This is a genomic window from Streptomyces sp. NPDC055140 (assembly GCF_053607285.1).
Genome location: NZ_JBSGTG010000033.1, coordinates 1 through 56,087, shown reverse-complemented (window position 1 = coordinate 56,087; position 56,087 = coordinate 1). Strand labels below are relative to the sequence as shown.

53 protein-coding genes (1 of these 53 running past the window's edge) are annotated in these 56,087 nt (G+C 71.5%); 26 read left to right on the top strand and 27 right to left on the bottom strand.

All coding sequences use genetic code 11. The features are described 5' to 3' along the window. Positions 1-177, bottom strand: partial view of a TerD family protein gene (locus ACWFR4_RS40045; RefSeq protein WP_453656551.1) — the 5' end (the start) only. It extends 1,209 nt beyond the left edge of the window; only the first 177 of its 1,386 coding nucleotides appear in the window; the start codon lies at positions 175-177; the stop codon falls past the left edge of the window. 266 nt (positions 178-443) lie between these two features. On the opposite strand from ACWFR4_RS40045, the gene ACWFR4_RS40040 reads away from it, so the two are divergent. The 4 genes from ACWFR4_RS40040 (at position 444) to ACWFR4_RS40025 (ending at position 5,056) form a co-directional block, all read left to right on the top strand. Continuing rightward, positions 444-884: a DUF6643 family protein gene (locus tag ACWFR4_RS40040; RefSeq protein WP_100598554.1), complete on the top strand. Its 441-nt coding sequence runs from the start codon at positions 444-446 to the stop codon at positions 882-884. Positions 885-929: 45 nt separating this feature from the next. After that, positions 930-1,754: an MOSC domain-containing protein gene (locus tag ACWFR4_RS40035; protein WP_453656550.1), complete on the top strand. Its 825-nt coding sequence runs from the start codon at positions 930-932 to the stop codon at positions 1,752-1,754. Positions 1,755-1,926: 172 nt separating this feature from the next. Further along, positions 1,927-2,532 carry an Rv1733c family protein gene (locus ACWFR4_RS40030; RefSeq protein WP_453656549.1) on the top strand — a complete coding sequence of 202 codons (606 nt, stop codon included), beginning with the start codon at positions 1,927-1,929 and terminating at the stop codon, positions 2,530-2,532. 115 nt (positions 2,533-2,647) lie between these two features. Further along, positions 2,648-5,056, top strand: coding sequence for a right-handed parallel beta-helix repeat-containing protein (locus tag ACWFR4_RS40025; protein ID WP_453656548.1), 2,409 nt, complete (start codon positions 2,648-2,650; stop codon positions 5,054-5,056). Here ACWFR4_RS40025 and ACWFR4_RS40020 read toward each other — a convergent pair. Next, positions 5,026-7,365: a hypothetical protein gene (locus ACWFR4_RS40020; RefSeq protein ID WP_453656547.1), complete on the bottom strand. Its 2,340-nt coding sequence runs from the start codon at positions 7,363-7,365 to the stop codon at positions 5,026-5,028. The genes ACWFR4_RS40025 and ACWFR4_RS40020 overlap by 31 nt on opposite strands. 216 nt (positions 7,366-7,581) lie before the next feature. On the opposite strand from ACWFR4_RS40020, the gene ACWFR4_RS40015 reads away from it, so the two are divergent. Both ACWFR4_RS40015 and ACWFR4_RS40010 read left to right on the top strand, forming a co-directional pair. Further along, positions 7,582-8,409 (top strand): DeoR/GlpR family DNA-binding transcription regulator, encoded by an 828-nt coding sequence (locus ACWFR4_RS40015; protein WP_453458691.1) that lies wholly within the window; start codon positions 7,582-7,584, stop codon positions 8,407-8,409. 66 nt (positions 8,410-8,475) lie between these two features. Next, positions 8,476-8,973, top strand: a complete 498-nt coding sequence (locus tag ACWFR4_RS40010; protein ID WP_453656546.1) for an SRPBCC family protein — start codon at positions 8,476-8,478, stop codon at positions 8,971-8,973. Positions 8,974-8,988: 15 nt separating this feature from the next. On the opposite strand, the gene ACWFR4_RS40005 is transcribed toward ACWFR4_RS40010, so the two are convergent. Next, a complete protein-coding gene (locus tag ACWFR4_RS40005; RefSeq protein WP_453656545.1) occupies positions 8,989-10,146 on the bottom strand; it encodes a PLP-dependent cysteine synthase family protein in 1,158 nt (385 codons plus the stop codon). Between the two features lie 306 nt (positions 10,147-10,452). On the opposite strand from ACWFR4_RS40005, the gene ACWFR4_RS40000 reads away from it, so the two are divergent. Both ACWFR4_RS40000 and ACWFR4_RS39995 read left to right on the top strand, forming a co-directional pair. After that, positions 10,453-10,797 carry a hypothetical protein gene (locus ACWFR4_RS40000; protein WP_453458699.1) on the top strand — a complete coding sequence of 115 codons (345 nt, stop codon included), beginning with the start codon at positions 10,453-10,455 and terminating at the stop codon, positions 10,795-10,797. Between the two features lie 212 nt (positions 10,798-11,009). Continuing rightward, positions 11,010-11,522: an ATP-binding protein gene (locus ACWFR4_RS39995; RefSeq protein ID WP_453656544.1), complete on the top strand. Its 513-nt coding sequence runs from the start codon at positions 11,010-11,012 to the stop codon at positions 11,520-11,522. 38 nt (positions 11,523-11,560) lie between these two features. Here ACWFR4_RS39995 and ACWFR4_RS39990 read toward each other — a convergent pair whose 3' ends face one another. Genes ACWFR4_RS39990 through ACWFR4_RS39980 form a run of 3 tightly spaced genes read right to left on the bottom strand, consistent with a single transcriptional unit; the run spans position 11,561 to position 15,194 of the window. After that, positions 11,561-14,122, bottom strand: coding sequence for an ABC transporter permease (locus ACWFR4_RS39990; protein WP_453656561.1), 2,562 nt, complete (start codon positions 14,120-14,122; stop codon positions 11,561-11,563). Between the two features lie 5 nt (positions 14,123-14,127). Beyond that, positions 14,128-14,916 carry an ABC transporter ATP-binding protein gene (locus ACWFR4_RS39985; RefSeq protein ID WP_453458704.1) on the bottom strand — a complete coding sequence of 263 codons (789 nt, stop codon included), beginning with the start codon at positions 14,914-14,916 and terminating at the stop codon, positions 14,128-14,130. Next, a complete protein-coding gene (locus tag ACWFR4_RS39980) occupies positions 14,913-15,194 on the bottom strand; it encodes an SHOCT domain-containing protein (protein ID WP_453458706.1) in 282 nt (93 codons plus the stop codon). Before ACWFR4_RS39980 ends, ACWFR4_RS39985 begins: the two co-directional genes overlap by 4 nt. 183 nt (positions 15,195-15,377) lie before the next feature. Between ACWFR4_RS39980 and ACWFR4_RS39975 the strand changes: the two genes are divergently transcribed. Genes ACWFR4_RS39975 through ACWFR4_RS39965 form a run of 3 tightly spaced genes read left to right on the top strand, consistent with a single transcriptional unit; the run spans position 15,378 to position 17,456 of the window. Then, a complete protein-coding gene (locus ACWFR4_RS39975; RefSeq protein ID WP_453458709.1) occupies positions 15,378-15,935 on the top strand; it encodes a TetR/AcrR family transcriptional regulator in 558 nt (185 codons plus the stop codon). Between the two features lie 19 nt (positions 15,936-15,954). Then, on the top strand, positions 15,955-16,539 hold the full coding sequence (locus ACWFR4_RS39970) for a DUF4865 family protein (RefSeq protein ID WP_453458712.1): 585 nt from the start codon (positions 15,955-15,957) through the stop codon (positions 16,537-16,539). Continuing rightward, complete coding sequence (locus tag ACWFR4_RS39965; RefSeq protein ID WP_453656543.1) at positions 16,536-17,456, top strand: phosphotriesterase family protein; 921 nt, start codon at positions 16,536-16,538, stop codon at positions 17,454-17,456. Before ACWFR4_RS39970 ends, ACWFR4_RS39965 begins: the two co-directional genes overlap by 4 nt. 9 nt (positions 17,457-17,465) lie before the next feature. On the opposite strand, the gene ACWFR4_RS39960 is transcribed toward ACWFR4_RS39965, so the two are convergent. The 4 genes from ACWFR4_RS39960 to ACWFR4_RS39945 all read right to left on the bottom strand — a co-directional run bounded on the left by ACWFR4_RS39960 (position 17,466) and on the right by ACWFR4_RS39945 (position 21,590). After that, positions 17,466-18,056 carry a DUF1097 domain-containing protein gene (locus ACWFR4_RS39960; RefSeq protein WP_453656542.1) on the bottom strand — a complete coding sequence of 197 codons (591 nt, stop codon included), beginning with the start codon at positions 18,054-18,056 and terminating at the stop codon, positions 17,466-17,468. 89 nt (positions 18,057-18,145) lie between these two features. Beyond that, complete coding sequence (locus ACWFR4_RS39955) at positions 18,146-19,396, bottom strand: amidohydrolase family protein (protein WP_453656541.1); 1,251 nt, start codon at positions 19,394-19,396, stop codon at positions 18,146-18,148. A gap of 101 nt (positions 19,397-19,497) precedes the next feature. Continuing rightward, complete coding sequence (locus ACWFR4_RS39950; protein ID WP_453656540.1) at positions 19,498-20,562, bottom strand: acetamidase/formamidase family protein; 1,065 nt, start codon at positions 20,560-20,562, stop codon at positions 19,498-19,500. Beyond that, on the bottom strand, positions 20,559-21,590 hold the full coding sequence (locus ACWFR4_RS39945; protein ID WP_453656539.1) for a carbamate kinase: 1,032 nt from the start codon (positions 21,588-21,590) through the stop codon (positions 20,559-20,561). Before ACWFR4_RS39945 ends, ACWFR4_RS39950 begins: the two co-directional genes overlap by 4 nt. A 171-nt stretch (positions 21,591-21,761) precedes the next feature. Between ACWFR4_RS39945 and ACWFR4_RS39940 the strand changes: the two genes are divergently transcribed. From ACWFR4_RS39940 to ACWFR4_RS39925, 4 genes are all read left to right on the top strand, one after another. Then, positions 21,762-23,378: a PucR family transcriptional regulator gene (locus ACWFR4_RS39940; protein WP_453656538.1), complete on the top strand. Its 1,617-nt coding sequence runs from the start codon at positions 21,762-21,764 to the stop codon at positions 23,376-23,378. A 132-nt stretch (positions 23,379-23,510) separates the two neighbouring features. Further along, the gene (gene fdrA, locus ACWFR4_RS39935) at positions 23,511-25,124 is read left to right on the top strand and encodes an acyl-CoA synthetase FdrA (protein WP_453656537.1); all 1,614 of its coding nucleotides are present in this window, start codon (positions 23,511-23,513) and stop codon (positions 25,122-25,124) included. After that, positions 25,121-26,554, top strand: a complete 1,434-nt coding sequence (locus tag ACWFR4_RS39930; protein ID WP_453458736.1) for a DUF1116 domain-containing protein — start codon at positions 25,121-25,123, stop codon at positions 26,552-26,554. The genes fdrA and ACWFR4_RS39930 overlap by 4 nt, the downstream gene beginning before the upstream one ends. Before the next feature lie 38 nt (positions 26,555-26,592). Then, positions 26,593-27,462: a DUF2877 domain-containing protein gene (locus ACWFR4_RS39925; protein WP_453656536.1), complete on the top strand. Its 870-nt coding sequence runs from the start codon at positions 26,593-26,595 to the stop codon at positions 27,460-27,462. Here ACWFR4_RS39925 and ACWFR4_RS39920 read toward each other — a convergent pair. The 6 genes from ACWFR4_RS39920 to ACWFR4_RS39895 form a co-directional block, all read right to left on the bottom strand. After that, entirely contained in the window at positions 27,447-27,614 is a 168-nt protein-coding gene (locus ACWFR4_RS39920) for a hypothetical protein (RefSeq protein ID WP_453656535.1), read from the bottom strand. The genes ACWFR4_RS39925 and ACWFR4_RS39920 overlap by 16 nt on opposite strands. Before the next feature lie 54 nt (positions 27,615-27,668). Then, positions 27,669-27,941 (bottom strand): hypothetical protein, encoded by a 273-nt coding sequence (locus tag ACWFR4_RS39915; protein WP_453656534.1) that lies wholly within the window; start codon positions 27,939-27,941, stop codon positions 27,669-27,671. Positions 27,942-28,004: 63 nt separating this feature from the next. Next, the gene (locus ACWFR4_RS39910) at positions 28,005-29,267 is read right to left on the bottom strand and encodes an ROK family protein (protein ID WP_453458744.1); all 1,263 of its coding nucleotides are present in this window, start codon (positions 29,265-29,267) and stop codon (positions 28,005-28,007) included. A gap of 69 nt (positions 29,268-29,336) precedes the next feature. After that, the gene (locus ACWFR4_RS39905; protein WP_453656533.1) at positions 29,337-30,053 is read right to left on the bottom strand and encodes an alpha-ketoglutarate-dependent dioxygenase AlkB family protein; all 717 of its coding nucleotides are present in this window, start codon (positions 30,051-30,053) and stop codon (positions 29,337-29,339) included. A 60-nt stretch (positions 30,054-30,113) separates the two neighbouring features. Further along, the gene (locus ACWFR4_RS39900; RefSeq protein ID WP_453458750.1) at positions 30,114-30,965 is read right to left on the bottom strand and encodes a class II fructose-bisphosphate aldolase; all 852 of its coding nucleotides are present in this window, start codon (positions 30,963-30,965) and stop codon (positions 30,114-30,116) included. A 39-nt stretch (positions 30,966-31,004) separates the two neighbouring features. Continuing rightward, positions 31,005-31,889 carry an SIS domain-containing protein gene (locus tag ACWFR4_RS39895; protein ID WP_405483269.1) on the bottom strand — a complete coding sequence of 295 codons (885 nt, stop codon included), beginning with the start codon at positions 31,887-31,889 and terminating at the stop codon, positions 31,005-31,007. Between the two features lie 180 nt (positions 31,890-32,069). Here ACWFR4_RS39895 and ACWFR4_RS39890 point away from each other — a divergent pair, with 180 nt between their 5' ends. The 3 genes from ACWFR4_RS39890 (at position 32,070) to ACWFR4_RS39880 (ending at position 35,021) form a co-directional block, all read left to right on the top strand. Next, on the top strand, positions 32,070-32,849 hold the full coding sequence (locus ACWFR4_RS39890) for a DeoR/GlpR family DNA-binding transcription regulator (RefSeq protein ID WP_326714346.1): 780 nt from the start codon (positions 32,070-32,072) through the stop codon (positions 32,847-32,849). Between the two features lie 151 nt (positions 32,850-33,000). After that, a complete protein-coding gene (locus ACWFR4_RS39885) occupies positions 33,001-34,218 on the top strand; it encodes an MFS transporter (protein WP_453656532.1) in 1,218 nt (405 codons plus the stop codon). A gap of 65 nt (positions 34,219-34,283) precedes the next feature. Next, positions 34,284-35,021, top strand: a complete 738-nt coding sequence (locus ACWFR4_RS39880) for a maleylpyruvate isomerase family mycothiol-dependent enzyme (RefSeq protein WP_453656531.1) — start codon at positions 34,284-34,286, stop codon at positions 35,019-35,021. 26 nt (positions 35,022-35,047) lie between these two features. Here ACWFR4_RS39880 and ACWFR4_RS39875 read toward each other — a convergent pair whose 3' ends face one another. Continuing rightward, positions 35,048-35,452 (bottom strand): MarR family winged helix-turn-helix transcriptional regulator, encoded by a 405-nt coding sequence (locus ACWFR4_RS39875; protein ID WP_453458759.1) that lies wholly within the window; start codon positions 35,450-35,452, stop codon positions 35,048-35,050. Positions 35,453-35,539: 87 nt separating this feature from the next. Between ACWFR4_RS39875 and ACWFR4_RS39870 the strand changes: the two genes are divergently transcribed. Continuing rightward, positions 35,540-37,051, top strand: coding sequence for an MFS transporter (locus ACWFR4_RS39870; RefSeq protein ID WP_453458762.1), 1,512 nt, complete (start codon positions 35,540-35,542; stop codon positions 37,049-37,051). A 112-nt stretch (positions 37,052-37,163) separates the two neighbouring features. Here the strand turns inward: ACWFR4_RS39870 and ACWFR4_RS39865 are convergent, their stop codons facing one another. The 3 genes from ACWFR4_RS39865 to ACWFR4_RS39855 form a co-directional block, all read right to left on the bottom strand. Continuing rightward, positions 37,164-37,829, bottom strand: a complete 666-nt coding sequence (locus ACWFR4_RS39865) for a response regulator (RefSeq protein ID WP_453467290.1) — start codon at positions 37,827-37,829, stop codon at positions 37,164-37,166. Then, entirely contained in the window at positions 37,826-39,118 is a 1,293-nt protein-coding gene (locus ACWFR4_RS39860) for a sensor histidine kinase (protein WP_453656530.1), read from the bottom strand. Before ACWFR4_RS39860 ends, ACWFR4_RS39865 begins: the two co-directional genes overlap by 4 nt. 186 nt (positions 39,119-39,304) lie before the next feature. Further along, positions 39,305-40,039, bottom strand: a complete 735-nt coding sequence (locus ACWFR4_RS39855) for a TetR/AcrR family transcriptional regulator (protein ID WP_453467294.1) — start codon at positions 40,037-40,039, stop codon at positions 39,305-39,307. Between the two features lie 264 nt (positions 40,040-40,303). Between ACWFR4_RS39855 and ACWFR4_RS39850 the strand changes: the two genes are divergently transcribed. After that, the gene (locus ACWFR4_RS39850; protein WP_453656529.1) at positions 40,304-40,786 is read left to right on the top strand and encodes a nitroreductase family deazaflavin-dependent oxidoreductase; all 483 of its coding nucleotides are present in this window, start codon (positions 40,304-40,306) and stop codon (positions 40,784-40,786) included. On the opposite strand, the gene ACWFR4_RS39845 is transcribed toward ACWFR4_RS39850, so the two are convergent. Then, positions 40,770-42,077 carry a geranylgeranyl reductase family protein gene (locus ACWFR4_RS39845; protein ID WP_453467299.1) on the bottom strand — a complete coding sequence of 436 codons (1,308 nt, stop codon included), beginning with the start codon at positions 42,075-42,077 and terminating at the stop codon, positions 40,770-40,772. The two genes, ACWFR4_RS39850 and ACWFR4_RS39845, sit on opposite strands and share 17 nt — an antisense overlap. A 211-nt stretch (positions 42,078-42,288) precedes the next feature. Here ACWFR4_RS39845 and ACWFR4_RS39840 point away from each other — a divergent pair, with 211 nt between their 5' ends. Both ACWFR4_RS39840 and ACWFR4_RS39835 read left to right on the top strand, forming a co-directional pair. After that, positions 42,289-43,647 carry a M20/M25/M40 family metallo-hydrolase gene (locus ACWFR4_RS39840; protein ID WP_453467301.1) on the top strand — a complete coding sequence of 453 codons (1,359 nt, stop codon included), beginning with the start codon at positions 42,289-42,291 and terminating at the stop codon, positions 43,645-43,647. A gap of 96 nt (positions 43,648-43,743) precedes the next feature. Next, positions 43,744-44,481, top strand: coding sequence for an MBL fold metallo-hydrolase (locus ACWFR4_RS39835; protein ID WP_453467304.1), 738 nt, complete (start codon positions 43,744-43,746; stop codon positions 44,479-44,481). 15 nt (positions 44,482-44,496) lie between these two features. On the opposite strand, the gene ACWFR4_RS39830 is transcribed toward ACWFR4_RS39835, so the two are convergent. Then, positions 44,497-45,537, bottom strand: coding sequence for an NUDIX hydrolase (locus ACWFR4_RS39830; protein ID WP_453467306.1), 1,041 nt, complete (start codon positions 45,535-45,537; stop codon positions 44,497-44,499). Between the two features lie 148 nt (positions 45,538-45,685). On the opposite strand from ACWFR4_RS39830, the gene ACWFR4_RS39825 reads away from it, so the two are divergent. Next, positions 45,686-45,916, top strand: a complete 231-nt coding sequence (locus tag ACWFR4_RS39825) for a hypothetical protein (RefSeq protein ID WP_453467308.1) — start codon at positions 45,686-45,688, stop codon at positions 45,914-45,916. Positions 45,917-45,977: 61 nt separating this feature from the next. Then, entirely contained in the window at positions 45,978-46,373 is a 396-nt protein-coding gene (locus ACWFR4_RS39820) for an STAS domain-containing protein (protein ID WP_453656528.1), read from the top strand. Here ACWFR4_RS39820 and ACWFR4_RS39815 read toward each other — a convergent pair. From ACWFR4_RS39815 to ACWFR4_RS39805, 3 genes are read right to left on the bottom strand one after another with little or no spacing between them, the layout of a single operon-like run. Continuing rightward, on the bottom strand, positions 46,370-47,302 hold the full coding sequence (locus tag ACWFR4_RS39815) for a carbohydrate ABC transporter permease (protein ID WP_453467312.1): 933 nt from the start codon (positions 47,300-47,302) through the stop codon (positions 46,370-46,372). The genes ACWFR4_RS39820 and ACWFR4_RS39815 overlap by 4 nt on opposite strands. Further along, positions 47,299-48,222: a carbohydrate ABC transporter permease gene (locus tag ACWFR4_RS39810; RefSeq protein WP_453467314.1), complete on the bottom strand. Its 924-nt coding sequence runs from the start codon at positions 48,220-48,222 to the stop codon at positions 47,299-47,301. Before ACWFR4_RS39810 ends, ACWFR4_RS39815 begins: the two co-directional genes overlap by 4 nt. An 11-nt stretch (positions 48,223-48,233) precedes the next feature. Beyond that, entirely contained in the window at positions 48,234-49,502 is a 1,269-nt protein-coding gene (locus ACWFR4_RS39805; RefSeq protein WP_266567458.1) for an ABC transporter substrate-binding protein, read from the bottom strand. 267 nt (positions 49,503-49,769) lie between these two features. Here ACWFR4_RS39805 and ACWFR4_RS39800 point away from each other — a divergent pair, with 267 nt between their 5' ends. Continuing rightward, entirely contained in the window at positions 49,770-51,836 is a 2,067-nt protein-coding gene (locus ACWFR4_RS39800) for an NPCBM/NEW2 domain-containing protein (protein WP_453656527.1), read from the top strand. Between the two features lie 107 nt (positions 51,837-51,943). Here the strand turns inward: ACWFR4_RS39800 and ACWFR4_RS39795 are convergent, their stop codons facing one another. After that, a complete protein-coding gene (locus ACWFR4_RS39795; RefSeq protein ID WP_453656526.1) occupies positions 51,944-52,891 on the bottom strand; it encodes an ROK family protein in 948 nt (315 codons plus the stop codon). A gap of 160 nt (positions 52,892-53,051) precedes the next feature. Here ACWFR4_RS39795 and ACWFR4_RS39790 point away from each other — a divergent pair, with 160 nt between their 5' ends. Further along, positions 53,052-54,089, top strand: a complete 1,038-nt coding sequence (locus ACWFR4_RS39790) for a LacI family DNA-binding transcriptional regulator (RefSeq protein ID WP_453469211.1) — start codon at positions 53,052-53,054, stop codon at positions 54,087-54,089. A gap of 437 nt (positions 54,090-54,526) precedes the next feature. Here ACWFR4_RS39790 and ACWFR4_RS39785 read toward each other — a convergent pair whose 3' ends face one another. Next, on the bottom strand, positions 54,527-55,819 hold the full coding sequence (locus ACWFR4_RS39785; RefSeq protein WP_453469212.1) for a DUF6986 family protein: 1,293 nt from the start codon (positions 55,817-55,819) through the stop codon (positions 54,527-54,529). Positions 55,820-56,087: the final 268 nt, after the last annotated feature.

Genomic DNA, 56,087 nt, shown 5'->3' with positions numbered 1-56,087 from the left:
GGCCCCCGAGGCGTGCGCCGGCTGGTTGTAAAAGACGAAGTCCGCGTCCGACCGGACCTTTCCGGCGACGAGCAACAGCGCGGAGGCGTCCGCGTCGGGCACCCCCGCGCCTGAACGCCACCCCAATTCGATCCGCACGGCCGGCGCCGGCACGACGACATTCGAACCCTTAGACATTGACATGTCCGCCCCCAACAGAGATCTCCGGCTTCCTGGTCAACCTATTCCCCACGACCGAAAGCGGCACAGGGGCACGCGTTCGATGATCACTGGCCAACCGCCGGTAACCCGCCAAGAACTCGCCTTTACACGATCCGAACGCTGAACGACGACCGATTTTGCCAAGTTCGCTCGCATTGGGGATCTCGAGTCACTGCCGACACGCAAAACAACCCTCTTATCGGTCTCCCCAACCAGCACATCGTGGGCTTAACTTATGTGCCATGACCTCCCCCCGCTCCACCTATGGCGGCGGTTACTACTCCGCGCCGTCCTTCCCGGACACTCCGATCTACGACTCCCTCGTCGCAGAGCGGGGCACACCCCAGATCGCCCCGATCCGGGTTCCTGCCATGTACGACACCGGCAGTCATCTGCCCGCGCTCCCGTCCGCGCTTCCCGCGCTGCCGGCCGCGCCCTCCGCACCCATGCCCCAGTACGGTTACGCGACCCCGCAGCAGGCGCCTCTCCAGCACGCGCCGGCGCCGTACATCCCGCAGCAGGCCTCCGGGCCCCGCGGCTACGCGGGCATGCAGCAGCCGCAACAACAGCAGCAGCAGCGTCCGGCGCCCGGCACCGGCTACGAGGCCATGCGCCCCGCGGCGCCCCGCCCTGCCGCGCCCTACGAGGATCCGTACAACCGTCAGCAGTACCGCGGTTATTGATCTCCCGGACATGGGGCTGTCCGTGCCTGCTGGCAGGATGGCCCCATGCCGAATGCCTCGCTTCGTTCGATCCACATACACCCACTGAAGTCGGTTCGGGGGCGCGCGCCGCGCGAGGCGGCCGTGGAACCGTGGGGTCTTGCAGGAGACCGCCGGTGGGTGCTCATCGACGCCTCGGGCAAGGTCGTCACCCAGCGCCAGCACCCGCGTCTCGCGCTCGCTTCGGCCGAGACCCCGGACGGCGACGGTCTGCGCATGTCGGCCCCCGGCCGCGCGCACCTGACCGTGCCGGTGCCCCGGCCCGCCGGGACGACCACGGTGAACATCTTCGGGGACAAGGTCGAAGCCGTGCTCGCCGACGACGCGGCGCACGCCTGGTGGAGCGCATATCTGAAGGCCGACGTGCGGCTCCTCCACCTCGACGATCCGGCGACGCGACGCCCCATCGACCCTGAGTACGCGAAACCCGGCGAGACGGTCAGCTTCGCCGACGGGTATCCGCTGCTGCTCACCACCCTGTCCTCCCTGGACGCCCTCAACTCCCTCATCGCGCAGGGTGATCACGCGGACGAGGGCCCGCTGCCCATGAACCGCTTCCGGCCGAACGTCGTGGTGGACGGCACCGCGCCCTGGGCGGAGGACGACTGGTCACGCATCGCCATCGGCGCCGTCACGTTCCGTATCACCAAGAAGTGCGGCCGCTGCGTGGTGACCACCACGAACCAGTCGACTTCGGAGCGTGGCAAGGAGCCGCTGCGGACGCTCGCCCGCCACCGCCGCTTCGGTGACCAGCTGTGTTTCGGGACGAACCTGGTCCCGGAGACAACCGGGACGGTCCGGATCGGTGACGCGATCACGATCCTGGCCTGACTCCTGGCCGCGCAGGGAACCCCGCGCCGGATCACGGTCGTTGGAGCACAATGGAAAGGCGGGGACAGGCGGAGAGCTTCGTCGAGTGGGGTGATTTCGCTCTCTCTTCGCCCCACCTGCGCGTGAGCCGTGCCGTTCACGGTTAAGACGGACGCGGAAGGGGGTGCTGGCTGTGCGGGCAATCGCCGGACTCTGGCGGTGGCGGCACAATCCGCTGCGCCGCGCGACCGACCTCGCCGAGGCCTGGGTCGCGCTGGTGGCGGCGCTGCTCATCGTCGTTATCGCACCGATCATCGGCGTCGCGACGGGATCCCTGGCACAGGGCGCCTTGATGCAGTCGGTCCAGGAACAGCACAAGAACCGCCGGGAAGTTCCCGCCACGGTCGTACGGAAGCTGGCCCAGCCGCCGCTGGACTCCGACCCCGAGACATCCACGGCGAGAGACGCGCACAGCAGGGTCGTCGCCGACTGGAAGGCGCCCGACGGCGCCCACCGCACGGGCCGCGTCCTGTCGAGCCTCCAGACCCCGCATCCGGGCGACCGGTTCACGCTGTGGGTCGACGGCACGGGTCAGGTCGTGGGCCGCCCGCTGGACAATGCGACGGCGACAACTCACGCCGCGCTGGCCGGATTCGGGACCGCGGCGGCCGCGGCGGGGCTCGTCGAGGGCGCCCGGCGCCTGATCGTATGGCGCATGGTCCGCCGCCGGTACGACCGTTGGGACCGCGCCTGGGACAAGGCGGGCCCGGACTGGGGCAGGACGGGGACCGGCAGCTGAGCGGCCTTCCGCTCCGGTCAACTCAGCGGCTGCACGCACGCTACGGTTGACCCACCTTCGCCGCGGGGATCGCAGCGAGGACCCGCGTACGACGAGGTGGGGGCACGACAAAGCCATGGCACAGGGCACGGTCCAGGTGACGCACACCGGCACGTCGCGGTGGCGGCGCCGCACTGGGGAGTACGCATCGCTCGCCGCGGCCCTGGAGGCCGCGGGTGACGGCGACGTGCTGACCGTGGCGTCGGGCACGTACAGAGAGAACCTCGTCGTGGAGCGCGCGGTGACGCTGCGTGGGCCGGAGGGCTCGCCCGGGTCCGTGCGGATCGCGCCGGTCGACGGGGTGCCTCTCACGGTGCGCGCGTCCGCGACCGTCCTCGATCTGCATGTCGAGGGGCAGGACTCGGCGGCCCCCGCGCTCCTGGTGGAGGAAGGCGCTCCCGAGCTCGGCGATCTGCGCATCGTCACGCGCTCCGCGGCCGGCATAGAGGTGCGGGGCGGCGCACGGCCCACCGTGCGCCGCTGCACCGTCGACAACCCCGGAGGGATCGGCATCGCCGTGCTCGACGGCGGGGGCGGTGTCTTCGAGGAGTGCGAGGTCGTCTCGGCGGGCCAGGCCGGCGTGGCCGTACGCGGCGGCGCGCACCCTCGGCTGGAGCGCTGCAAGGTGCATCACGCGTCGGGTTCCGGACTGTCCGTCACCGGCGAGCACAGCGGCCTGGAAGCCGTCGGCTGCGAGGTGTACGAGGTCAAGGGCACCGGCGTGCAGATCACGGGGCGCGCATCGGCGCACCTCACGGACTGCGATGTGCACCGCACCACGGCGGACGGCGTCACGCTCGACACGGACGCGGTGCTCACCCTCGCCGACTGCCGTATCCACGACGTCCCGGAGAACGCGATCGATCTGCGCTCCCGGTCGGTCCTGACGCTGACGCGCTCGACGGTGCGCCGGTTCGGGCGCAACGGCCTGTCCGTCTGGGACCCGGGCACGCGCGTGGACGCCAACCAGTGCGAGATCCACGACAGCACGGGCGACTACCCGGCCGTGTGGGTGAGCGACGGCGCGACCGTCGTGCTCGACGCGTGCCGGGTGCACGACGTGCCGGACGCGCTGTTCGTCCTGGACCGGGGCTCCCGCGTGGACGTCGTCGACAGCGATCTCTCCCAAGTCCGCAACACGGCCGTGTCGGTGAGCGACGGCGCCATGGCCCAGCTGGACGACTGCCGGATCCGGGAGGCCGCGACAGGTGCCTGGTTCCGTGATCACGGGAGCGGCGGCACCCTCGCCAACTGCACGGTGGACGCCGTCCAGACCGGCGTGATCGTCACCAAGGGCGCCGACCCGACGATCGAACGCTGCACGGTCACCTCCCCTGCCGAGGCGGGCTTCTATGTGTCGGCCGGGGGCCGGGGCAGCTTCCACGGCTGCCGCGTCACGGGCAGCGAGGGCTACGGCTTCCACATCATCGACGGCTGCCGTACGACTCTCAAGAAGTGCCGTACGGAACGGTGTTCGCGCGGGGGTTACGAATTCGCCGAGGACGGCCCCGTGGTCGAGGACTGCACCAGCGACGAGAGCGGCGGGGTGCGCTCCTCCGGGCAGGCCGCTGCCCCGGCGCCGGGCGTCCAGAAGGCCACGCAGACCGTGGGGCTGCTCAGCACGCTCCCCGACCAGCGTGCCGTGGCACCCGACACGGAGACCCCGGCCACGACCCGTACGTCGACGGATGTCCTCGGTGAACTCGACACCCTGGTGGGCCTGGAGAGCGTCAAACGCGAGGTGCGTGCCCTCACGGACATGATCGAGGTGGGCCGGCGCCGGCAGCAGGCGGGCCTCAAGGCGGCTTCCGTCAGGCGGCACTTGGTGTTCACGGGCTCCCCCGGCACCGGCAAGACGACCGTGGCACGCCTGTACGGGGAGATCCTCGCCTCACTGGGCGTCCTGGAGAAGGGCCATCTCGTCGAGGTGTCCCGGGTCGACCTGGTCGGCGAGCACATCGGCTCGACCGCCATCCGCACGCAGGAGGCCTTTCAACGGGCCACCGGGGGCGTGCTGTTCATCGACGAGGCGTACGCCCTGTCCCCCGAGGACTCCGGCCGTGACTTCGGGCGTGAGGCGATCGACACGCTGGTGAAGCTGATGGAGGACCAGCGCGACTCCGTCGTGGTGATCGTCGCGGGCTACACCTCCGAGATGGAGCGCTTCCTCTCCGTCAACCCCGGTGTGGCGTCCCGTTTCTCACGGACCATCACGTTCTCCGACTACCTGCCCGAAGAGTTGCTGCGGATCGTGGAGCAGCAGGCCGACGAGCACGAGTACCGGCTCGGCGAGGGCGCGTGCGAAGCCCTCCTGAAGTACTTCACGGCGCTCCCGAAGGGGCTCGCCTTCGGCAACGGCCGCACGGCGCGGCAGACCTTCGAGTCGATGGTGGAGCGCCACGCGGGCCGGGTCGCCCAGCTCGCCGATCCGAGCACGGACGACCTGACCCTGCTCTACGAGGACGACTTGCCCGAGCTGCCCTGAGGCGCGGCGGGCTCGCCGTCCGGGCGTTGCCCCGGGACGTCGGGCCGCAGCCTGGCGAGGAGGCGGGCCCGTTCCTCGGCGAAGACAGGGTCGGCCTGGTAGTCGGAGTGGCCCAGGATCGGTGCGGGCAGCGGGTGTTGCTCGGTGCGGCCGTAGGCGAGCGGGTCCTTCAGTGCCGGGTGGTCGACCTGGGGACCGTCCTCGCCGGGCAGCCGGACGGGTCCGCCGATCGGGTCGGTGGTGCGGTGCAGGTTGCGCCAGCAGTCGACCTGGCGGTGCAGGGCGCCGAGCGCGGCGGGACCGAAGTGGGCCGGGAACCAGCGCCCGTAGAGCCGCTCCAGAGGCGAGCCGTAGGTGAGCAGGGCGACGCGTCGGCGGACGGTGGGATGCAGCTGCCAGGCGGCCGCGGCGGCGAGGACGCTGCCCTGGGAGTGCCCCGACAGGACGAGGCGGCCGCCGGTGGCACGGGTCCAGGTGGCCATGCGCCAGGTCAGGTCGGGCACGGCACGCTCCGCGTAGCAGGGCGGCGCGAAGGGGTGCGCGGCGCGCGGCCAGAACGTGCCGACGTCCCACAGGATGCCGATCGTGCGGCGGGCCGACGCGTCACGGTAGGCGCGCCTTCCCCAGGTCACGAAGAGTATGAAGCCGAGTCCGATGAGCCAGGAGCCCATCGCCTGCGCGGTCTGCGCGGCGCCTTCCACGATGTCGTACGTGCCCTGTGCGGCCTGGCCCGGGACCTGGTGGGTCGCCCACGCGCCGATGAGCGCTCCCGCGCCGAGGAGGAGAGTCACCGTCGAGACCGCGCCGATGATCATGGGCGCCTGGTCGGTGAGGGCGGCACGCGCGCGCGTGCCCGCGATGCGGCTGGTGCGGGCGGCGTCCTCGGGCTCCCCCGGGTAGTCGGTCGCGACGGTGGCCGTCTCACGGCGCTTGAGCCGGATGGTGCGCTGGGCGAGCACGGCGCACACCACGGCGACGACGATCAGCAGGGGCGGGATCACGGAGGCCTGCCAGGACAGCAGGACGGGCGGTCCTTCGATGGTGCCGCCGGCTCCCGGCGTGCCGGAGCCGTCCAGCCAGTCGGCGACGCGCTGGGACACTCCCCCGGACATCACACCGCCCAGGGCGCAGGCGAGCATCGCGGTCGCGGGTCCGCCGAGGCCGCGCAGGGCCGCACGGGAGTCGCGGGCGCGGCGGTGGATGGCGTGGGCGACCACGGCGAGCGCCACGACCACCGCGCCCTGGACGAGGACGATCCCGCCGAACGTCGCGTCTCCGGGCAGGCGCCCGTGCGACCGCCACTCGGGGCGTGACCAGCCCGCGTACAGGAACGTGAGCAGCAGGAGGGCCAGGGCGGCCGCGGGCAGGAGGCGGACGACGGTCCGGTCGAGGGTGCGGTCGACGGTGTTCTCGCTGCGGCCCCTGCGGCACACCACCCAGACGACCATGCCGGTGCCCACGACGAGCGCGCCGTCGAGGACCCGGCCGAGCACGTCGAGGAGCACGGGGCCGCCGCTCCCGCGGTCGAAGCGGGCGGCCGAGGTGCCGACGGCGGCCGCCACCGTGAGCAGGCCCGCGGCGGTGTGCGCGGCGCGCAGCCGGGCGACGAGACGGCGTCCGTACCAGAACCCCGGCCTGGCGAGCGCGTTGGTCGGGGCCTCTTCCTCCGGGTCGGGCTGGTGGGGCAGCGGCTGCTGGGACTCGTACGCGCCCCAGGTGCGGTGGGAGAGGTACCAGAGGAGTCCGACGAGGGCGGCCGGGACCGCCGCAGCGAGGGCGAGGCGGCGGCCGGGCTGGCTCCACCAGCCGCCTTGTCCGTGCGCGTCGATCGACAGGAAGCCCAGCCAGGAGCGTCCTTCGGCGCACGCGTGCGTGCCGGCGCACTGCCAGGCCACCAGATCAAGGGCCACCTCGCAGGCGGCGGCGACCAGGAGGACGGTGAGGCTGAGCCCCACGAGGCGCACCAGAAGGCCGTAGGCGCGCACGGTCCGTGTGCGGCGGTGGGCGTTGGGGCGCATCCAGTGGGCGAGGTTGACGACCATGAACGGCAGGAGCAACAGCCATAAGGCGCGCGAGCCGTTGCCGGACGTGAGGTTGCACCAGACATACGCCTCCGGGACGGGCTTGCCCCGGTAGTCGTCGGGGCGTTCCTCCGCGTCGGCGTCGTCGGCGCGGCGGTACACCGCGGCCGTGTCGTCGCCGGAGACCCGGACCGTGCGCGGGTCGCCGAGCATCGCCTCGGGGGTGGTGCCCCCTACGCCGTGGACCAGAAGTTCGAGGGCGGTCTCGTCCGCCGTGTCACGCTCCACCGTTCAGCATCCCCCGATTGACGTGCGCGTGTGGTGCCGGAATCAGAATCCCCGCTCACGACCGCGCTACGCATCCCTCCTCACCGAATCTCCTCCATCCGTGCGACCGCGCGCCATACGGCGGGCGCGAGCGGGCAGTGGCACGGCTGTCGGCGGCCCGTGCGAGGATGTGGCGACCATGGACGGCTGTGACGAGGCGAAGGGATCCGACAGGACGTGAGCGAGAATCAGAACCTCCTCGCGGAGCAGCGCCGGGCCCTGATCCTCGACGAGGTCAGGCGCCGTGGCGGCGTCAGGGTCAACGAGCTCACTCGCAAGCTGGGCGTCTCCGACATGACGATCCGCCGTGATCTCGACGCGCTCGCCCGGCAGGGTGTCCTGGAGAAGGTGCACGGCGGCGCGGTCCCCGTGGTCGAGGCGAGCACGCACGAGCCGGGTTTCGAGGCGAAGTCGGGTCTGGAGCTCAGCGCCAAGGAGGACATCGCGCGGACCGCCGCGGCCCTGGCGGTGCCGGGCACGGCCATCGCGCTGTCCGGCGGCACCACGACGTACGCGCTGGCCCACCACCTCCTCGAAGTTCCGGACCTGACCGTGGTGACCAACTCGGTACGAGTGGCGGACGTGTTCCACGGCGCGCAGCGCTCGTCGGGACAGCGGCAGGGCGCGGCGACCGTCGTCCTCACGGGCGGTGTGCGAACGCCCTCGGACTCGCTGGTGGGGCCCGTCGCGGACCAGGCCATCGCGGCGCTCCACTTCGACGTGTTGTTCCTCGGTGTGCACGGCATATCACTGGAGGCCGGCCTGTCGACGCCGAACCTGGCGGAGGCGGAGACGAACCGGCGGCTCGTGCAGTCCGCGCGCCGGGTCGTCGTGGTCGCCGACCACACCAAGTGGGGGACGGTGGGCCTGAGTTCGTTCGCCTCGCTCGACCAGGTGGACACGCTCGTCACGGACGCGGGGCTGCCCGCGGACGCGCGCGCGGAGATCTCAGAGGAGCTGCGGCTCGTCATCGCGGGCGAGCCCGGAACAGGTACAGACATCTGACGGTTCGCCAGCTATGGTGACCCCTGCCCGGTCAACCGCCTGATTCCACTTGGGGGCTGAACGTCCATGGCACGCCGACTGAAGCCCGTGGGGCTTGAGTTCACCGAGTCCGCGCCGCTGCGCCTGGTCTTCGCCCGCGAGGTGTCCGCGCCTCCGCAGGCGGTGTTCCGGGCGCTCGCCGAGGACGTGACGGGCTGGCCCGAATGGTTCTCCGCCGTGACGCTCGCCCGCCCGACGGACGACGGCGCGGGGCGTGAGGTGCGGCTCAGGGGCGGTACGCGCATGCGGGAGACCATCCTCGCGGCCGACGCCGACGAGGTGTACGCGTACCGGGTGGACGAGACCAACGCGCCGGGGATACGCGCCCTGGTCGAGGAGTGGCGGCTCACGCCGTCGGGCACCGGTGGGACGCGGGTGCAGTGGACGTTCGCCGCGGACGGGGTCGCCGCGTTCCGGGTGGGCCTGCGCCTCGGCCGGGCCGGACTGGGCCGCGCGTTCCGTGATGCGGTGGCCGCGCTCGATCGCAGGATCGCGGCGAACTCCCGGGATTCCAGGGCGAGTTGATACCAGCCCGGGTCCTCAGTCGGCGCTCGGCCAGACTCCCGTCGCGAGCAGCGTCTCGATGGCCCGCGTGTACGGCGCGATGTCCAGGCCCTGGTGGGCCAGCCACTGGTCGGAGTAGTACTTGTCGAGGTAGCGGTCCCCCGGGTCGCACAGCAGCGTGACGACGCTGCCGGTCCTGCCCTCGGCCACCATCTCGGCGACGATCTTCAGCGCGCTCCACAGGCCCGTACCGGTCGAGCCGCCCGCCTTGCGGCCGATGGCCCCCTCCAGGGCGCGCACGGCGGCGACGCTCGCCGCGTCCGGCACCTTCATCATGCGGTCGATCGCGCCGGGCACGAAACTCGGCTCCATGCGGGGCCTGCCGATGCCCTCGATGCGGGAGCCGCAGTCGCAGGTGACGTCCGGGTCCCCGGTCGTCCAGCCCTCGAAGAAACAGGAGTTCTCCGGGTCCGCGACGCAGATGCGGGTGTCGTGCTGCATGTAGTGGACGTACCGGGCGATGGTCGCGGAGGTGCCTCCGGTGCCGGCGGTGGCGACGATCCAGGTGGGCTCCGGGTAGCGCTCCAGCTCCAGCTGCCGGTAGATCGACTCCGCGATGTTGTTGTTGCCGCGCCAGTCCGTGGCCCGTTCCGCGTACGTGAACTGGTCCATGTAGTGGCCGCCCGTGTCGACGGCGAGCGCCGCCGACTCCTCGTACATCGTGCGCGGGTCGTCGACGAAGTGGCACCGGCCGCCGTGGAATTCGATCAGGCGGATCTTCTCGGGGCTGGTGGTGCGCGGCATCACGGCGATGAAGGGCACCCCGATGAGCTTCGCGAAGTAGGCCTCGGAGACGGCGGTCGAGCCGCTGGACGCCTCGATGACGGGGCGGCCGGGCCGGATCCATCCGTTGCACAGGCCGTAGAGGAACAGCGAGCGGGCGAGCCGGTGCTTGAGGCTGCCCGTGATGTGCGTCGACTCGTCCTTCAGATAGAGGTCGATGCCCCATTCCTCGGGGAGCGGGAAACGCAGGAGGTGGGTGTCGGCCGACCGGTTGGCGTCGGCCTGCACCTTTCGTACGGCTTCTTTGAGCCAGCTTCGGTACGCGGCGTCCGTGTGGTCCACGTCCAGCGTGGCCACCGGGTCCGGCCCTTGGGGGGTCCCGGCTGACTGGTCCTGCTGAGGGGTGCTCACCGCATGGCTCCTTGGCGTCGTTCCGAGCGCCGGTCCGACGCCGTCCACACCCGGCCGTCGTCTTTACGACCGGTCGGACGCCCCGATCATAAACACCTTCCGCACGCTTCTCACCTGCATAAACACCCCTTTGAGCAACTCAAAGGAACGCCTGCCCCAGGACAGGAACAGGCGTGCGGAGGAACAAAGGCGTGAGTCGGCCCTTCCCTTGCCGGGCGCACCGCCTCACGCACTGGTGCGGACGCCTTCGTGCGGGCAGACTGCACCGCGGGGCCGGTGAGAGCTCACACCAAGGGGGCGGACGACATGGCGGAGCCGGAGTTCACGGCGACGGGTGTGCGCATAGGGCGGCTCCTTCGCTCGCTCACCCGGGCAGGCGAGGTCCGCATCAAAGGCGGCCGTCTCGAACTGCTCACCAGTTACGGCAGCGAGATCGACAGCGCGCCGCTCCAGGAAGTCCGTGCCGGCAAGGCCTGGTTCGCGCCCGGCGACCGGGCCCTCGCCGATGTCGGCGGCAGGCGCTACCTGCTGAAACTCGGCACCGATCATGAACCCGGCGACGCGGTGCCCCGTCTCGTCGGCGAGAACGGGCCGCCCACGACGCGTCGGTTCCTCGAGGCCGTGCGCAGGGCGCGCGGCCGGCTGACCTAGCCGGCCGCGTACTTGGGGGACGGCGTGCGCGAGTTGCAGGCTCGGACCCCCTGGGTCACTCTGGTCACACATCACTACTCAGGGTTTACCGGCGATAACGCTGCGAACCAGCCCGCCGGACACGCAGCAGGCGGGGCTCGGCTGTCAACGCGGCCCACTGCTGGATCGGTACTCCGCCTTCTTCCGGACCTTCAATTCGGGGAGTCGCAGCCGTGATCACCCACCCAAGCAGGCATTGCACGGTAGAGCTACAGGCCCTGCCGTCGCGGATCCGCCAGGTCCGCAGAATCGTATCGGCGCAGTTGCGCTACTGGCATCTGGACCCGCTGATAGACGAGGCGATGCTCGGCGTGACCGAGTTGCTGACCAACGTCCACCGGCACGCGGGTCCCGACAAGATGTGCACCGTCGAGATCGAGCTGCTGCTCGACCGCCTCACGGTGTCGGTGCACGACCACGACCCGCACCTGCCGCAACCGTGCGAGGTCGACCCGCTCGCGACCTGCGGCCGGGGCCTCGCCCTGGTCGCCGCGGTCAGCGAGAGCTGGGGCGTGCGGCCGCAGGGCGAGCACGGCAAGGTCGTGTGGTTCACGCTCCCCGCGCCGTCGGCGGCGATGCCGCCGACTCCCGAGTACCGGGTGGCGGACGCCTTCCCCGAGCTGGACTCCCCGGTGGACCGCCGCGCGGCCCGACATGCTCCCGCCCGGTCGGCCGTTGTCGGCTGACCGGGCGGTGACCACCCCCTCTTACGGCACGGGCCACGTCACTCGGTGGCGATGGCCCGCAGCACGTCGAGGCGTGCGGCGCGGCGGGCCGGGCGCAGGCCCGCGAGCGCTCCGGCGGCGAGGCCCACCAGGGCGACGACGACGAGCTGGAGCGGGGGCAGGGCGAACGCGAACGCGCTGTCGCTCGCGCCGTCCGACGCCTCGACCAGGACCCAGCCGAGGAATCCGCCGAGCACCAGGCCACCCGCGGTACCGAACGCGGCGACCAGGACGGACTCCCACCGGACCATGGCCCGCAGCTGGGCGCGGGTCTGGCCGACGGCCCTCAACAGCCCCAGTTCGCGCGTGCGTTCGTGGACGGCCAGGGTGAGGGTGTTGGCGATGCCGAGCAGGGCGATCAGCACGGCGAGGGCCAGCAGCGCGTAAACCAGGGTGAGCATCATGTCGATGCCGCCGGCGGACGACTGCGCGTACTCGTCGCGGGTCTGCACCTCCGGATTCCCGTACGCCGCCGCGACCTTGGAGACGGCGGCCTTGCCGTCGGCCGTGCTCACACCGTCCTTGAAGGTGACGGCGATCAGGGTGTCGGAGTCCTGGGCGCGGTGCGGGGCCCAGGCCTCGCGCGTGATGACGTAGTCCCCGGCGAGCTCCGACCGGCCGTAGACCGCGCGGACGGTGAAGTTCTGCTGCTTGCCGTCGGTGAAGGCCAGGCGGGCGGTGCTGCCCGGTTGGAGGTGCTGCTTGTCGGCCTCCTTGCGGGTGATGGCGATGCCGTCCGTGCCGAGGTCGTCGAGCGAGCCGCGGACTGCGCCCAGGTCGAAGGACCTGGCGAGCGCGGCCGGGTCGGTGACGGTGAGGGCGCGGCCCTCGCCGTCGACGTCCGCGACGCCCTTGCCCAGGCCGACTGCGGTCGCGACCTGCGGCTGTCCGGCGATGGCCGGGGCGAGCTTCGGGCTGAGGCCGCTGCCGCCCGCGCCGAACGACGGGGCGGACACGGCGATGTCGCCGGCGAAGGAGCGGGACACCGTCTGGTCCATGGTCGCCTTCAGCGAGGCGCCGAAGACGGTGAACAGGGAGACGACGGCGACGCCGATCATCAGGGCACTCGCGGTGGCCGCGGTGCGCTTGGGGCTGCGCAGGGCGTTGCGCCGGGCGAGGCCGCCGGTGACGCCACGCAGCTTGTCGAGGGGGCTGCCGAGGACACGTACGGCGCGCGACGAGGCGACCGGACCGAGCACCACGAACGCGATGAGGATCAGCACGCTGCCGAGGCCCGCGAGCCAGATGGACGGCGAGGAGAGGACTCCGACCAGGGTGACGGCGATCGCTGCGACGCCGAGCGCCGTGCCGATGACGGCGCGGCGGCGCGAGGCACCGGACTGGTCGACTGCCGTCTCGCGCAGGGCCGCAAGGGGTGCGGTGCGTCCGGCCCGTACGGCGGGCAGGAGCGCGGAGCCGAGACAGACGAGGACGCCCACGGCGAGCGGGAGCAGCATGGACAGGCCGCTGATCACGAGAGCGCCGTCGGGGAACGGGAAGCCGATGGCGGGGAACAGCGCCTGGAGACCGGCCGCGATGCCGATGCCGCCGGCAAGACCGGCGACCGACGCGAGAACGGCGACGGCGCTCGCCTCGACGAGCGTCGTGGCGGTGACCTGGCGGCGGGAGGCGCCGAGGGCGCGCAGGAGCGCGTTCTCACGGGTGCGCTGAGCGACGACGATCGCGAACGTGTTGTGGATCGAGAAGGTCGCCACGAGCAGGGCGATGCCGGAGAACACGAGGAGGAAGGTGGTGAAGAGGGTCAGGAACTGGCCGGAGATCATGTCCGTGTTCTCCTGCGCCGACGCCTCGCCGGTGATGGCCTCGACTCCCCTGGGCAGTACGGGAGTCAGCTCGTCGACGAGTTCCCGCTGGCTGGTGCCGGGGCCGGCCCGCACCTGGATGGACGCGGCCTCGCCGGGCCTCGGCGTGAGGTACTTCTCCGCGTCGGCCTGCGTCATGCCGGTGTACGTCACCTGCGCCATGCCGTCCTCGCCGCCGAAGGTCGCGAGGCCGACGATCGTCACCTTGACGGGGTCGGGGGTGCGCAGGGTCGTGGTGTCGCCGATCTTGAGGTCGCCCTTCTTGGCGGCTCCCCGGTTGACGACGACCTCGCCGGTCTTCGAAGGGGCGTGTCCCTCGGCCAGGCGGTAGGGGTTGAGTTCGGGGTCGTCGATCCAGTTGCCCGCGAGGGTGGGCGGGCCCTGGCCGCCGATCGCCTTGCCGTTGCTGCCGACGAGCTGGCCCGCGCCCTGGATGCCGGGCACGGCGGCGGCGACGCCCGGGGTGTCCGCCAGCTTCTTCGCGAGCGACGCGGCGACGGGCTGCCGGGTGCCTTGGCTCTCACCGGGGGTCGTGATCACATTCGTGCTGCGGACGACGGCGTCCGTGCCGCTCGACGCGTTGCCGAACATGGTGTCGAAGCTGGCGCGCAGGGTGTCACCCATGACGAGCGTGCCGGCGAGGAACGCGACGCCGAGCAGGACGGCCAGGAAGGTGCCGGCGAAGCGCCGCTTGTGGGCGCGCAGCGACGACACGCTCAGGCGCGCGGAGGTGCTCAGGGAGCTCATGACGGCGCCTCCCCCGCACGTCGTGCGCCACCGGCCGTGTCGAAGGCCTTCATGCGGTCGAGGACCTTGTCCGGGGTCGGTGCCTGCATCCGGTCGACGAGGCGGCCGTCGGCTAGGAAGACGACCTCGTCGGCGTGGGCGGCGGCCACCGGGTCGTGGGTGACCATGACGACCGTGCGGTCCATCTGCCGTACGGCGCGGCCGAGGAGCCCGAGCACCTCCTCGCCGGAGCGCGAGTCGAGGTTGCCGGTGGGTTCGTCGGCGAAGACGACGTCGGGGCGGCCGGCGAAGGCCCGGGCCACGGCGACGCGCTGCTGCTGTCCGCCGGAGAGTTCGGACGGCCGGTGGTGCAGCCGGTCGCGCAGGCCGACGATGTCGACCAGGGCGTCGATCCACTCCCTGGAAGCGGCGTCGTCCTTCGCCCCCGCGAGGTCCATCGGCAGGGTGATGTTCTCCGCGACCGTCAGCGTCGGCACCAGGTTGAAGGCCTGGAACACGAAGCCGATCCGGTCGCGGCGCAGCAGGGTCAGGCGGCGGTCGTCGAGGTCGCTCAGGTCGGTGTCGCCGATGAAGGCGGAGCCGGCGCTGAGGGTGTCGAGGCCCGCCGCGCAGTGCATCAGCGTGGACTTTCCGGAGCCGGAAGGACCCATGATCGCGGTGAATCTGCCGGCTTCGAAGCCGACGCTCACGCCGTCCAGGGCCCGGACCGCGGTGTCGCCACTGCCGTAGACCTTCACGGCGTCGACGACTCGGGCCGCGGTCCGGGTGAGCGTGGCGGTGGTCATGCCGCACCGCCCTTGGTACGGCCGAACTCCTCGTTCAGGACCGAGCTCCGGCGCCAGTACTCGTCCTCGTCGATCTCGCCCGCGGCGAAGCGTCGGCCGAGCACGGTGAGGGGCGAGTTCTCGTCGGCGGCGGGCCGCCAGGGGGCGCCACGGCGGCGTCCGCGCCACACCGTGCGGCGCAGCAGCGTGACGACGCCGATGACGACGGCCGCCCAGATCAGCGGGAAGAACAGGATCCACGGGCCGGGCCCGCCGTCCCAGTCAGCCAGGGTCTGCATAAGACTCATCTCCTCGGAACGTGTGCTCACGTTTTCTCGATGACTCGAGACTCGCTCCGGAGGGGGGTCGAAGTCGTCGTACAGCCAGCGGCAGCGCGCGTACCCCCACGGGAGTACGGGGCCCGCTTCCGCCTACTCTCCCCACTCTCGCCTTCTGTACCTACTAGTATGTACAGTGGATTCATGAGCACTTCGGACCGGTTGATCGAGTCCACTCGTGAGCTCCTGTGGGAGCGGGGTTACGTGGGCACGAGCCCCAAGGCGATCCAGCAGCGCGCCGACGCGGGGCAGGGCAGCATGTACCACCACTTCGGCGGGAAGCAGGACCTCGCGCTCGCCGCGATCGAGCGCACGGCGCAGGAGATGCGGGCCACCGCCGCGAAGTCGTTCGGCGGCGGTTCCGCGTATGCCCGCATCGAGGCGTATCTGCGGCGCGAGCGCGATGTGCTGCGCGGCTGCCCGATCGGCCGGCTCACGATGGACCCGGACGTGATCGCGAGCGACGCGCTGCGCGCACCGGTCGACGACACGATCGACTGGCTGCGGGAACAGCTCGCCGGAATCGTCGAAGAGGGCAAGGAGCAGGGCGAGTTCGCGCCCTCGCTGGACGCCGAGGAGATCGCGGCGACCATCGTCGCGACTGTCCAGGGCGGCTATGTCCTGGCCCGCGCGTCGGGCTCGCCCGCCGCCTTCGACGCGGGGGTTCGCGGACTGCTTTCGCTGCTCGCACCCGCCGCCTGAGCCGAGGAGAGACGCGACCGTGCACGCGATGCAGTACGAGATCACGCTGCCCGCCGACTACGACATGGGCATCATCCGCAAGCGGGTGGAGACCAGGGGGCATCTCCTCGACGCCTTCCCCGGACTCGGCCTCAAGGCCTATCTGATGCGGGAGCGCGGTGTCGCCGGGTCACTCGTGAACCAGTACGCGCCGTGCTACCTGTGGAACACCCCTCAGGGCATGAACTCGTTCCTGTGGGGGCGCGGATTCCAGGGGATCGTGGACGACTTCGGGCGGCCCGAGGTGCAGCACTGGGCCGGACTCGCGTACGAGGAGGGCCCGGCCTCGCAGGCCACCCCGAGGAGCGCGGTACGCCGCCGGACACCCCTCACCGGGCAGGCTCCGCTCGCCGAACTGACAGATGCCGCCGTGCGCGACGCGGCCCGCATCGCCGGACAGGACGGGGCGGTGTGCGCAGCCGTCGCCGTCGATCCGCGCCACTGGGAGCTGCTCACCTTCTCCCTCTGGGACCACACGTCACCGGAAACACCGGGCGACCTCTACGAGGTGCTGCACCTGAGCGCCCCCGAGCGCGACCGGCTCCCCCGGGGGAGGCAGTGGTGACCGCGACCGTTCGGACCGTGCTCGGGGACGTGGCGCCGGAGGAACTCGGCGTGTGCGACGCGCACGACCACCTCTTCTTCCGCAGCCCCCTACTCCCCGGCCAGGAACTCGACGACACGGCCGCCGCCGAGGCGGAACTGCGCGCCTACCGGGATGCGGGCGGCGGCGCGGTCGTCCAGTGGACACCGCACGGGCTCGGACGCCGGGCCGAGCTGCTGCCCGAACTGTCGACCGCGACGGGCGTACGCGTCGTGGCCGCGACGGGTGTCCACCAAGCCGCCCACTACGCACCGGAGTTGCTCGCCCGGCTGCGTCCCGTCCTCGCCGACGTGTTCGTGCGGGAACTCACGGAGGGGATCGGCGACAGCGGTGTGCGGGCCGGCCTCATCAAGGTCGCGGGCGGCTTCCACGCCCTCGACGACCACGCGGTGTGGACGATGCGGGCCGCCGCCGAGGCCCATCACGCGACGGGCGCACCGATCGCCGTCCACCACGAGCTGGGAACGGGCGTACTCGACGTACTCGACCTGTTGTGCGAAGAGTTGGGGGTGGCGCCGGAGCGGGTCGTGCTCGGGCACCTCAACCGCTCCCCCGACTTCGTCGTGCACCGGCAGGCCGCCGAGTCCGGCGCGTACCTCGCCTTCGACGGGCCGTCGCGCGCCAACCACGCGACGGACTGGCGGATGCCGGACGCGATGGCGGCGCTCGCCGATGCGGGGTACGGCGACCGGCTCCTGCTCGGCGGCGACACGACGACCGCCGGAGCGCGCTCGGTGAGCGGCGGGCCCGGGATGCCGTATCTGCTGCGCCGCGTCCGCCCACGGCTCGAACTGGCCCTGGGCAAGGAGCTGGTGGACCGGATCCTCGTCGACAACCCGGGCAGGGCGTTCGCGGCGGAACGGCTGCCCGGGAGGTGACGGACGGCCTTACTCTGCCTGTGCGGTGCCGGCCGACGGTGCGCGGCCGTCGTGGTGCACAGGGCCCGCGGACGCCACGACCGACGTCGGCACCGGCGAGAAGATCGGGTACATGAGCCGGTTGGACAGATAGGCGAAGACCGGCCCGAGCGCGTTCATCGCGACCACGCAGACCCACGCCGCCCAGATGTTGCCCGGCTTGTAGCCGAAGCCGCCGAAGAACGTGGCGAAGTAGCTGGCGAAGCCGAGGAACATGCCGGGAATCAGCGAGAACGCCTTGATGCGGCCCGTGTACATCAGGACGGTGTTGACGACCATGATCACCAGGGCCAGCACCGCGTTGCGGGCGAGCTGGCTGTCGCCGAACGCCGTGCCCACGTGCTGGTCGATCAGCACGATGGTCAGGGCGAAGGCGGAGCCGGCGGGCATCGTGCACCACAACCTTCGTGCGTTCGCCCAGCTCGGCCCTCCGAGTGCGAAGACGGCCGCCCACGAGATGAAGATCGCCCAGGGCGGGAGATGGAGCGCGGTCCCTCCGATGAACGCCGTCAGACCGGCGAGTACGGAGGCGACGATTTCGTGAGAGAGGCGTTCGCGCATGGGGATTCCTCTGCTGGAGTCGGATGGCCGAGCGCGGTGCCGTGCGGGGGCGCGTGGGGGGCTGGTGAGGGTGCGAGGGGAGGGGAGGCTCAGTGGACGAGGAGTTCGCGGGTCCTGACCGTGCGGGCCACCACCTTCCCCGCCTTGATGACATGGGCGCGTTCGGGCCGGTCCAGGACGATGTCGTCGTAGACCTGCGTGTCGAGCACCACCAGGTCGGCGCGGGCGCCCGGCCGTACGCCGTAGTCGTCGGCGACGCCCACGACCCGGGCCGCGTCGTGCGTGACCATGCGCAGCACCCGGTGGAGGTCGGTGGGCCCGGACAGGTGGCCGGTCTGCGCCAGCAGGAGCGCCGTGTCCAGGGGGTCCGCGCACCCGAACGGGGTGAAGGCGTTGCGGATGTTGTTGGAGGAGCAGGCGGCCAGCACGCCGTGGTCCCACAGTTCGCGGACCGGGGCGACCCCCCGCCGGACCGCCCGGGTGTCCCGTCGCCCGCCGAGGTGCAGGTCGGTCGCCGGTAGCGGCACGACCGCGACGCCCGCGTCGGCGAGTGCGGCCATCGCCCGAGCCCGATCCGCTGGCTCCCGGCCGCTGAGTGAGGTCATATGACCGAGCGCCACCCGACCACCCAGACCCCGGCGCGCGGTCTGGCCGGCGATGAACTCGGCGAGCGCGTACCGGGGGTCGGACGCGTCGTCGGCGAAGTCCGCGTGCAGATCGGCCGGCACTCCGTGCTGTGCGGCGAGGTCGAGCACGAGCTCGACGTGGCGGCGGCAGTCGTCCAGGGTGGCCTCGTTGTAGGTGCACCCGCCCACCACGTCGGCGCCCGCTGCCAGCGCCGCGATCAGCAGTTTCTCGGTGCCGGGAGACCGCAGGATGCCCTCCTGCGGGAACGCCACGATCTGGAGGTCCACCAACTCCGCGTACTCCTCGCGGAGTTGGAGCAGGACCTCGACGCCAAGCAGCCCCGCGATCGGGTCGACGTCCGGATGGGCGCGGATCACCGTCGTGCCGTTGAGGACCGCTGCCTCAAGGACGCGCCGCGCACGAGCCAGTACGTCCTCGCGCGTGAACGCGCTCTTCAGTTCGCCGGTCACCGCGATCGCTCCGGCGAGGGTTCCGTCGGGGTTGCTTCGTACGCCGTCCAGGAGGGCCTTGTCGAGATGCAGATGGGGTTCGACGAAGCCGGGCAGGACGACCCGGCCCGCGCAGTCGATCACCGCGTCGGCATCCTGGCCCGAGGCGTCCCCGACGGCTCGCACCCGGCCGCCGTCGATCACCACGTCGCAGGGCGACCGGGCGTCTTCGACGCGTGCTTGACGCAGTATCAGTTGAGGCATACGGGCTCCCGGTGGGTGGATGGGCGGGGGCGGGGGTGACTGGCGTACGCGGCAGGCGGGATCAGCCGCGATCGGACTGGATGTGCCTGGATCGGACTGGATCAGTCAGGGAAGTCCGCCTTGCGGATGAGGCAGTGCACTCCCTGGACCTGGTCGACGACCTGCGAGATCTCGAAGTCGGCCGCCGCGCTCAGGTAGGCGTACGCGGTCGGCCCGTCCATGCCGAAACGGTCAGTGAGGAAGCGGACGGCGGCGCGGACGGCTTCCCGCATCGCCTCGTCGAGGTCCTCGTGCAGCCCCACGGGGATCCAGTGCCGGTCGGTCTCGCCGAAGGGATGCGTGAGGGTCGCGGCCGCCGCGCGGGCCCGTGCGCCCTTGAGGAGGGTGAGCCGGAACGTGGCGCGCAGCGGCGCCTCCAGGGCGGTGAGGGCGACTTCGCCGTTCCCCTGGGCGTAGTGCGGATCTCCGGTGTAGAAGCCCGCTCCGGCCGTCTGTACGGGCAGATACAGCGCGGAGCGTGTCTCGAGTTCCTTGATGTCGAGGTTGCCGCCGTGCCGTCCCGGCGGCACCGAGTGCTGCGATCCGTCCGTGTCGGTGGCCACGCCCATGATGCCCATGAAGGGTCGCAGCCGGAACCGGGCCGCCCGGCCCTCGGCGTAGCGGATCACGCCGCTGTCCCGGCCGTCCGCACGCTCCACCTCACAGAAGGTGAACTCCGGTGCTGTGCGGGCGAATTCGTCCGGCAACGCGCCACGGCCGTGCCTGCTGGAGATGACGCCGTAGTCGGCGCGCCGGTGCAGCGACAGCACTTCGGCCTTGAGGAGGTCACCGGGCTCGGCGCCCCTGATGTGGACGGGCGCACTGACGACATGGGGGCCGTCGCCGTCCGGGTCCCGTGGCGGCGGGGACTTCGCCAACAGGCGGGCGTCTGAGAGCACTTCGGTCGCGGCGATGCCGTACCGCCCGAAGAAGGCCGCCGGGTCGCGCCCCTGGTCCTCCAGGATGCCCTCGTGCGAAACGGTGTCGAAGGTGACGCTGTCGCCGGAGTCGATCGTGAGGGCCGGCGCTGTGGTGCGGCAGGGCAGCCGCCCCCAGCCGACGGTCTCCGGTGTGGCCCGCAGATAGTGCGTGCCGTCGATCGGGCCCTGTCCACCTTCGAGTATCACTGCGGCCTCCTTGCCGTGACGGTGCCGTTGAGGGGTTCTTCGGTGGTCCGCGCCGGGTCGCTGTCGAGCCAGGTGCCGCCGTGTCCGTCGAGGGCGGCGCCCAGCTGCTCCGGTGAGGTGATGAGCACCTGGCGGCCGGGGGCGCCGCGCAGGAAGTCGAGGGCGGCGCTGATCTTGGGGCCCATGCTGCCCGGCGGGAACTGGCCCTGGATGAGGAGCCGTTCGGCCTCGCCGCAGGTCAGCCGATCCAGGAAGCGCTGCGTGGGACGGCCGTAGTCGACGGCTACGCGTTCGACCGCGGTGGTGATGACCAGCAGGTCCGCGCCGAGTTCCGTCGCGAGATGCGCCGAGGTCAGATCCTTGTCGATGACGGCTTCGACGCCCTGGTAGCCACCGTCGTCGCCTTCCACGAGAGGGATTCCGCCGCCACCGGCCGCGATCACCGTGAATCCTGCCGAGGACAGTGCCCGTACGGACTCCGTCTCAAGGACCCGGCGCGGCCGGGGCGACGGGACCACGCGCCGCCAGCCCCGCTCGCCCTCCTCCGCCACGGTCCAGTCGTGAAGGCCCGCCAACTCCCTTGCCCGGACTGCCGGATAGAAGGCTCCTATAGGTTTGGTCGGGTGGCTGAACGCCTCGTCGTGCGCGTCGACCACGGTGTGGGTGATCAGCGCGGCGACCCGGTCGTCGGCGCGCCCGAGCGACCTGAGGCGGCCCGCGATCGCGGTCGCCAGGATGTATCCGAGGCCGCCCTGCGAGTCGGCCACGCACATGTCGAGGCCGAGGGCGGGCAGTTCGGGGGCCAGGGCTGCCGCGAGGTCCGCGCGGCGCTTGATGAATCCGACCTGGGGGCCGTTGCCGTGGGTGACCACGACCCGCCACCCCGTGTCGGCCAGCGCCACTACGGGGGACGCGAGCCTGCGCGCGGCCTCGACCTGTTCGGCGACGGTGGCGTGGGTGCCACCGCGCAGCAGCGCGTTGCCGCCGATGGCGACCACCACTGTCCTCGGCACGGCTCGGGGAGTCATGCGGGTCACCGTAAGAGAGGCCGCCCGAGCCGGTCATGGGCACCGGACACCAGGATGAGGGGCCCGCCGCTGACACCCACTGACAAGGGGTGTCCCCGACCGCGGTGGGAAACACGGAAGTTACGCGCGGGGTATTACAGGTTACTCGCGGCTGTCGCATAGTGACTGTGCATGACAGGCTTCGGTATCGGTACCGCCCCGACCGTCCCCTACGGCCTCTCTCCCGGGCTGACCGTGAGCGAGGCGCTGGCCCTGCCCTGCCTCAGCGGCGCACGACTCGTCGCCGGGGCGAGCGGCCGCGGCCGCCGTATCCGCGTCGTCAACATCATGGAAGTCCCCGACATCGTGCGCTGGATGCGCGGCGGTGAACTGCTGCTGACCACCGCCTACGCGGTCCGTGACGACGCGGAGGCGCTGAGCGACCTGATCCCCGTACTCGCCGAGCGCGGCCTCGCCGCCCTGGCCGTGAAGGTCGGTCCCTATCTGCCCGCGCTGCCGCCGGTGATGCTGGCGGTGGCGGACGAACTCGGCTTCCCTGTCGTCGAGTTGCCGGGCGCCGTCATGTTCAACGACATCCTGTCCGAGGTGCTGGGCACCGTACTGAACCGCCAGGCCCTGGAGTTGGAGCGTTCGCGCGCCATCCATGAACGGCTCACGGCGGTGGCCCTCGACGGAGGCTCCTACCAGGAGCTCATGAACGTACTGCTCGAGCTGTCCGGCTGCGCGGCCGCCGTGCTCGACGAGCACGGGTGGATCCTGGCCTCCGCGGGCTCCCCGCCTCCCGACCGTCCGCCCGCCGCCGAGCGCGCCATCGAGACGGGCACGGGCGCGAGCGGCGCCGTGGCCCTGTGGCGGGACGACGCGGAGGCCCCGGACCACGGGGCCGGGGCGTCCATGCCTTCCGCTCATGAGCTCGACACTCATCAGAGGATGGCGCTGGAGCACGCCACGACCGTCGCGGCGACCATCGCCGCCCAGGAACGCGCCCTGGCCAGCCGCCAGCAGCGCTACCGCACGCTGCTCCTGATGGAACTGGTCTCACGGCCTCCGCTCGACCGCGCCGAGACCGCGCGCCGCGCCGCGGCCATGGGCTGGAACCTGCGCCTGCCCCGCGCGGTTGTCCTCGCCGAGGTCTCTTCCACCGGCGCCGGCGGCCCCACCGACACCGAACTCGCCCTGGAGGAAAGGCTGTTGCCACTCGTACGGTCGACTGCCGGGCCCGGCGCGATCATCTGGGGCAGTCAGAGCGGACTCGTCCTGCTGATGGAACCGGGGCCGTCCCTCAACGGCCGATGTCAGGCCCTGCACGCGGCTGTCACCGCCGCACACCCCGACTGGGACGTGGCGGTCGCCGCCGGAACCGTCCGGGACGACTTCACCGACTATCACCACAGCTACGAGGAAGCGGCGCAGACCCTGACGCTCGGCCGCGAACTGCACGGCCCCGACTTCGTCCGCGGCCATGCGGACCTGGGGGTGTACCGGCTTCTCGGACTGCTGCCCGCGGCGGAGCTCACGGCTCTCGTCGACGACGCGCTCGGCCCGCTGCTCGCCCATGACGCCGAGCACGAGGGCAGCCTCGTCGAGACCCTCAGCGTCTATCTCCTCGAGGACCGCAACGGCGTGGCCACTGCCGCGCGGCTGCACGTCCACTACAACACCCTGCGCTACCGACTGCGCCAGATCGACCGCCTCACCGGCGGTCTCGAACGCCGGCCGACGGCCCGGCTCCAGACCGAACTGGCCGTCCACGCATACCGGTTGCTCTCGGCGCGCGACCGGCGCTGAGCAAGCCCTCCTTGCGGCTGACGCTGGTCCTCGAAAGGCGGGTCACTGTCATCCGTTGCCGGTAAATCCCCTGCCGGTTCTGGCACTTCGAGCCATGCTGCAAGGGGCGGGCCGCTGCCTAGAGTCGGAACCATGGTGCTGCGAAACGCCGTGCACAAGGATCTTTACGCCGACTCCGTCGCCCTCATGAGGGTCGCCGCCCGCCTGGCCGAACCGCCGGGCGTCGAAACCATCAGCCTCGTGATGGGCACACCCGCCAACCGCGACGTCCTCGCGCGGTCGGGGCTGCTGACCACCCCGGGCCACGACGCCGGACCCAACGACCTGCTCGTCGCCCTCCGCGGCGAACCCGACGCGGTGGACACCGCCCTCGCCCTGGTGGTCGATGCCCTGTCCGGTCCCGGCGAGGGACCGGGCGCAGGACCGGAGGCCGGTGCGGACGCCGGGCCCCCGGTGCGCTCGCTCGTCGGCGCCCCCGCCGGCGCGAGTCTCGCGCTGATCTCCACCCCAGGCCCGTACGCGGCCGCCGAGGCCCTCAAAGCGCTGCGCCTGGGCATGCACGCCTTCGTCTTCAGCGACCACGTGCCGATCGAGCAGGAGGTGCTCCTGAAGCGCGAGGCCGCCCGCCGTGGGCTGCTCGTCATGGGCCCGGACTGCGGAACCGCCGTCATCGGCGGCATCCCCCTCGGCTTCGCCAACGAGGTGCGGGCGGGCTGCGTCGGCCTGGTCGGGGCCTCCGGTACGGGACTGCAACAGGTGTCGAGTCTGCTGCACTCCATGGGCTCGGGGATCAGCCACGTGATCGGCACCGGCAGCCGCGACGTGAGCGCGGAAGTGGGCGGGCTGACGATGCGGGCCGGGCTCGACGCCCTGGCCGCGGACCCCGCCACGGAGGTCATCGTTCTCGTGTCCAAACCGCCCGCGCCGCACGTGGCCGAGCAACTGCTGCGGCACGCAAGCGCGTTGGGGAAACCTGTGGTGGCCTGTTTTCTCGGCACGGACGGGACTGCCCCCGTCCCGGCCGGAGTGACGCTCGCGCCCACCCTCTTGGAGGCAGCGCGGTCCGCGGCCTCCCTTGCCGTCGGCGGAGCACCGCCGCCCGGCGAAGAGCTGCCCAAGCTGCCCGCCCCCGCTCCGCCGCGCCGCCTGCTGCGGGCCCTGTACGCGGGCGGCACGTTCGCCCATGAGGCGGTCCTGCTCCTCGGCCCGGCACTCGGTGACATCACCCGCACCGCTCCCCCGCCGGTGCCGGGCACCGTCCCGCGCCTGCCGGACCGGCATCTCGTACTCGACCTGGGCGACGACGAGTTCACCGCCGGGCGCCCCCACCCGATGATCGACCCCACGGTCCGCACCGAGTACCTGCGGGCGGCCCTCGCGGACCCGCGGAGCGCCGCGGTCGTCCTCGACGTGGTCATCGGACACGGCGCAGCGCCGGATCCGGCAGCGGCTCTCGCCGGGGTCCTGGCCGAGGCTCCTGTCGACGCCCCGCCGGTGATCGCGTTCGTCGTGGGCACCGACGACGACCCGCAGGGGCTCACCGCACAGCGGCGGATTCTGCGTGAGGCGGGTGCGTACGTCGCCGACAGCAGCACGACCGCCGGGCGGGTGTGCGCCGAACTCCTCTGCGCCGGTGGCGACTTGATGCTCGCCCCCGCAGCCCCTGGCTCCGCCTCTGCCTCTGCCTCCGCCTCTGCCTCTGCCTCTGCCTCTGCCTCTGCCTCCCGGATCGGAGAGACCGCATGACCGCACAGGCCTCGCCCGCGCAGGGCCTCCTGACCGGCGTACCGCACGTCGTGAACGTCGGTGTCGACGCGTTCGCCGGGCCGCCGCGGGCCGCGGGCGCGACGGTGACGGCGGTCGACTGGCGCCCCCCGGCCTCCGGTGATCCGGAACTCGGCGCCGGGCTCGCCCGCCTGGTCGCGCACCCGGCCGTCGAGGCGGCCAACGCCGAAGCACTCGAGCGGATACTCGGCGTCGTGCCGCTGTGGACCGATGTCCGCCCGGCCGGGGAGCTCATCACTGAACTGGCGCAGGAGAGGCTCCTGTTGCATGCCGGACCGCCGATCGAGTGGGAGCGCATGTGCGGCCCGATGCGGGCCGCCGTCGTCGGCGCCGCGCTCCTGGAGGGCTGGGCGGCGACGGCAGCGGACGCGGAAGCACTCGCCGACGCGGGAGCCATTCGCTTCGCCCCCTGCCATCACCACGACACGGTCGGCCCGATGGCGGGCGTCATCTCCGCGTCCATGCCCCTGCTCGTCGTGGAGGACGAGGCCACGGGACTGCGGGCCTACTCCAACCTCAACGAGGGGCAGGGGCGCTGCCTGCGCTACGGCGCGCTCGGCGACGACGTGACGGAGCGGCTGCGCTGGATGGGAGAGCGCCTCGGCCCCGCGCTGCGCGCGGCGATCGGCTCGCTGGCCGAGCCGGTGAACCTGCGGTCGGTCACCGCGCAGGCCCTTCAGATGGGCGACGAGTGCCACAGCCGCAACACCGCCGCGAGCGCCCTGCTCACCCGCGAGCTCTCCGCCGCGCTCGCCCGGCACGCGGAACTCGGCGGGATCGAGGCGCTGGACTTCCTGCGCGACAACAACTACTGGTTCCTCAACTTCTCCATGGCCGCGAGCAAGTTGGCACTGCTGGCCGGGCACGGCGTGCCGCACTCCACGGTCGTCACCGCCTTCGCGCGCAACGGTGTCGACGTCGGCATCCGTGTCAGCGGCCTCGGCGACGCCTGGTTCACGGCGCCCGCCGCCCCCGTGGACGGCCTCTACTTCGCCGGATACGGGCCCGCCGACGCCAATCCCGACATCGGTGACAGCGCCATCACCGAGATGCACGGCCTGGGCGGATTCGCGCTGGCCGCCGCCCCGGCGATCGTCGGCTTCGTGGGCGGCACCCCCGAAGGGGCCCGCCGCGTCAGCCAGGAGATGGCGACGCTCACCGTCGGCCGGCACCGCGACTACCGCCTCCCCGGCCTCGACTTCGTCGGCAGCCCTGTCGGCCTCGACATCCGCAAGGTCGTCGACACGGGCCTCGAACCGGTCATCACCACGGGCATCGCGCACCGCGAACCGGGCATCGGCCAGATCGGCGCCGGCCTCACCCACGCCCCGATGCGCTGCTTCACGGACGCGCTGAGCGCCTTCGGCGTGCCCCCGGAGTCCGGGGAGTGACGGGCACGCCGGCCGACAGGGGGTCTGTACGGGCTGGGGTGACCCGCCCTGAGCACGTACACCTCGGCACCGTCAGTCACGTACACCTCGGCACCATCAGCACGGCCGTCGCCCCGCTGCTGCACGGTCCGTCCCGGCCGGCCCGCGTCGTCGCGGCCACCCGCTACGCGGTCCATCTCGTCACCGGCGACCGGGAGTTACCCGCGCTCGCCGTGGTGACCAGGGACGCTATCCGCCTGCCGAACGCGCTCGTACTGCCCTTCTCGTCGGCGGACCGGCCGTTCGACCTGAACACACCATGGGCCGGCTTCGGGGCAGGCCGCGTAGTCGTCGGGCCGGTTCACTTCGAGCCGGAGGCGTCCTGGACACCGCCCCGTGTCCAGGGCGCCCCCTCCCCACCGGACCCGGCGCGCATCAGGCAGGTGACGGTGCTGCTCGACGCGCCGGCGCACCCCCTGCCGCCCCCGCTGGCTCCCCGCATGACCGACCTGCGCCATGCCCTGCACGCCGATGACGCCGGCGAAGTCCGGCGGGCCGCCCGCGCGCTGGTCGGCCTCGGCCCCGGGCTCACCCCGTCCGGTGACGACATCCTGTGTGGCGCACTGCTGGCGAGCCGAGCGTGGGGAGGCCCTCTCGCGCCGCTCTCGGAGGCGGTCGCGGACGCGACCCTGCGCACACCGCTGCTCTCGGCGGCACTCCTGAGGCACGCGGTGCGCGGCGAATGCGTACCGCAGGCACACGCGTTCCTGCGGGCGCTGAACGGGGACGGTGTCCTGGAACCCGCCCTACGCGAACTGCTCGCTGTCGGGCACCACTCGGGAGGCGATCTGGCGCGTGGGGTGCTCGCGGTGGGCCTCAGCAGGGCGGGCGCGACGCCCGGTGACCGTGACGACTACCCGTTGAAGTAGCGGTTGCCCTTGTCGATGAGGTGGGAGGCGTAGACGCGGCCGATGGCCGGCTTGCCGCGGTCGAAGCCGACGTAGCGCTGTGCGCTGTCCACGACGACGGGGCGTGCGCAGCAGGCGAAGCGGTTGCGCTGCTGCTGTTCGGCCCAGGCCATGGCGGCCGGGTCGACGCGCTCGCTGACGAGGACGGGAAAGGCCGCGACGCCGGTCTACAGGCCGACCGGGAGGCCGCCCTTGTTCTGCTTCGCGTACGTCAGGACCTGCGAGGTGAACGCGTCGACGCTCTGCGGAGTGATCTCGGGCACGGCGGCGGCGACGGTGAACAGGTGCAGGTTGGTGGCCATCCAGCGCATCCGGAAGTCGGCCCGCCGCCCCACGAGGACGGGCACACCGAACCAGTCCTCCCAGCGCGTCGCGCAGCCGTCCCCTTGGAGGCGGCTCTCCACCGAGGCCAGGTAGTTCCGGGCCGATTCACCGATCATGGCGGTGATTGTGCACGGTCAAGCCCCTGCAGGACCAGCCGGGGTGCGACGGTCTCCCGCGCATCAGGCGAGGCCCAGCGCCGAGAGCGGGTCGTCGAGGACCGGCTGCCACGCCAACTCGGCTGCTCCGACCAGGCTGTTGTGGTCGAGCGTGCACGCCAGGATGGGGACGCCCCCGCTGCGGCCCCACAGGCTGCGGTCCGCGACGACGGCCCGCAGACGGTCGGGGTCCGCGTCGAGGAGCGCCTGGTGCAGGCCGCCCAGGATGATGCGGTCGGGGTTGAGGATGTTCACCAGGCCCGCGAGGCCGAGTCCGAGACGGTCGATCAGGGCCTCGGTGGCCATCCGTACCTTGGGGTCGTCGAGGCTGCCGGTGATCAGGTCGCGGGCCTGCTGGAGCAGGGAGCCGTCGGGTCCGGGTTCGCGGCCCGCCGCGTCGAGCAGGGCCAGCGGGTCGGTCTCCACGTCGAGGCAACCGCGGCTGCCGCAGTAGCAGGGCCGGCCCTCGGGGTTCACGGTGAGGTGCCCGACCTCCAGGGCGAGGCCCGAACTGCCGGTGTGCAGACGCCCGTCGAGGACGAGCGCGCCGCCGACGCCGCGGTGGCCGGTGGCTACGCACAGCAGATCGCGCGCGCCGCGGCCCGCGCCGTGGCGGTGCTCGGCGAGGGCGGCGAGGTTGACGTCGTTCGCGGCGAACGCCGGCCGCCCGATGCCCGCCTCCCGTACGCGCTCGGCGAAGATCTCGCGGACGGGCGAGCCCGCGGGCCAGGCGAGGTGGAGCGGGTTGAGGGCCGTGCCGTCGGGCTCGGCCACGGCGGACGGCACGGCGAGGCCCGCGCCGACGCAGTGGCGGCCGGTCTCGCGCAGGAGTTGGGCGCCGGCCTCCACGACCGAGCCGAGTACCTGCGCCGGATCCGGGTCGATGATCTCGCAGCCGGGCGTGGTCGCGACGATCCGGCCGCCGAGGCCTACGAGGGCCGCGCGGTAGCCGTCCGCGTGCACCTGCGCGGCGAGCGCCACGGGTCCGTCCTCGGCGACGGACAGCCGGTGCGAGGGACGCCCCTGCGAGCCCGCCGCGGCGCTCGGCTTCGCGTCGATCCTGATCAGTCCGAGCGCTTCCAGCTCGGCGGCGACCGCGCCCGCCGTGGCCCGCGTCACCCCCAGTTCGGCGGTGAGGACGGCGCGGGTCGGCGCGCGGCCGGTGTGCACGAGTTCGAGCGCCGGGCCGAGAGCACCACGGCCCCGCTCGAGACGGGGCGCACGCGCGGAGCCCTCCGCCTCGCCCGCCGTCTGCCCCCCGGCCCCGGAGGCCGCCTTGCCACGCATCAGCAACTCCTCGCCCTGATCACCGTGTCGCATCGTATCCGGTGAACGCCGCAGCCCCTGCGGGTGAACTCACCCCTGTGGGGAGGGTGCGGAGGGCGCTCCGGTGAGTCCGGTGACGCGCATCGTGAGATTCAGGCGGCCCCGGGAGAGCCCGGTGGCCGGGTCGCCGGTGCCGGGGTACACCTTCGGCACCCCGTGGAAGGCGAGCCGCGACGGCCCTCCGAAGACCAGCAGGTCCCCGGAGACCAGCTCCACGTCCTCGTACGGTTTGCCGCGGTTCTCGGTGTTGCCCAGCCGGAAGACGCAGGTGTCGCCGACGCTGAGCGAGACGACGGGTTCCCGGGCGCGCTCGTCCTTGTCCTGGTGCATACCCATGGTGGCGGCGCCGTCGTAGAAGTTGATCAGTGCCGTGTCGGGGTCGTAGCCGTCACCGGCCGCGTCGTCCTCGTACGCGTCGACGAGCGCGCGTCTGCCCAACTCCCGTAGCCAGTCGGGGAAATGGGCCACCTGGGCGCCGTTCACATCGGATGCCGTACGCGTGTAGCGGTAGGGCTGCCAGTGCCATCCGACGCACACGGTCTGGACGGACATCACGCCGCCGCCCGGCAGTCTTGTGTGGCGCATCGGCACGGGCCCGGCGGCCCAGCCGCGGCAGGCTTCGACGAGTGCGCGCTGGGCCTCGGCGTCGAGCCAGCCGGGCACGTGCACGGCGCCGGGGGTGATCACCCGGCGCTCCCGGTGCACCGGGAAGAGCGGGGGCGCGTGCGGTTCGTGCCGGCCGGCCATGGCCCCATTGTCCCCGGTACGAGGTGTCTGGCGCGTACCGGGGCTGGAACGGGGCACGGGTCAGCGGCGCATCACCTCGACCAGCTCCGTCACCGTGCGGGCCATCGCCTCGCGGCCCACGCTCAGGTACTTGCGGGAGTCGACGGCGTCGGGATGTGCTGCAAGGAACTCCCGGATGGCCCCCGTCATCGCTATGTTCAGAGCGGTGCCGACGTTCACCTTGGCGATGCCGCCCCGGACGGCCTGCGAGAGTTCGTCGTCACCGACACCGGAGGAACCGTGCAGGACCAGCGGTACGTCGAGGCCCTCCGAGAGCTGCTTGAGGAGGTCGTGGTCGAGCGTCGCGGTGCGGGTGGTCATGGCGTGCGAGGAGCCGATCGCGACGGCGAGGGCGTCGACGCCCGAGTCCGTCACGTAGGCGCGGGCCTCCCCCGGGTCCGTGCGAGCGCCCGGCGCGTGGGCGTCGAGCGGCGCCGAACCGTCCTTGCCGCCGACCTCGCCCAGCTCCGCCTCGACCCACAGCCCGTTGGCGTGGGCCCAGTCGGCGGCCGCGCGGGTGGCCGCGAGGTTCTCGTCGTAGGGGAGCCGGGCCGCGTCGTACATCACCGAGCTGAACCCGGCGTCCGCGGCCTGGCGGAGCAGCTCGTCGCTCTGGACGTGGTCGAGGTGGAGCGCCACGGGCACCGAGGACGCCTCCGCGGTGGCGGCCGCGGCCCTCGCGAGGGGCAGCAGGCGCCCGTAGCGGTAACGCACGGCGTTCTCGCTGACCTGGAGGATCACCGGCGCGTTCGCCGCCTCGGCGCCCGCCACGACGGCCTCGATGTGCTCCAGGGTGATGACGTTGAACGCGGCCACAGCGGTACGCGCCGCGGTGGCCTCGGCGACGAGCGCGCCGGTTGCTGCGAGGGGCACAGCCCCTCCTTTCGGAAGGCTCGGAAGCTCGGTCGACGGTCAGCCGGCGGTGAGGATCACCGAGCGGGTGAGGTGGCGCGGCTGGTCGGGGTCGAGTCCGCGGGCTGCCGCGACGGCCACGGCGAGGCGCTGCGCGCGCACGAGTTCGGCGAGCGGGTCGAGGCCGCCCTCGACCCAGAGCGCGCCGGTGCCGGTCACCTGCTCGGCGAGCCCCTCGGGCGCCGTGCCGATCATCCAGGTGGCGGTGCCCGCGGTGGTGACGCTGATGGGGCCGTGGCGGTACTCCATCGCGGGGTACGCCTCGGTCCACGACAGGGACGCCTCACGCATCTTCAGGGCGGCCTCGTTCGCGAGGCCGACGGTCCAGCCGCGTCCCAGGAAGGTGAACTGGCCGCACTCCACGAGGCCTTCGGGCAGCGGTGTCTCGAGCGCGGTGCGCGCGTCGGCGACCGCCTGCTCGGTGTGCAGGCCGAGGTGGGCGCGCAGGAGCGTGAGCGCCGTCGTCGCGAAGCGGGTCTGGACGACGGACTGCTCGTCGGCGAAGTCCAGGACGATCACGTCGTCGGCGGCGGAGACGATCGGTGTGTTCGGGTCGCCGATGACGGCAGTCGTCCGGATGCGGCCCTTGACCGCGGCCAGCAGCTCGACGACCTCGGTCGTCGTGCCGGACCGGGACAGCGCGATGAGACGGTCGTACGGGCGCCCGGCCGGGAACTCCGAAGCCGCGAACGCATCGGTCTCGCCCTGCCCAGACTGCTCGCGCAGCGCGGCGAAGGCCTGCGCCATGAACCACGAGGTACCGCAGCCCACGATCGCGACGCGCTCCCCCGGCGCGGGCAGCTTGGCGGCCTCGCCCGCGGCCAGGCCCGCCGCGCGCGTCCAGCACTCCGGCTGGCTGTTCAGCTCGTTCTCGACATGGCTCATGCCGTGCCCACTCCCTGATGTGTCGTGTCCGTGGACCGTTCGAACACGTCGCATGCGTCGCGCTCGAACGGCCCCATCGAGCGTATGCTCGTTCCTGCAAGAAATCGATACCTTTCGAGCATAACCAAGCATCAGGTAGTGCGCTAGGGTCACCCGGAGAACGACGATTGGAGGCCGCGGATGTCCCGCGACGCCCGCTGGAAGTCCCTGCTGGAACTGCTCGTGGAGCGGGGGCGCCTGGATGTCGAGGAGGCGGCGGCCGATCTGGGGGTGTCCGCGGCCACGATCCGGCGCGACTTCGACCAGCTCGCCGAGCAGCAGATGCTCGTACGCACCCGGGGCGGCGCGGTTGTCCACGGCGTCTCCTACGAGCTGCCCCTGCGCTACAAGACCGCGCGCAACGCCTCCGAGAAGGAACGGATCGCCAAGGCCGTCGCCGAGCTGATCACGCCGGGCGAGGCGGTCGGGCTGACCGGCGGCACGACGACGACCGAGGTGGCGCGCGCACTCGCGGTCCGCCCCGACCTCGCCTCCGGCTCCCCGGCCCTGACGATCGTCACGAACGCCCTGAACATCGCCAACGAGCTCGCCGTGCGGCCCCAGTTCAAGATCGTGGTGACGGGTGGGGTCGCCCGGCCGCAGTCGTACGAGCTCATCGGCCCGCTGGCGGACGGCGTGCTGAGCCAGATCACGATCGACACGGCCGTGCTGGGTGTCGTCGGTTTCGACGTCGCGCACGGCGCGGCGGCGCACGACGAGGCGGAGGCGGCCATCAACCGGCTGCTGTGCGAGCGGGCGGAGCGCGTCGTCGTCGCGGCGGACTCCAGCAAGCTGGGCCAGCGCGCGTTCGCCCGGATCTGCTCGACGGAGCGGATCGGCACCCTGGTCACGGACAGCGCCGTGGACGCGGCGACGGTGGAACGCTTCGAGGAGGCGGGGGTCAAGGTCCTCGCGGTGTGACGCCCGAGCCACACCTACGGTTCTCATAGCTGCGGCCCCTCCCGGACGGGTGGGGCCGCAGCCGTTTCCCTGTGCCGGTCCGCCGGATGTCGTGGCCGTCACGCCTCGAACCGTCTTGTCCCCGGCCGGGGTGGCGCCCTACCCTGACTTTGTGCCGACACTAAACAAACTCGGGGCCGTCAAGGACGACAGCCCGCGGACCGCGTCCCTCACCCGCCTGCGTATCGCGCTCACGATCTTCTTCGCGCTCGACGGCTTCATCTTCGCGGGATGGGTCGTGCGCATCCCCGCCGTGAAGGAGCAGACCGGCGCCTCGGCGAGCACGCTCGGGCTCGCGCTCCTCGGCGTCTCCGCGGGGGCCGTGATCACGATGATGCTCACGGGGCGCCTGTGCAGGCGCTTCGGCAGTCATCCGGTGACCGTGGTGAGCGGTGTGCTCCTGGCGCTGAGCGTCGCGCTGCCTCCGCTCACCCACTCGGCGCTCACCCTCGGCCTGATCCTGCTCGTGTTCGGCGCCGCCTACGGCGGGATCAACGTGGCGATGAACAGCGCCGCGGTCGACCTGGTCGCCGCCCTGCGCCGCCCCGTCATGCCGAGCTTCCACGCGGCGTTCAGCCTCGGCGGCATGCTCGGCGCCGGGCTCGGCGGCCTGGTCGCGGGCCACGTCTCCCCCACCCGGCACCTCCTCGCCCTCACCGTCATCGGCCTGCTCGTCACGGCCGCCGTCGGCCCCACACTCCTGCGCCACGACGCCCCCACGGCCCCGGACGACCACAGTCGTACACGGAGCGAGCCCGCATCGGCGTCCGAGCGTCCCGCCGGGCGCGTGCGCGGACTCGTCCTCGTCTTCGGCCTCATCGCCCTGTGCACCGCGTACGGGGAGGGCGCGCTCGCGGACTGGGGCGCCCTGCACCTGGAGGAGGACCTGCACGCCCATCCCGGAGTGGCCGCGGCAGGCTATTCCTGCTTCGCCCTGGCCATGACCATCGGCCGGATCAGCGGGACGGCGCTGCTCGAACGCCTGGGCAGGACACGCACGTTGGTGTTCGGCGGCGCCACCGGCGCGGCCGGCATGCTGCTCGGCTCGCTCGCCCCCACCGTGTGGCTGGCACTCCTCGGCTTCGCCGTCACAGGTCTCGGCCTCGCCAACATCTTCCCCGTGGCAGTCGAACGCGCGGGCGCCCTGGCAGGACCGACCGGCGTCGCCGCCGCGTCCACGCTCGGCTACGGCGGCATGCTCCTCGGGCCGCCGATGATCGGCTTCATGGCGGACTGGTTCTCGCTCCCCGCAGCACTGACCAGCGTGGCCGTACTGGCGGGCGTCGCCGCCCTGATCGGCTTCGCGACCCGGCGCGCGGCTGTCTCCTGACCCGCACGCGACGAGCTTTCCGCAAGGACGCATTCAGGCCAGGTCCCATCGGGCAGACTCCCGCCATGGAGACTGCGGAACACATCGAGACGCTCGACGAGGAGGGCCGCCTCCTCGCCGGCGCCGCCGAGACGGCGGGCACCGACGCCAAGGTGCCGACCTGCCCGGGCTGGGCCGTCCGGGACCTGCTGCGTCACGTGGGCATGGTGCATCGCTGGGCCACGGCTTTCGTCGCCGAGGGGCGCACGTCGTACCACTCCGGCGACGGCCTGCCGGATCTGGACGGCGCGGAGCTCATCGCCTGGTTCCGCGAGGGCCACGGCCGGCTCGTCGGGACGCTGGCCGGCGCCCGGCCCGACGTGGAGTGCTGGACGTTCCTGCCCGCGCCGTCGCCGCTGGCGTTCTGGGCGCGGCGGCAGGCGCACGAGACGACCGTCCACCGGGTGGACGCGGAGTCCGCGCTGGCCGGGACGCCCGGCGCCATCCCCGCGGAGTTCGCGGTCGACGGCATCGATGAACTGCTGCTCGGCTTCCACGCGCGCGGCCGGAGCAAGGTGCTGTCGGACACCCCGCGCCTGTTGCGCGTGCGGGCCACCGACGCCGGCCGGGCATGGACCGTACGGATCTCGCAGGAGCCGCCGGTCACCGAGCGGGACGGGGCGGGCGAGGCCGACTGCGAATTGTCGGGTCCCGCGGCGCGGCTCTATCTGTCGCTGTGGAACCGGCTGCCGTTCCCGAGCCTCACCGGCGACGCCTCAGTGGCCGCACTGTGGCGGGAGCGGTCGGGGGTCACCTGGAGCTGACTCCGGGCCGGGCCGCCTGGGGAAAATCAGCCCTGGGCTCGATCGGCGAGCATCCGCCGCAGTACCGCGCGCTGCAACGGCCGGACCTCCGCGTGCAGGGCCCGGCCCTTCTGCGTGAGGCAGACCCGTACGCCGCGGCGGTCCTCGGGGCACATGCCGCGCTCCAGGAGGCCGTCCTTCTCCAGGCGGCCGATCAGGCGCGACAGGGCGCTCTGGCTGAGATGGACCTGCGCGGCGATCTCCTGCACGCGGAAGGAGGAACTGCCGTCCTCCGCCGTGCCGTCGGCCAGGACGTCGAGCACCTCGAAGTCGCTGGCGCCCAAGCCGTGCTGATGCAGCTCACGATCGAGCTCGCACATGGTGCGGGCATGCACCGCAAGGATGTCCCGCCACTGATCCACGAGGCCGGGCTCGGCCTTTGTCGCCGCCATAACCGCACCGTAGCAGAAAAGACGGTCATTGTTGCATCGGAATTAAATGCACTTGCAGTCAATGCATACGCATGTAGTCTGCTCCGCATGACCTCTCCGCTCGCCAACACCCCTGCGTCCCAGGAGCGTTGGTCCCCCCGTCTGTGGGGCACACTGCTCGTCCTCTGCGCCGCGATGTTCCTCGACGCACTCGATGTGTCGATGGTCGGAGTCGCCCTGCCGTCCATCGGCTCGGAGCTCGACCTGTCGACGTCGACGCTGCAATGGATCGTCAGCGGCTACATCCTCGGCTACGGCGGCCTGCTGCTGCTCGGCGGTCGCGCGGCCGACCTGCTCGGCCGGCGCCGGGTGTTCCTGATAGCCCTCGGCGTCTTCGCCCTCGCGTCCCTGCTCGGCGGACTCGTCGACTCCGGGCCGCTCCTGATCGCCAGCCGCTTCATCAAGGGCCTCAGTGCCGCGTTCACCGCGCCGGCCGGCCTGTCCATCATCACCACGACCTTCGCCGAGGGCCCGCTGCGCAACCGCGCGCTCTCCATCTACACGACCTGCGCCGCCACCGGCTTCTCCATGGGCCTCGTCCTGTCCGGCCTGCTCACCGAGGCCAGCTGGCGCCTGACCATGCTGCTGCCCGCGCCGATCGCCGTGATCGCGCTGCTCATCGGCATCAAGCTCATCCCGCACAGCGAACGCGAGAAGAACCATCGCGGCTACGACATCCCCGGCGCCATCACCGGCACCGCGTCGATGCTGCTCCTCGTGTTCACCGTCGTCCAGGCGCCGGAGGCGGGCTGGGCCTCGGCCCGCACCCTGCTCTCCTTCCTGGCCGTCGCCGTGCTGCTCGCGGTCTTCGTCTCCATCGAGCGCCGCTCCCCGGGCCCGCTGATCCGCCTCGGAGTGCTGCGCTCCGGCTCACAGATCAGGGCACAGCTCGGCGCGATGGCGTTCTTCGGCTCGTACGTCGGCTTCCAGTTCCTGGTCACCCTGTACATGCAGTCCCTGCTCGGCTGGTCCGCGCTGCACACCGCGCTCGCGTTCCTGCCGGCGGGCGCCCTCGTGGCGCTCTCCTCGACGAAGGTCGGCGCGATCGTCGACCGGTTCGGCACCCCGCGCCTCATCGCGGTCGGTTTCACTTTCATGGTGATCGGCTACGCTCTGTTCCTGCGCATCAACCTCGACCCGGTCTACGCGTCCGTCATCCTGCCGACGATGCTCCTGATCGGCGCGGCCTGCGCCCTGGTGTTCCCCTCGCTCAACATCCAGGCCACGAACGGCGTCCACGACGACGAACAGGGCATGGTCTCGGGCCTGCTCAACACCTCCGTGCAGGTCGGCGGCGCCATCTTCCTCGCCGTCGTGACGGCCGTCGTCACCGCGAACTCCGGCGGGGGCTCGTCCCCGCAGGCCGTCCTCGACAGCTTCCGGCCCGGTCTCGTCGTCGTCACCGCGATCGCGCTGGTGGGCCTGCTGATCACCCTCACCGGACTGCGGACGCGGCGTCCGCAGGACACCGTCCTGATCGCGAAGTCGGTGCGGGAGGAGGAGTCGGCACAGGAGGAGTCGGATGCCGCGCGCACGGAGCGCGTCGCGGTCCACGACTGACCCACGGGTCCTCGCCCCGACCCCACACGCTCGGTCCAACCCCATACGGGTGCGCCCGGCCGGCAGTCCCCTGCCCGCCGGGCGCACCCGGGTGTCAGCGGCGTGAGTCCGCTCAGCCGAGCCAGCCGGGCCGCACGAGGCCCGACTCGTAGGCGAGGACGACCAGTTGGGCACGGTCACGCGCGCCGAGCTTCACCATCGTGCGGCTCACGTGCGTCTTCGCGGTGAGCGGGCTGACGACGAGGCGGCGGGCGATCTCATCGTTCGACAGGCCGATGCCGACCAGCGCCATCACCTCACGCTCGCGCTCGGTGAGCTGCCCGAGCGACTCGGCGGCCGCGGGCTCCTTGGAGCGCGCCGCGAACTCGGCGATCAGACGGCGGGTCACTCCCGGCGAGAGCAGCGCGTCCCCGTGCACCACCGCCCTTACTGCGCGCAGCAGTTCCTCGGGCTCGGTGTCCTTGACGAGGAACCCGGAGGCTCCGGCGCGGATCGCCTCGAAGACGTACTCGTCCAGTTCGAAGGTGGTCAGCATGACCACCTTCACGGTTTCCAGCGTGGCGTCGTCGCTGATGCGGCGGGTCGCGGCGAGCCCGTCGAGGACCGGCATCCGGATGTCCATCAGGACGACGTCCGGCCGCAGTTCGCGTACGAGGCGCACCGCCTGGTCGCCGTCGGAGGCCTCCCCCGCGACCTCGATGTCGCTCTGCGCGTCGAGCAGCGCCCGGAATCCGGCGCGGACGAGCGACTGGTCGTCGGCGAGCAGTACGCGGATCAACGGTTCTCCTCCGTCGGCGTGAACGGCAGTTCTGCGAGCACCCGGAAGCCGCCGTCGGGCCGCGGTCCCGCCTCGATCGTGCCACCCAGCGGTGCGGCCCGCTCACGCATTCCCGCAAGGCCGTTCCCGCTGCCGCCGGCCGCCTCATGGCTCGCCGGCCCGTCGTCGTCGATGCGCAGGGACAGCGCGGCCCCCGTGTACCGCACCTCGACACGCGCGTTACGCGACTCCGAATGCCGTACGACGTTGGTGAGCGCCTCCTGCACGATGCGGAACGCGGCGAGGTCGGCGCCGGGCGGCAGCGCGGCGCGGGATCCTTCCGTGGCGATGTCGACAGTGAGGCCCGCGCTCGCGGCCTGCTCCACGAGTTCCGGGAGCCGGTCGAGGCCCGGGGCGGGGGCGCGCGGCGCGTCGCCCGGGGTCCGCAGGGTGTCGAGGACCTGGCGGACCTCGCCCAGCGCCTCCTTGCTCGCGGACTTGATGGTGGTGAGGGCGGTACGCGCCTGCTCGGGGTCGGAGTCGAGCAGCGCCAGACCCACGCCCGCCTGGACGTTGATGACCGAGATGGAGTGCGCGAGCACGTCGTGCAGCTCCCGCGCGATCCGCAGGCGCTCCTCGTCCGCGCGCCGCTCGGCGGCCTTCTCCCGCTCGGCGCGCTCCTTCGCCCACTGCTCGCGGCGCGTCTTGACCAGCTCGGAGAAGGCGACGATCGCCAGGACCCACGCGGCGATGAAAACCTCCTGCCCCCAGGACGCGGCCTCGTCCCCTGACGGCGGCAGATACGCGTAAAGCCAGTGCGCCACGAGGACATGCCCCACCCAGAACATGCCGACCGCCGCCCACGCGGCTCTGCGGTGCCCCGCGACGATCGCGGCGTAACAGCCCACGGCCACGGTGATGAAGACCGGCCCGTACGCGTAGCCCGCGCCGAGGTAGACCGTCGCGCAGGCCGCCGTGCCGAAGGCCACGAGGACCGGGTACCGCTGACGCCACAGCAGGAGGACGCCGCCCGCCAGCAGCAGCACGCGGGCGAACACGTCGAGCTCGGCCCGATCGGTCTGGGCATGCGCCGCGAAGTTCGAGCCGACGAGGACGAACGCGGTGATCAGGACGGTGGACCGCCAGGGCCAGCGCGGCCCCTGTCCGCCGGCGCCCCACCATGGCGGCCCGTAGTGACCGCGCCGGGCGGCACCCGCCGCCGTCCAGGGCGGCCCGTAGCGCCTGGGGTGCGGCGGACCCGCCCAGGGTCGGGGCGGGCCGTCGGCCCCGCGTACGTGCTGCTCATCCATGACCGCAACGCTAGACGCCGCATGCCGTCACGGGCGTCAGCCGGGCGTGGTGACCACACCTACTCCCCGGGGAGTACGCGACGCGGCTCGGGCGGCGCGCGTCCCGCCCGGGGCAGCGACTCCACTCCCGGGCCGGGGACATGTCATTCCCGGGGCAGCGACTTCAACCCCCGGGCCGGGGGCATGTCATTCCCGGGGCAGCACCAGGCCCACGCCGTGGGCGAGCTGGGTCGCGGCGTGTGTGAAGAAGGTGGCACGGTCCTCCACGACCCGGTTGAACTGGCCGAACAGTTCGAAGCCGATCAGGCCGAACAGCTGCGCCCAGGCGGCGACGAGCGCGGCCACCACCGCGGGCGGCAGGTCGGGGGCCAGGTCGGCGCCGAGCCGCTCGGCCTCGGGCCGCAGCTCCTCGGGGAGTGGCGGCTCCGCGATCCCGCGGCCCTGATAGGCGTCGCGGACGATGCCGAAGAACAGCAGCCCGACGCGCGACGCGGCCGGGACGGTTGTCATCGGCGCGGTGTATCCGGGTACGGGCGAGCCGAAGATGAGCGCGTACTCGTGCGGGTGGGCCAGCGCCCAGGCGCGGACGGCTTCGCTGACGGTGACCCAGCGGCGCACCGGCGCGATCGCTCCCGCCTTGGTGTCGGTGCTCTTCGCCGCCTTCTGGAGCAGGGCGGCGTCCGCCTGCTCGGCTGCCTCGCCGATGGAGTCGTACGCGTCGATGATGAGCGCCGTCAGGAGGTCGTCGCGGCTGGGGAAGTAGCGGTAGAGCGCCGAGGAGACCATGCCCAGCTCGCGGGCGACGGCGCGCAGGGACAGCTTGGCGGCGCCCTCGGCCGCGAGCTGTCTGCGGGCCTCGTCCTTGATGGCGGCGGTGACTTCTTCCCGTGCCCTGGCCCTGGCTCCTCGTGCGGTGCTCATACGGGCAGTGTCCCACGCTTCCGGAGCAGTGCACACGTTCCGGATCGATGCACGCGTTATGGATCGGTGCACTCATTTGAGAGCAGTGCACTCAGCAGCGAGCGGCACACCCGGCGGCGACGAACAGAAAAGAGAGCACTGCTCTTGCTTTGGATCACCGATCTCGTGCACACTGATCTCAAGCGAGAGCAGTGCTCTCGCAACCGAGATCGAGACCGACTCCGGCGGCGCCCGCATCGCGCCACCCACACCCAGGAGAACCCCATGACCGCGAACGCCCAGTCCGGCTCGTCCTCCTCCCCCAGCCCCTACTACCTGAAGGGCAGCCGCCTCAACGTCCGGCTGAACGGCGTGATCGGCTGGCTCGCACGGCACGGCGTCAGCCTGATGGGGTCCGCCGAGCTCTCCGTGCGCGGCCGCAAGAGCGGCCAGATGCAGCGCATCCCGGTCAACCCGCACACGTACGGGGACGCGCAGTACATCGTCTCGGCCCGCGGGCACTCCCAGTGGGTGCGCAACATGCGCGTCGCCGGGAGCGGCGAGCTGCGCGTCGGGCGCAGGGTCCGTACGTTCACCGCGACCGAAGTGCCGGACAGCGAGAAGCTGCCGATCCTGCGCAGCTACCTGGAGAAGTGGGGCTGGGAGGTCAACCAGTACTTCCAGGGCATCACCGCCAAGTCGACCGACGAAGAGCTGACCGCGGCCGCGCCGGACCACCCGGTCTTCCTCATCACGGTCGAGAAGTAGCCTCCGGATCGTCGTCGACCGATGGCGCGGCCGAGGACGCGGCCGCCGCTGCCGGCCGGTCCAGACGGCTCAGGACGCGACCCGCCATCGGATACGTCCTGACGATCTCGCCCAGCGTCGTCGAACCGCGGGTGATGCGGGCGAACGCCTTCCACGCGGGCCGGAACCCGGTGATCGCCGCATGCAGCACCCCGGGCCTGCGCTCGAAGACCGTCAGCATCCGCTTGCCGACGCTCATCTCGACACCGAGGCCCGCCTTGACCGCGAACGCGTAGTTCAGAGCCTGCCGGCGCGCGTCCACCGCGTCGTGCGCCTCGGAGACGCGGACCGCCCACTCCCCCGCGAGACGACCGGAGCGCAGCGCGAACGAGATGCCCTCGCGGGTCCACGGTTCGAGGAGTCCCGCCGCGTCACCACAGACGAGTACGCGGCCGCGCGAGAGCGGCGAGTCGTCGGCGCGGCAGCGCGTCAGATGACCGGAGGAGACCGACGGTTCGAAGCCGGCGAGGCCGAGCCGGGCGATGAAGTCCTCCAAGTACCGCTTCGTGGCGGCGCCCTCGCCCCGCGCCGAGATCACTCCGACGGTCAGGGTGTCCCCCTTGGGGAAGACCCAGCCGTAACTCCCGGGCATCGGGCCCCAGTCGATGAGGACGCGGCCCTTCCAGTCCTCGGCGACCGTCTCGGGCACGGGGATCTCCGCCTCGAGGCCGAGGTCGACCTGGTCGAGCTTCACCCCGACATGAGCCCCTATGCGGCTGGCGCTGCCGTCCGCCCCGACGACGGCGCGGGCCAGGATCGTCTCGCCGTCCTGGAGGATCACGGCGACCGTGCGACGGTCGGGCACGGCCGAGCCGTGCTGCTCGACCCGCGAGACCGTCGTCCCCGTGCGCAGTTCGGCGCCCGCCTTCTGGGCGTGCTCGACGAGCTGGTGGTCGAAGTCGGCGCGGTTCACCAGGCCGAAAAGCATGTGGCGGGAGCGCCGGGTGCGGGTGAACTTCCCGTCGAGGGAGAACGTCACCGCGTCGATCCGGTCCCGGAACGGCAGCTCGAACCCTGGGGGCAGCGCGTCCCTGGAGGGGCCGATGATGCCGCCGCCGCATGTCTTGTACCGGGGCAGTTCCGCCTTCTCCAGAAGGAGGACGCTGCGTCCGGCGACCGCTGCCGCGTAGGCGGCGGAGGCGCCCGCGGGACCGGCGCCCACAATGACGACGTCCCACACCTGCCCGCCGCCACCGGCGTCCGCCGCATGCTCGCCCGTACCGTTGCCGCCCGCCGAGTTCTCGCTGCTCACGATGGTCTACTGCTCCCGATCCAGCCGCCTGCCGCACCTTTCCCAGGCATCCTACGGCGGTGTCCTGCCGACCCCCTGTGGGAGGATCGGCGCTGCATGCCCTGTGCACGAAACGCTCACGCACACCAGCCGACGGCGGACCCGCACGGACGCGTGCGAAAGCCGCATACGTATACACACGTGCAACGTCGCACCTACGAGGAGCGTTCCCATGTCACCGAACCCGATCGCCGAGACCGTCGCCTCGCTCATGCCCGGGGCCCGGACCGAGCTCGCCGAACTGGTGGCGTTCAAGTCGGTGGCGGACTTCGACCAGTTCCCGAAGAGCGAGAGCGAGGGCGCCGCGAACTGGGTGGCGGACGCGCTGCGCGCCGAGGGCTTCCAGGACGTCGCGCTGCTCGACACCCCGGACGGGACGCAGTCGGTCTACGGCTTCCTGCCGGGGCCCGAGGGCGCGCCGACCGTTCTCCTGTACGCGCACTACGACGTGCAGCCGCCGCTGGACGAGTCGGCGTGGGTCACACCGCCGTTCGAGCTGACGGAGCGCGAGGACGGCCGCTGGTACGGGCGCGGCGCCGCGGACTGCAAGGGCGGTGTCCTGATGCACCTGCTCGCGGTGCGGGCGCTCAAGGCCAACGGCGGTGTCCCGGTGAACGTGAAGGTGATCGCCGAGGGTTCCGAGGAGCAGGGCACGGGCGGTCTCGAGCGGTACGCAGAGCAGCACCCGGAGCTGCTCAAGGCGGACACGATCGTCATCGGTGACGCCGGCAACTTCCGGGTCGGCCTGCCGACGGCCACGTCGACGCTGCGCGGCATGACACTCATCCGGGTCCGGGTCGACACGCTCGGGGGCAACCTGCACTCGGGGCAGTTCGGCGGCGCGGCCCCGGACGCGCTCGCGGCGCTGGTGCGGATCCTCGACTCGCTGCGCGCGGAGGACGGCTCGACGACGGTCGACGGTCTCGCGACCGACGCCGCGTGGGACGGTCTCCAGTACGACGAGGGTCAGTTCCGCAAGGACGCCAAGGTCATCGACGGTGTCGAGCTGATCGGTTCGGGCACGGTCGCCGACCGCATCTGGGCCCGCCCCGCCGTCACCGTCCTCGGTATCGACTGCCCGCCGGTCGTCGGCGCGACGCCGTCCGTGCAGGCCGGGGCGCGCGCCCTGATCAGCCTGCGGGTACCGCCGGGCACGGACGCCGCGGAGGCGACGAAGCTCCTCGTCGCGCACATCGAGTCGCACACCCCGTGGGGCGCCCGCGTCCAGGTCGAGCAGATCGGGCAGGGCCAGGCGTTCCGCGCGAACACCGACAGCCCGGCGTACGCGGCGATGACGGAGGCGATGAGCGTCGCGTACGACGGTCAGGAGATGCAGTACGCGGGCCAGGGCGGTTCGATCCCGCTGTGCAACACGCTGGCGTCGCTGTACCCGCAGGCGGAGATCCTGCTGATCGGCCTGAGCGAGCCCGAGGCGCAGATCCACGCGGTGAACGAGAGCGTGTCGCCGCAGGAGCTGGAGCGCCTCTCGGTCGCCGAGGCGCTGTTCCTTCAGAAGTACGCCGCGATCTGAAACTCGTAGCAGCCGTCGTCTTCGCCCCGGGCAGAACTCTTCTGCCCGGGGCGTAGCCATGTCCCCCGGACAGCTGCGCGTCCCTACGGTCGGCGTATGAGTGTCTACGGCATCAGCGATGTGATCGAGGTCGTCCCCCGCCTGCACCTGTTGCGCTTCCCGGTGGGGCAGGCATATCTCTGGGACGACGGGGACGAGTTGACGCTGGTGGACGCGGGGGCCTCCGGCGCCGGGGCGGCGATCGCCGACGCCGTACGCGCGCTGGGCAGGCATCCGCGCGAGGTGCGCAGGATCGTCCTGACGCATTTCCACGAGGACCACGCGGGCGGCGCGGGCGAGTTCGCGGCGCTCAGCGGGGCGGTGGTGTGGGCGCACCGGCTCGACGCGCCGTTCGTACGCGGTGAACGGCCTGGCCCTGCCCCGGAGTTCGAGGACTGGGAGCGCCCGCTGCACGCCGAGGCGCTGAAGCTGCTCCCACCCCCGCCGGCGGACCCTGTACTGCCGCGTGAGGTACGGGAGCTGGCGGGCGGCGACGTGCTCGACTTCGGCGGCGGCGCCCGCGTCGTAGCGGTGCCCGGGCACACGGACGGCAGCATCGCGCTCCATCTGCCCCATCACGGTGTGCTGTTCACGGGTGACGCCGTGGCCGCGTCCCCGCTGGACGGGCAGGTCATGCTGGGCGTGTTGAACCTCGACCGCCGCCGGTCCATCGAGTCCTTCCGCACCCTGGCCTCGCTCGACTCCGGCGTGGCGTGCTTCGGGCACGGTGACCCCGTGACGAGCGGGTCGGCGGCGGTCCTGCGCGCGGTGGCCGCGCGCCTGGACGCCGCGTAGTCACCCCGTACGGCGTCAGCCCACCGGCACTCCGGCCTCCAGATAGAGGGCGGCGCCGCGCTCCCGTGCCCGCAGCGCCCAGCGCAGGCGCTCGTACCGCACGGGAGGCAGGAGTCCGGCGGCCTCCTCCTCGGTGACGAACCGCCAGCCGCGCAGCTCCGGGCCCGGAAGGATGATGCGGCGGGCCCCGGCGCCGTCGAGACGCCCGCCGTCGAAGAGCAGCCGCAGGCCGCCGTACGCGGGTGGTGCGGGCGCCTCCCAGTCGACGACGAGCAGGCCGGGCAGCTCGGGGAGCTGGATCCCGGTCTCCTCGGCGACCTCCCGTACTCCGGCCCTGGCGGGGGCCTCTCCGGGTTCCACGACGCCGCCGGGGAACTCCCAGCCGGCCTTGTACGTGGGGTCGACGAGCAGGACGCGGTCGTCCTCGTCGAAGAGCAGTACGCCCGCGGCGACGGTCTCCCCGCTGGGCTCGGGTGTCTGCACGATGTCGCAGAACTCGACGGCGCCGGTGCGCACGGCCTCGGCGATGCGGACGGCCGCTTCGTACGCACTCAGTGCGGTGGTGTCGACGGGGTGGGCGTCGGTGGTGAGCCAGGTGGCCAGCGCCGTGCGGTAGGCCTCGATGTGGCCGTAGGACCACTGCCGGACGCGTATCTCGCCGTCGGGTGTCTCGGGCGGTATCTCGCGGCGGGCCATTCGCTCGCGCAGGATCGTTTCGGCCGGGGCGAGGAGCACATGGCGTACGGGGATCCTGCGGGCGGCGAGACCGCCGAAGATCTCGTCGCGGTACTCCTGCCTGAGCAGGGTCGCCGGGACGACGAGAACGCCGCCCACCTCGGCGAACAGCGCGGCCGCCGTGTCGACGACGAGCCGCCGCCAGATCCGCAGGTCCTGGATGTCGGTCACCTCGGCCAGTTGCTTGGCGGGCAGCAGCTGCGCCAGGTCCCCGCCGATCACGTCGGGGTCGAAGAGCGTGCTGTTCGGGATCAGCTCGATCAGTTCCCGTGCGGTGGTGGACTTCCCCGCACCGAAAGCACCGTTGATCCAGACGATCACGGTTCCCCCTCCTCCGTCGGCCCCCTGAGGCTTGCCCGCAACAGCGTGCGGCGGAAACCAGCACCTGATGGGGGCGCGCCTCGCGTACGCCTCGCGCACGTCACCGAGGTCCGCGAACGAGCCGCGAGGGCCGCTTAGGATCCGCTCCGTGGACCTTCCCGAAGAGTTGATTCGCATGCAGCACGACGCCGACGACAAGGGCCGCACCCTGGAGCACCTCGATGACGGGGAGCGCCAGGCGCAGCGGGATGCCTGGTTCGAGGCGGCGGCCAAGGTCGAGGCCGCGGTCACGGCGTACGCGCAGGAACAGGGCCTGAACCGGCACGACGTGGAGAAGACCCTGCGCCAGGCCGCCCGCCGGCCGCACTCCCAGAGCTGACTCCGGACGGTGTACGGGAGCGCTCCCCCCATGCGGTGTGCCCGCGCGGCCGAGGGGATCCATGCGACAGGGTGAAGATCGCCGCGGCGGCACGGACACGCCCCCGGCGCCTCCGGTGGTCTATGAGACCGGTGACTGCGTCGTCGTCGAACTGCGCGGCGACGTCGACATCGTGACGCTCCAGGGCTCCGTCGCCCTGCTCGAGACGGTGGCGGCGGGCCCGGCCGCCACCGTGGTGATCGATCTGACCCACACCACGTTCCTCGACTGCTCGGGCCTGACCCTCCTCATGCGCGCCCGCCGCCGCGTCGAGTCCCGCGGCGGCCGCCTCAGGCTGGTCTGCGACCAGCCCCTGATCCTGCGCCTGCTGGAGGTGACGGGCCTGCTTCCGGTTTTCGCCCCGGCTCCGACCGTCGAGGCGGCGGCACGGCAGAACCAGAGCGGCCGGCCCGGCTAGCCCTTGCTCGACCCCAGCGTGAGTCCCGCGATGAAGTGTCTCTGCAGGAGCAGGAACACCAGGATCGTGGGGAGGGCCACGAGGACCGAACCGGCGGCCAGCAGGTTGTAGTCCGTGAAGAATTGACCGCGGAGGTTGTTGAGGGACGAGGTGATCGGGAGTTTGTCGGGGTTGGAGATGAAGATCAGGGCCCAGAGGAAGTCGTTGTAGATCCAGGTGAATTCGAGCGTGCCGAGCGCTGCGAGTGCCGGGCGGCACAGTGGCAGCGTGATACGCCAGAACTGCGTCCACAGCCCCGCGCCGTCGACGATCGCCGCCTCGAGGATCTCCTGGGGAAGCGTCCGCATGAAGTTGGCCAGGACGAATACGCAGAATCCCAGCTGGAATCCGATGTTGACGATGATCACGGCCCAGTACGAGTCGTACATCGTCAGTGAGTCCGACATCCACCAGGGCAGCGGAATCTTCAGGAAGAGGACGTACAGCGGGGTGACGAGAACCTGGGGTGGCAGCAGGTTTCCCGCCGTGAAGAACATCAGGAGCACGATTCCGCCGCGCACCTTGATACGCGACACCGCGAAGGCGACGAACGAGGCGAGAAAGAGCGTGATCAGGACGGCCGGCACCGCGATCATCAGGGTGTTCTTGAAGTACTCGCCCATCCCCGAGTCGCTGAGGGCCTCGCGGTAATAGTCGAACGACAGGTGTTCGGGCAGCGAGAAGTAGCCGTGCTGCGCCGTCTCCTCGTAGGGCCGCAAAGAGGCGTAGACCGCGAGCAGGAGCGGCGCGAGGAACGCCAGGGAGACGGCCATGAGGAAGATGTGCACCCCGAACCGGCCGCGCCGGCGAGGGTGTTCACCGCGCCGGTCGCCGCCCGCCAGGGAGCGGCCCCGGGCGGCAGGGGACGTCGTACGGATGTCGGCGGTCATCGGTCGCGCGCACCTCGCAGCTCTTGGACCAGGAACGTCACGATGAATCCCAGGGAGACCGTGAGGAGGACGACCGCGATGGCCGAGCCGAAGCCGATGCGGCTGGCCTCGCCGATGACGTTGTCCGTGATGAGGACGGACAGCAGCTCCAGGCCGTTGCGCCCCTTGTTCACGGCGTAGACGATGTCGAAGGCACGCAGCGACTCGATGACGGTGATGACGCCGACGATGACATTGACGGGGCGAAGTGTCGGGAAGACGACGCGGAAAAAGGTCTGGCGGGCGTTCGCGCCGTCGATCGCCGCGGCTTCTTTCAGTGTCGGGTCGACGGATTTGAGGCCGGCGAGATAGAGGATCATCACGTATCCGGTGTGCCGCCAGCTCGCGGCCAGCATCATCATCCAGATGTTGATGTCGGAGTCGCCCAGCCAGTCGATCGGGTTCTCGTGGTTGTTGAGAACGGTGTTGACGACGCCCTGGTCGGTGCCGAGGATCAGCTGCGCCATGAATCCGACGACGGCCAGTGAGAGCACGACCGGCATATAGAGCGTCGACTGGTAGAAGCGGCTGAAGCGCACACCCCGGTCGATGAGCACGGCGAGCAAGAGGCCGAAGGGCGTGGCGATCAGGCCGAGAAAGGCGAGCCACAGGAGGTTGTGGCGCACGGCCGGCCAGAACGGCGGATAGTTGTCGACGAGGTTCCGGTAGTTCTCTCCACCGACCCAGTGGACGTCACCGATGCCGTCCCACGACGTGAAGGACAGGCCGATGGAGGCGAGCGTGGGACCCCAGATGATGACGATGTCGAGCAGTACGGGTATTCCCAGGAGCACGACGAGAACGGCGAGGTCACGGCGTGTGAAACGCCGTGACCTCCGCCGCCCTCCGCGCCGCGCGGTCTTCAGCGCCACGGAACGCATTCCCCCACTACTCAGCTGACCGCGGACGAGAAGATTTCCTTCTTCTGCCGCTCGATCCGGTTGACGAGGCCGTCGATGTCGTTCGGATTTCCGATGAAGTCCTGAAGTGCCTTGATCATCACGGTCTGTGCGAAGTCGGGCCGGGTGTCGCGGTCCATGAACTGTGATATCTGCTTGGCACCGGAGACGAGTTCGGCCGACTTCTTCTGCAGCGGGGTGTACTTGGACGTGTCGGCACCGTCGTTCACGGCGACGTTGTTCGGGTCACCGGCGAGGTAGATGTCCTCGGCCCCGGGAGTGCCGAGGTATTTGAGGAGCGCCTTGCCCGCTTCGACGTTCTTGGCCTTCTTCGCGATCAGGAAGCCGTCGATGGGGGCCTCCACCGCGTCCTGCCCGTACTGGGGGTCGATCTCCGGGAACGCGAAGAAGTCGATGTCCGCGCGTTCGTTCTCCGGGAACTGCTGGCCCGGGTGCGGCATTCCGAAGACGGCCATGCCGGTCTGGCGCTTCTGCAGGCCCTGAGCGGCTTCCTCCCAGGTCCGGCCGAGGGCGCCTTTCTGGTAGTACGGCATGAGTTCGCGCCAGAGGTCGAACACCTTCTTGACCTTGGTGTCGGTCCAGGCTTCCGTACCCGCCATGAGGCCCTTGTGGAAGTCGTATCCGTTCAGGCGCATGTTGATGTAGTCGAAGGTGCCCATCGCGGGCCAGCCGTCCTTGTCGCAGAACGCGACCGGGGTGCCGTCCTTGTGCATCTGCTTCGCCAGGGCGATGAAGTCGTCCCAGTTCTTGGGCTGTTCGTAGCCCTGCTTCTCGAAGAGGCTCTTCCGGTGGAATACGGCCCACGGATAGTAGTAGTACGGCACGAAGTACTGCTTGCCGTCGTGCGTGGACTGGTCCTTGAGCGCCTGTGAGAAGCCCTTGAAGCCCTTCCAGACGTCGTCGACGTCCGTCAGGAGGCCCTTCTCGGCGAAGTACTGCATGCGGTAGCCGGCGAACCACATGAAGACGTCGTCCGGCGTGCCCTGGAGATAGCGCGTGATGTTCGTCTGGAACTCGTTGTGATCCGTGGTGTTGACGTCGACCTTCTTGCCGGACTTCTTCTCGTACGCCGTGAAGGCCGCCGCGAACGCCTTCTTCGGCACCGCGTCCGAGGAGTTGGACCCCACGGTGACGGTCTTCTTGTCGCCACCCGGGCCGTCCCCGCACGCCGTGAGCAGTGCCGGAAGCGTGAGCGCACCTGCGCCCACCGCCGCGCCCCGCAGGAGACCCCGACGGGACATCCGATGTCCTGTCGCGCTCCCGGGCGCGCCAGAACCGTAGAACGATGACTGTGCCATGTCCCCCTCCTGGGGCCGCAACCCAACACAACCGAACGCGAGGGTTGGATCCCACTCTCAACTCCCGAGATCGTCAAGGGTTCTGACGGGACATCGGGCAACCGTTACCGCATCTCTTCCAACAGAGTCCAACACGGCCTACCGTAAACGCGCGCCACTGACGCGAACATGACGTCATCCCACCTTTCGCGAGTACGGAGGAACGTAACAATGCGTCACCTTCCCACCCGCACCTCTCGCACCACCCGCCGAAGAGTCGTCGGAGCGCTGGCCACCGGGCTGCTGTGTGCCGCGGGCGTCACGGCACCGGCCGCGGTCGCCGACCCGCCGAAATCCGGCGTGTCCGGCTCGCAGGGCGCAAGCGCTCAGGAAGCTTCGCCCACGCTCGACGACGGGCTCGCGCCGACCCCTCCCATGGGCTTCAACAACTGGAACTCCACGCACTGCCGCGCCGAGTTCAACGAGGCGATGGTCGAGGGCATCGCCGACATCTTCGTGGACAAGGGCCTCAAGGCCGCGGGCTATCAGTACGTCAACCTCGACGACTGCTGGGCCCTGCCCCAGCGCGACGCGAACGGCAAACTCGTGCCGGACCCCGCGCGCTTCCCCAACGGAATCAAGGCCGTCGCCGACTACGTCCACTCCAAGGGACTCAAACTCGGCATCTACACGAGCGCGGGCACCAAGACGTGCAGCGACATCGGCTTCCCCGGCGGCCTCGGTCACGAGTACAGCGACGCCCAGCAGTTCGCCGACTGGGGTGTCGACTACCTCAAGTACGACAACTGCAACAACCAGGGCGTCGACGCCAAGCAGCGCTACCGCACGATGCGTGACGCCCTGAAGGCCACGGGACGGCCCATCGTCTACAGCCTCTGCGAATGGGGTTCCAACAAGCCGTGGGAGTGGGCGGCCGATGTCGGCCATCTGTGGCGCACCACCGGTGACATCAGTGACAGCTGGGGCTCGATGCTCTCCCTGATGAAGCAGAACCTGCCACTCGCGCAGTACGCGGGGCCCGGGCACTGGAACGACCCCGACATGCTCGAGGTCGGCAACGGCGGCATGACCGCGACCGAGTACCGCACGCACTTCTCGATGTGGTCGATCATGGCCTCACCGCTGCTCATCGGCACCGATCTGCGCAAGGCCTCCGCCGAGACCCTCGACATCCTCAGCAACCGCGAAGTCATCGCGGTCGACCAGGACCCGCTGGGCAAGCAGGGCACGGTGCTCTCCTCCGAGGGCGGGCGCTGGGTCGTCGCCAAGGAGATGAAGGACGGCAGCCGCGTCGTCGCCCTCTTCAACGAGTCGGGCAACGCACAGCGGATCGCCACGTCGGCCGACGCGGTCGGACTGCCGCACGCGAGCGCCTACACACTGCGCGATCTGTGGCAGCACAAGAGCTACAACACGGCCGGGGCCATCTCGGCGACCGTTCCGGCGCACGGGACCGTACTGGTACGGGTAGCCGCCGACGGCAAGTGGGCCGCGAACCCGCCCGCCGTCGAACTCGGCCTGGGCGGCGCGCCGTTCGTCGAGGCCGGCAAGGCAGCCCGGCTCACGACGTCCGTCACCGATCTGGGCCGCACGCCCGCACGCCAGGTGTCCGTCGCGCTGAGCGGGCCCTCCGGGTGGAGCGTCAGGCCGGTCTCGCCGACCGGCGCCGGATCCGTACCGACGGGCAAGGCGCTCACCACGTCATGGACCGTGACCGCGCCGGCGGGGACCGCGACGGGGGCGTACGACCTGTCCCTCAAGGCCACATACCGCTCGCCGGGCGGTGCGCGCGCCCAGAGCGTGCTGCCGCTGACCGCGCACGTGGTGGTCGCACCACCGGCCGGGGAGTCGTCACTCGGCGATCTGCCGTGGCTGTCCACGACGAACGGGTACGGGCCCGTCGAGCGCAACACCAGCAACGGGGAGAGCGACGCGGGCGACGGGCATCCGATCACCATCGGCGGCGTCGTCCACCAGAAGGGACTCGGCGTGCACGCGGACAGTGCCGTCGAGTACTACACGGGCGGCTCGTGCGAACGCGTCAGCGCGAGTGTGGGCGTCGACGACGAGAAGGGCACGAAGGGCACCGTGACGTTCGAGATCTGGGCCGACGGCAAGAAGGTGGCATCGACCGGCACCCTCACCAACGCGGACGCGGCCGAGCCGCTGTCGGCCGACGTGAGCGGGGCACAGGCGGTACGCCTCGTGGTGACCGACGCAGGCGACGGCGTGGACTCCGACCATGCGGACTGGGGGGACGCGACGCTGTCCTGCTAGTGCGTCACCCGTGAGCCGGGGCGGGCCACATGTCCTGCCCCGGCTCCGGCCCGCCCTGGAACGACGTGAAGGCGCACAGACGACGTACAGACGTAATGACCCGCGTCTCAGAGCGCCGACACGTCCCGGTCGCGTGTGAGCGCCGCCGCTGCCGCGCCGACGAGGCCCGCGTCCGTGCCCATGCGGGCCGGTGCCACCGTGAGGCGCTGCACGAACGACAGCGTCGCGTAGTCGCGCAGCGAGCGGCGCAACGGCGCGAAGAGGACCTCTCCCGCCTTCGCCACTCCCCCGCCGATCACCGCGATGTCGATCTCCACGAGCGTGGCCGTCGCGGCGATGCCCGCCGCGAGCGCCTGGGCGGCACGTTCGAAGGAGGCGATGGCCACCTTGTCGCCCTCGCGCGCGGCCGCGGCCACCGCCGCGGCCGACACGTCGCCGTCCGCGCCGGGGCGCCAGCCGCCGTCCAGCGCGCGGCGCGCGATGTTCGGCCCGCTCGCGATCCGCTCGACGCAGCCGCGCGCCCCGCACGGGCACGGGTCCCCGTCCAGATCCACGCTGATGTGGCCGATGTGGCCCGCGTTGCCCGTGGGCCCCGGGTGCAGCTTGCCGCCGAGGATCAGGCCGCCGCCGACGCCGGTGGAGACGACCATGCACAGCGCGTTGTCATGGCCTTGCGCAGCGCCCTGCCAGTGCTCGGCCGCCGTCATCGCGACGCCGTCCCCGACCAGTTCGACCGGCAGGCCCCCGGTGACCGCGTGGACCCGGTCCACGAGCGGGAAGTCGCGCCAGCCCGGCACGTTGACCGGGCTCACCGTGCCCGTGGACGCGTCCACCGGACCCGCGCTCCCGATGCCCACGGCCCGCGCCCTCACCCACAGCGGCGCGGCGGTGAGCTCGCGCAGCACGTCCTCGACGGCCCGCATCACCGTGTCCCCGTCCTCCTTGGCCGGAGTCGGCCGCTGCGCGCGCAGCAGGATGCGGCCGTGGTCGTCCACCAGGGCCCCGGCGATCTTGGTGCCGCCGATGTCGAGCGCGGCGACGAGGTCGGTCTGCATCAGTGTGAGGTCCCCTGGTGAAATGGCAGGTCGGAGAATGCGATGGATAGTGTCTCCCGCATCTGACAACGTTGTCCAGGGCCTATGCTCGACGCCACATCCCCATACAGCATCATGAACCCCCTGGAACCGCAGCGACGACAGGACAGGACAGCCCACCGTGGACCGCACCGCCCGCCGCCCCGACAGCCGTTACGGCAACCGCCCGACCATGAAGGACGTCGCGGCGCGCGCCGGAGTGGGCCTCAAGACGGTGTCCCGCGTCGTGAACGGCGAACCGGGGGTCACCCCCGACACCGAACGCCGCGTCCAGGAGGCCATCGAGGCCCTGGGCTTCCGCCGCAACGACAGCGCGCGCGTCCTGCGCAAGGGCAGGACGGCGAGCATCGGCCTGGTGCTCGAGGATCTGGCCGACCCCTTCTACGGGCCGCTGAGCCGCGCCGTCGAGGAGGTCGCCCGCGCCCATGGCGCGCTGCTCATCAACGGGTCGAGCGCCGAGGACCCGGAGCGCGAGCAGGAGCTCGTCCTCGCGCTCTGCGCCCGCCGGGTGGACGGGCTCGTGGTGATCCCGGCCGGCGACGACCACCGTTACCTGGAGCCCGAGATCGCCGCCGGTGTCGCGACCGTGTTCGTCGACCGTCCCGCCGGGAAGATCGACGCGGACGTGGTTCTGTCCGACAGCTTCGGGGGCGCGCGCGACGGCGTCGCGCATCTGATCGCGCACGGCCATCGCCGTATCGGCTTCATCGGTGACCAGCCGCGCATCCACACCGCCGCCGAGCGTCTGCGCGGCTACCGGACCGCGATGGAGGACGCCGGGATAGCCGTCGAGGACGCGTGGATGTCGCTCGGCGTGACCGATCCGGAGCGGGTGCGGCGCGCCGCGGGGGAGATGCTCGCGGGCCCCGATCCGGTCACGGCGATCTTCGCGGGCAACAACCGTGTGACGGTGACCGTCGTACGGGTCCTGTCCGAGGTGGACCGCCCCGTGGCGCTGGTCGGCTTCGACGACATCGAACTGGGCGATCTGCTGCGCCCCGGCGTGACGGTCGTCGCGCAGGACGCCGCGCAGCTGGGACGCACGGCCGCCGAGCGGCTGTTCCGGCAGCTCGACGGGGTGTCGCTGGTGCCGGAGCGGATCGAGCTGCCGACCCGGCTGATCACCCGCGGCTCGGGTGAACTCCCCCCGGCCGACTGACAGTTGAGCCATCGGACGGCTCGGCGGACGGTCGGGCAAGGAGGCCCGGCGGGCCCGCGACATCAATCACAAGATCAGCAAGCGCATCGTGGCGGAGGCCCAACGCACCGGTCGCGGTATCGCCCTGGAAGACCTGGGCGCGGGTGCGCTGAGGAAGCCCCAGCGCACCACGCTGCACTCCTGGTCGTTCAATCAGCTCGGCTCAGCCACCTCGGCTGGTGCGTGTGGGTCTGCGAGGCCCGGTCAACGGCCCCTGCCCTCACCCTCATCGCCTGACCGGCGACACACAACAGGTGAGCGCTGGACGCAGCCGGGCCTCGTCGCGGCCATCGACGACCTGAGCAGCAAGCCCGGGACTCAGTCCCGGGCAGATGACTGGTGTACAGACTGCGGGGCAGCGGTGACAGGACCGGAGGTGCGTGACAGGACCGGGACGGTCAGCGCTCCTGCGCGGTCAGGTCGCCGCGGCGCGGGCCCGCGAAGCCCTGGAGGCGGGCCAGAGTGAGGCCGGTGATCCGGGTGACCTCGCCCGTGTCGAGGGCGCCGCAGTCCAGGCCGCGCAGCAGATACCCGGCGAGCGCCTTGGCGGTGGCGGGCTCGTCCGCCACGTCGCCGCCCTCGTGGTGACCGGCGTAGGCGGCCAGGCGCGCGGCGGCCGACTCGAAGCCCTCGCGGTAGAAGGCGAAGACCGCGGCGTAGCGGGTCGGGATGTGGCCCGGGTGCATGTCCCAGCCCTGGTAGTAGGCGCGGGCCAGGGCGCGGCGGGTGAGGCCGTAGTGCAGGCGCCAGGCGTCGTGGACCTTCGCGGTCGTACCGACGGGCAGGACGTTGGTGGAACCGTCCGAGACGCGGACGCCTGTGCCGGCGGCGGCCACCTGCATGACGGCCTTCGCGTAGTCGGCGGCCGGGTGGTCGCTGGCCTGGTAGGCGGCGCTGACGCCGAGGCAGGCGCTGTAGTCGAAGGTGCCGTAGTGCAGTCCGGTCGCGCGGCCCTCCGCGGCGTCGATCATGCGGGCGACGGCGGCGGTGCCGTCGGCGGCGAGGATGGACTGGCTGGTCTCGATCTGGATCTCGAAGCCGAGGCGCCCCGCCTCGAGGCCGTGGGCCTTCTCGAACGCCTCCAGGAGCCGGACCATGGCGGTGACCTGCTCCGGGTACGTCACCTTGGGGAGCGTGAGCACGAGCCCGTCGGGAAGGCCGCCCGCCTCCATGAGGCCGGACAGGAAGATGTCGAGGGTGCGGATGCCACGGTCGCGTACCGGCGCCTCCATGCACTTCATGCGGATGCCCATGTACGGGGCGGCGGTGCCGTTCTTGTACGCCTCGGCGACGAGACGGGCGGCGCGGGCGGCGTCCTGGTCCTCGTCGGCGCCCTTGTAGCCGTCCTCGAAGTCGATGCGCAGGTCCTCGACCGGCTCGCGCACCAGCTTGGCGCGTACGCGCGAGTGGACGGCCTCGGCGAGGTCGTCGCCCAGGCCGAGGACGGCGGCGAAGGAGGCGGCGTCCGGGGCGTGTTCGTCGAGCATCGCCAGGGCCTTGTCGCCCCACGTACGGATGCTGTCGGCGTCGAACTGCTCACCCGGGATGTACACGGTGTGGACGGGCTGCCGGGTGCCGGGGTCTCCGGGGTAGCGGCGCTCCAGCTCCGCGTCCACCGGGGCGAGGGAAGCGCTGATGCCCTCGCTGACCGCTCCGGCGAGGCTCGTTGCCACCTTCTCTTGCTGACCCATTCCTGCACCCTCCACACTCTCGACGTTCCAGAGTTTCCGCTTCACGGAATCAATAATCCGTATAGCGAAGTTATCTGCGCTCGCCACCTGCGTCAATGGTCCCCCGAACGCGAACGGGGCCGCGCGGTGAAGATCACCACGCGGCCCCGTTGCCGTTACCGGCCCGGAGAAGCTCAGCCCTTGCGGGTGTTGACTTCCTCGGTGAGCTGGGGGACGACGTCGAAGAGGTCGCCGACGACGCCGTAGTCGACGAGGTCGAAGATCGGGG

Coding starts and splice junctions, on each gene's coding strand:
- ACWFR4_RS39940 (WP_453656538.1), top strand. CDS start 21,762: ATGACAGGCTTCGGTATCGGTACCGCCCCGACCGTCCCCTACGGCCTC.
- ACWFR4_RS39920 (WP_453656535.1), bottom strand. CDS start 27,614: ATGGCCTGGGCCGAACAGCAGCAGCGCAACCGCTTCGCCTGCTGCGCA.
- ACWFR4_RS39795 (WP_453656526.1), bottom strand. CDS start 52,891: ATGCAGACCGACCTCGTCGCCGCGCTCGACATCGGCGGCACCAAGATC.
- ACWFR4_RS39840 (WP_453467301.1), top strand. CDS start 42,289: ATGTCACCGAACCCGATCGCCGAGACCGTCGCCTCGCTCATGCCCGGG.
- ACWFR4_RS39985 (WP_453458704.1), bottom strand. CDS start 14,916: ATGACCACCGCCACGCTCACCCGGACCGCGGCCCGAGTCGTCGACGCC.
- ACWFR4_RS39975 (WP_453458709.1), top strand. CDS start 15,378: ATGAGCACTTCGGACCGGTTGATCGAGTCCACTCGTGAGCTCCTGTGG.
- ACWFR4_RS39800 (WP_453656527.1), top strand. CDS start 49,770: ATGCGTCACCTTCCCACCCGCACCTCTCGCACCACCCGCCGAAGAGTC.
- ACWFR4_RS39805 (WP_266567458.1), bottom strand. CDS start 49,502: ATGTCCCGTCGGGGTCTCCTGCGGGGCGCGGCGGTGGGCGCAGGTGCG.
- ACWFR4_RS39895 (WP_405483269.1), bottom strand. CDS start 31,889: ATGAGCCATGTCGAGAACGAGCTGAACAGCCAGCCGGAGTGCTGGACG.
- ACWFR4_RS39905 (WP_453656533.1), bottom strand. CDS start 30,053: ATGGCCGGCCGGCACGAACCGCACGCGCCCCCGCTCTTCCCGGTGCAC.
- ACWFR4_RS39890 (WP_326714346.1), top strand. CDS start 32,070: ATGTCCCGCGACGCCCGCTGGAAGTCCCTGCTGGAACTGCTCGTGGAG.
- fdrA (WP_453656537.1), top strand. CDS start 23,511: ATGGTGCTGCGAAACGCCGTGCACAAGGATCTTTACGCCGACTCCGTC.
- ACWFR4_RS40025 (WP_453656548.1), top strand. CDS start 2,648: ATGGCACAGGGCACGGTCCAGGTGACGCACACCGGCACGTCGCGGTGG.
- ACWFR4_RS39785 (WP_453469212.1), bottom strand. CDS start 55,819: ATGGGTCAGCAAGAGAAGGTGGCAACGAGCCTCGCCGGAGCGGTCAGC.
- ACWFR4_RS39835 (WP_453467304.1), top strand. CDS start 43,744: ATGAGTGTCTACGGCATCAGCGATGTGATCGAGGTCGTCCCCCGCCTG.
- ACWFR4_RS39930 (WP_453458736.1), top strand. CDS start 25,121: ATGACCGCACAGGCCTCGCCCGCGCAGGGCCTCCTGACCGGCGTACCG.
- ACWFR4_RS40000 (WP_453458699.1), top strand. CDS start 10,453: ATGGCGGAGCCGGAGTTCACGGCGACGGGTGTGCGCATAGGGCGGCTC.
- ACWFR4_RS39980 (WP_453458706.1), bottom strand. CDS start 15,194: ATGCAGACCCTGGCTGACTGGGACGGCGGGCCCGGCCCGTGGATCCTG.
- ACWFR4_RS39875 (WP_453458759.1), bottom strand. CDS start 35,452: ATGGCGGCGACAAAGGCCGAGCCCGGCCTCGTGGATCAGTGGCGGGAC.
- ACWFR4_RS39820 (WP_453656528.1), top strand. CDS start 45,978: ATGCGACAGGGTGAAGATCGCCGCGGCGGCACGGACACGCCCCCGGCG.
- ACWFR4_RS39955 (WP_453656541.1), bottom strand. CDS start 19,396: ATGCCTCAACTGATACTGCGTCAAGCACGCGTCGAAGACGCCCGGTCG.
- ACWFR4_RS39915 (WP_453656534.1), bottom strand. CDS start 27,941: ATGATCGGTGAATCGGCCCGGAACTACCTGGCCTCGGTGGAGAGCCGC.
- ACWFR4_RS39810 (WP_453467314.1), bottom strand. CDS start 48,222: ATGCGTTCCGTGGCGCTGAAGACCGCGCGGCGCGGAGGGCGGCGGAGG.
- ACWFR4_RS39945 (WP_453656539.1), bottom strand. CDS start 21,590: ATGACTCCCCGAGCCGTGCCGAGGACAGTGGTGGTCGCCATCGGCGGC.
- ACWFR4_RS39855 (WP_453467294.1), bottom strand. CDS start 40,039: ATGAGCACCGCACGAGGAGCCAGGGCCAGGGCACGGGAAGAAGTCACC.
- ACWFR4_RS40010 (WP_453656546.1), top strand. CDS start 8,476: ATGGCACGCCGACTGAAGCCCGTGGGGCTTGAGTTCACCGAGTCCGCG.
- ACWFR4_RS39850 (WP_453656529.1), top strand. CDS start 40,304: ATGACCGCGAACGCCCAGTCCGGCTCGTCCTCCTCCCCCAGCCCCTAC.
- ACWFR4_RS39880 (WP_453656531.1), top strand. CDS start 34,284: ATGGAGACTGCGGAACACATCGAGACGCTCGACGAGGAGGGCCGCCTC.
- ACWFR4_RS39860 (WP_453656530.1), bottom strand. CDS start 39,118: ATGGATGAGCAGCACGTACGCGGGGCCGACGGCCCGCCCCGACCCTGG.
- ACWFR4_RS39910 (WP_453458744.1), bottom strand. CDS start 29,267: ATGCGTGGCAAGGCGGCCTCCGGGGCCGGGGGGCAGACGGCGGGCGAG.
- ACWFR4_RS40040 (WP_100598554.1), top strand. CDS start 444: ATGACCTCCCCCCGCTCCACCTATGGCGGCGGTTACTACTCCGCGCCG.
- ACWFR4_RS39960 (WP_453656542.1), bottom strand. CDS start 18,056: ATGCGCGAACGCCTCTCTCACGAAATCGTCGCCTCCGTACTCGCCGGT.
- ACWFR4_RS39815 (WP_453467312.1), bottom strand. CDS start 47,302: ATGACCGCCGACATCCGTACGACGTCCCCTGCCGCCCGGGGCCGCTCC.
- ACWFR4_RS40035 (WP_453656550.1), top strand. CDS start 930: ATGCCGAATGCCTCGCTTCGTTCGATCCACATACACCCACTGAAGTCG.
- ACWFR4_RS39870 (WP_453458762.1), top strand. CDS start 35,540: ATGACCTCTCCGCTCGCCAACACCCCTGCGTCCCAGGAGCGTTGGTCC.